The sequence below is a fragment of the Psychromonas sp. CNPT3 genome, assembly GCF_000153405.2.
GTDB lineage: Bacteria > Pseudomonadota > Gammaproteobacteria > Enterobacterales > Psychromonadaceae > Psychromonas.
In genome coordinates this window covers 2,537,549-2,595,219 of record NC_020802.1, presented here as the reverse complement: position 1 = coordinate 2,595,219, position 57,671 = coordinate 2,537,549, and the positions used below count along the sequence as shown (strand labels likewise).

Here is a 57,671-nt window from a genome sequence, read left to right as displayed (position 1 = left end):
AAGTGTCTTTTATTACCGATATTCCGGTGTATAAAAAAGCATCTTTTAATGAGCAACAGCGAGAAGAGAACCTTTTAGGGTTTATTAGTGCGGTCTTTAAAAGTGCGGACATATTTAATGCTTCTGCGTTAGGCGGGGATCCGCTTGGCATTGATATGCAGCTTATGGATATCACTAATAGTGATAGTCCTGAGCTATTACATGAACATTTTTCTAGAGACGATAGCGATTCACGTAGTGATCTAACGTATCGCGCAGTATTAGATGAAGTTTCTGGGCGAATATGGGAGCTAACAGCGGTTGCAACACAAGGTTATCTAGATAAGAGGAAAAGTTATCTGAGCTTGTTATTATTATTTTTTAGTTTAACAGTGACACTTTCTATTTCTTGGTACCTGTATTTTTGCTCAAAACAAGCATCAGCTATTAACTTAATCATAGAAGAAAAAACAAAATACCTTAATGAAGCCAATAAAAAATTAGCTAAATTATCTTTAATAGATCCTTTAACCAGTATTTTTAACCGCCGGAAAATGGATATATATTTACAAGATGAATGGGATCGCGCGATGCGCGGTGCAGGCTTTATTTCTTTGTTAATTATCGATATCGACTTTTTTAAAGCTTACAATGATAATTATGGACATCAAGCTGGCGATGATGCTTTAAGGCAAGTGGCTCAAAAGTTAAAAAAAGTTGCGAGGCGTACAGGCGACTTAGTTGTGCGTTTTGGTGGCGAAGAATTTGCGATGATCATGCCAAATTCGAGTGATGCAAGTGCGATGGCAGGCCTTTGCTTACAAGCTATTCGTGATCTGGAAATAGAGCATCAACACTCATCTGTTAGTGATATCTTAACCATTAGTATCGGTTGTTGCAGTTTAGCTGTGAAGCATGATCTGAGTGTGGATGATCTTGTAAAAAGAGCCGATAAAGCCTTATATCTTGCAAAGGACTCAGGACGTAATTGTTTCAAATAAAGGTTTTTTAGTCTTTTTTGGCCAGTTTTCGCAACATCTGCACAATTTACATTGTTGTTATGCGCCTGAAAAATATTTTCGGCGCATAACATCCGCAATGCTATTACATAAAATCAATCGGATCTACGTCGATAGACCATCTTACTTTCCTACTTTCAGGCAGTTTAGTAAACGCCTCTATTGCGCGCTGTAATGTTTGAGTTATCAATGCGCGATAAGCTGATTGCACTAACAATTGAAAACGATAGCGTCCCGCACGGCGCTCCATTGAGGCAGGAATAGGGCCCAACAGTAACATTTTGTCAGTAATATTATGCTCGTTACAAACTTGCATTAAAATTTGTCTGCAAAGATTTAAAAAGTTTTCAGCGAGCGTGGCATTTTCACATTCCGCGCGTAAGAGTGCTTGATATTGGTAAGGAGGTAACTGCGCTAGTTTTCGCTCACACAATGCATTTCGTGAGAACTGAGTATAACCACTATTAATAAGCTCTTGTAATAAAGCATGCTCGGGATGATGCGTTTGTAATACCACTTGACCTTTCTTCTCGGCGCGCCCAGCCCTTCCTGAAACCTGTGTGAAAAGTTGAGCTAAACGTTCACTGGCACGAAAATCATTACAAAAAAGGGCGCCATCAACATCAATTAAAGCCACTAAGGTGACATTAGGGAAATGATGCCCTTTAGCGAGCATTTGGGTGCCCAGTAAAATCTTATATTTACCTTGGTGAATATCGGTGAGGTATTGGTCAAAACTTTCTTTTTTACGCGTGTTATCCCTATCAATACGGATAACAGGGTAACTTGGGAAAAGTGTTTGTAATGTCTGCTCTAATTGCTCTGTTCCTACCCCATTTGCGATGAGCTGTGTTGATCCACAATCATGGCATTGCTTGGGGATAGGTAATGTCGATGCGCAGTGATGACAATGCAAATAATTCGCTTTTTTATGGTAAGTATAAAAGGCATCACAACGCGTACATTTTACTAGCCAGCCACATTCATGGCACATTAAAACAGGAGAGAATCCGCGTCGATTAAGAAAAAGGATCACTTGATTATCTTTTTGTAAATGCTGGCCCATTAATTCAATCAGCTGCGGAGAAAGACCTGATTGTAAAGGTAGGCCCGCTAGATTAATAAGGCTACTTACGGGGGGCTTCGCAGATCCAGCTCGTTGCGTTAAATGTAAGTGATGAAACTTTCCTTGTAATGCATTGTGCAGTGTTTCTAATGCGGGCGTTGCTGAGCCTAATACAATAGGGATATTTTGCATGTGCGCACGTTTGATAGCAAAATCGCGTGCATGGTAACGAAATCCCTCTTGTTGTTTAAAAGAGGCATCATGCTCTTCATCTAAAATAATCAACCCTAAGTTTTTGATGTCACTAAAAATAGCGCTACGTGTGCCGATGATAATGGCTGCACTGCCTTGTTTTGCATGGCACCAAGTATCGAGCTGCTGGCGCGCATTTAACGCTGAGTGTTTTAAATAGATAGGCAAGTTAAAACGCGCTTGAAAACGTTGTACTATTTGTGGCGTTAAACCAATTTCAGGCACAATGATCAGCACTTGTTTTCCCATTTTTAGAATGGGCGTTAAAATATTAAGATAGACCTCTGTCTTACCACTGCCGGTGATCCCCTCCAACAAAAAGCAATTAAACTGCGTGTTTTGTTGATTAACCGCGGTGATAGCAATCGCTTGCTCTGCTGTTAAATTAGGTTTATCTTCACTTTCTTGTAGATTTTTAGACCAATTTAAGTCAAATTCAGGTTGTTTTTCAATCCGCGTAATAAGATTTTTTAGCTGTAGCGCATTAAGGGTGCTACGACTGATCCCTTGGACTTTTAATTGTGCTGCGCTCTGTGATTTTTTCTGTAATAAAAGCAATGCTTGATACTGCTTTTTGGCGCGTTTCGTCTCGATAATATCTGCATCTGTCGATGTTATTTCCCAATATTCTTGTGCTTTAAACGTGGCTTCTTTGCCTTTACGTAATGCGCTAGGTAAGGCTTGTTGTAATACATCGCCAAAAGGGTGTTGATAATACACAGAGGCCCACTGTAATAAATCCCAAAGAGGGGTGCTTAATAAGGGCTGCGTATCGATCAATGTGATGACTGATTTTATTTTTTTTAAATCAAAATCGCTATCTTGGGTGGTGCTACATATAACCCCAATCATTTGTTTTTTCCCACCAAAAGGGACGCATACTCGTCGACCGACCAGGCTTGTTAATTGCTCTGGGGCGAGGTGTGCTGGCAACTGATAATCAAATGATCTGCGCAAAGGAATAGGTAATGCGACCTGACAAATAATGGGTTTAGGCATAAGTTGATTTTACTAAGAAAAGAATGATTGTAGCGCTTTTCTGCACTGAGGTGTATTTAATATACTCTATTAAGGCCTCTTTTAAAGAAGCCTTTATAATAGTTTAATCCTACCAAATTTCAGTTACATATTCAGGGTGGTCGATATACGGATTGCGATTACCTTGATAATCAAAGGCTGCTTTATTACGTTGTCGCTCTTTTAAGCTTACGGGATCGTTTGCGTGCCAGCGTTTAAGTAATGTAATAACCCAAGGCTGAAATACTCTGTTTTTACTACCATCTAAGACGGCACTTCCGATTGTATCTTTACCTTTCCAAGTGCTGATCACATTTTCATAGCGTGTTGCCATATAAAAGTAGGCGCGTGCAAAATCGCCTTTAAACTCATCAATGGGCTCAAAAACGATACCATTATAATTTGTAGATGCGTTTGCTTGGCCTAATTTACTACCATTTTTAGATGTCCAGGTAGGGTAGTTAGTTTCGCCATAAGGAAAGCGTGATCGCCGGCTATTAACATAGCCATCAGTTGCGAAAAGAGGGTGAATATCGGTATACATCGGGGAAATTTCTCCTCCAAACCAAGATTTAGGGAAAGAATGCTCTCGATTGTAACAATTTCCTTCGGCTTCGACTTGAGACTTCCCACATTTATCTTCGGGATCAAAATAATAGCTATCTGAGCTAGAAGGGTTTTCGGAATACATGTCTAATATTGAATGATCTTTGTCATAATAAATATCACGACTATTGGCTGAGATGAATGACCATACATCACTATAGGTGCGCACCTGATGATTTTTAATGATGTTATATAACGCCGTTTTTAAGCTAAAACTTGTTTTGTATTTAGCCTCTTTATAATAAGCGTCTAGAACTTCAGCAGATGCAACAGACTGTGTATTTTCAGTGCTAGTATTGTTTATATAGGAATGACTGGTTTGGATAAGAGTAAAGTCATCAACATAGACATTTTCGCCACTTTTAAAACCGACTTGAGCATAAAAACGTAAACCAATATTAATGCGTTTCGTTGCCGTTGCATGGTAATTAAACGTAAGCTCTTGCCATTGATGTATTAAATTATTATTACTATAGTTTTGATAGCCATCGATAAATATTCGGGCTTTACTATATCCTTGGGTATGATAAACCCAAACGGATAATTTATATGACTCTCCTCGTTTTACATCGATAGATTGACGGAAATCACTGTCTCTTTGCTCGGTCGAAAGAATACTTATTTTGGCGCTAGAAGATCCATTCCTATAAATAGAGTGTTCTTGAGTAAACGTAAGACCTTTATCAGTAGTAGACCAATATGCCAGTGTATTATTGGGCCAGTTTTCAAATCCACTATTAACTAATAAGTTTTTTGTAGTCGGTGAGAAATCTATTTCTGGTTGACATGAAAAAATGAAAAAAACACTACAGAGACAAAAAAACTGTTTATATTTATAAAACATATATATTCCCTTTTAAAATAAAAAGTCCATTTATATGGGGTTGTAAGAGATACATGTATTAGATGTAGTGGCAAAACCCATTAAAGTATTGTACTCAAGACGAATGTCTTTTCAATATAAATGTAATAGTTATCGCTAAGGGATGAGGAAGGGATGTTATGTGTAAAGATGTGAGTCGGTAAAATAGATTAAATAAAGCAATAAAGCAATAAAACGTAAAGCATCAGCGCTTTACGTTTTAGATTATTTAGATCAGAGGTTTAAACGCTGAGTTTTTTTGCAGCCGCAACAACGATTGAAATCGCATCTACTTCTGTTTTTTTCATGCTTTCGACACTTGGGATCTCTTGTTGTGTACGGTTAACAATAACACCAGCAACACATGCTGCGCGCCAACCTTGTGATGCACACATAGTAAATAGCGTTGATGACTCCATTTCATAGTTCAGTACGCCAAGATCTTGCCATTCTTGCATTGAACCTTTAAAACGACGTGTAATACGACCTGATACGGTATCGTAGCGCTCTTGGCCAGGGTAGAACGTGTCAGATGATGCTGTAATACCAATATGAGGCTCAATGCCTGCATCACGACAAGCTGCAACAACCGCTGTCGTACATTCAAAATCTGCAACCGCTGGATATTCCATTGGTGCAAAGTGTAAGCTTGCACCATCAAGGCGAACAGATGCTTGAGTGACAATGATATCACCTACATTCACATGTTCTTGGATAGCGCCAGTAGTGCCGACACGTAAGAATGTACGCACACCGAGCTGTGCTAACTCTTCAATGGCGATAGAAGTTGATGGACCACCGATACCTGTTGAGCAAATTACAATGGCTTTACCATCAATATAAGCAAGGTAGCTGGTATATTCGCGGTGACTTGCAAGGAACGTGGCATTATCCATTAACTCTGCAATTTTTTTAACGCGCTCAGGATCGCCTGGGACGATCGCTAAATTTGCACCATCTAACATTTTTTTGGTTAAACCTAAATGAAATACGTCTGACATGTTGTGTTCCTTATAATAAAAATATATTACTCGTTACAAAAAGAGTAACGGGGTAATGCTAATAATTCGTTATTGAGAGTCTATTTTAGCTGTATTGGTATGTTAAATATTGTTTTTATTATTAACATTTATTAAAATTGGAAATACATAGTAATGACTCAGTGCAACCAGTTTATGGGCAGTTCAACTCTTAAAATGAGATCTAGATCGAGCGCAAAGAGATTATTTTAAAAATATCTACTTGGTATAACAAAATATGTGGTTGATAAATAGGTCAGTTAAATATTATTTGGATTTTTTCATTAGTGTTTTTTGAAAGGTAGAACGAAGGGGAGAAGCAGATACCGATTTTTAGATCAGTATCTGTTTTATCTTTTCTATCGGTGTTGATTACAAATCTGCACCTAAAAAGGCATGTGGGAGTAGTTCCGCAATGCTGTGCTCTGCAATTTCTGTTGCTGAAGCATAACAAAATACCATGGCATCATTAGCGGATAGTTCAGCAATTACTTGGCGACAAGAGCCACAAGGATACGCTTGTACTAATGTTTTTTGTGCATTACGCGCAAGGATATGTACTTCTTTTATTTCGCCTAATTTAGTACCTTCGGTAATGGCAGTTTGTAGCGCATTACGCTCAGCACAATTGGTTGTAGGGTAAGCTGCTGATTCAACATTTACGCCTTTGTAGACTTTTCCATCAACCGTGACAACAATAGATGCCACATTAAATCCTGAATAAGGGGCAGAAGAGCAATCAAGCAGTGTTTTTAGTTCGTTAAAATAGTTCATGGTTAAACCTTATAATGTTTTAGTATAAAAAGTAGACTGTTTGTCTTGGTGTTTGCTAAAGCCTACTTTTTTAAGATAAAAAGCGTGCTCATTATTATGTGCATAAGCTTTGAGTTCTTTAAATCCTTTGCTTTTTAGGAGCTCTGGGTTGTCATTGTAATAATACGATCCTAATTTAAAATCACGGTAGCGTGAGGTTACGTAATCAAGCTCAATGGTAAATGTACCTTGATGATCACAATTTCCCACTAAAATACCGACGATATTATCATCGCGCAATAGATACAACGCAGTATCGGCTTGGTGTAGTTTCTCTTTTGTAATTTGCAATGCAATATCATCTTCATTCACACTTAAAAAATGCTGAAAATATTCAGAGTCCTTGTTGGCACTTAATATCTTAAAGTTCTCTTCTGTGTGGTAAATATGATACAAATAATAGATATTGATGCATGCAATACTTAAATTCATGACGATAGTCGGCCATGAATTTATAAAGTAGGCAAAACTTGCGAAAAGCAAACAACCAATAAAGTTGATCACTCTTAATTTTACAATAGAGCTCATTGTCAGTGATACTAAGACAACCAGCGACGCAAGATATCCAAACCATTCAACCCAATCAAAGTCCATAATAATCCTTTGTAGACGTTATAATACTATTGATTATATATCGTCTAAGCGGATGCGCGAATAGACTTGTGTTTCTGTCGGTAGTTTTTTATCACCACACATTATAGCGTGTTGTATTGCGCGCTCTGCATCACTAAACTGTGCTTCATTTTGTACGTGGATCATCGCTAATGGTTTGTCTTTTGTAACCTCATCACCTAACGAGATAAATTGGTTAAAACCAACGGCATAATCAATACTGTCAGATGACTTCATGCGACCACCGCCCATACTCACAACCGCCATACCGATAGCGCGGGTATCCATGCTTTGTACAAAGCCACTTTGTAATGCATAAACAGGGCGAATAATGGCTGATTTTTGTAAGTAAGTATCGTAATTTTCAACAAAATCAGTCGGTCCGCCTAATGCGCTGACCATTTTACCAAAGACTTCAGCCGCTTTACCATTATCGAGTACCGCTTGTAGTTTTTTCTGTGCATCGTCAACGTCTGTCGCAAGGCCACTGAGTTGTAACATTTCAGAGCACAGCGCCATGGTGACTTCATGTAAACGAGGGTTTACGTATTCACCCGTTAAAAATTGTACCGCTTCGCGTACTTCAAGCGCATTACCTGCAGAGCTTGCGAGTACTTGATTCATATTGGTAATTAATGCGGTGGTTTTACAACCCGCACCATTGGCCGTTGCCACAATGCTTTTCGCTAATTCTTCTGATTTTTCAAAGGTAGGCATAAATGCGCCACTGCCCGCTTTTACATCCATAACCAGTGACTCAAGGCCAGATGCTAATTTTTTTGATAAAATAGATGCGGTGATCAAGGGAATAGACTCAACCGTTGCCGTAATATCACGTGTTGCATAAATACGCTTGTCTGCTGGTGCTAAGTCGCCGGTTTGCGCAATAATAGCCACACCCACTTCTTTTACAATTTTAAGAAATTGGTCGGTACTTTCAGGGGTAGTTTGATAACCCGGGATAGCATCTAGCTTATCTAAAGTGCCGCCTGTATGACCTAAACCTCGACCTGATATCATCGGTACATAACCGCCACAGGCTGCAATCATAGGACCAAGCATTAACGAGGTAACATCACCCACACCGCCCGTTGAATGTTTATCAACAACCGGTCCATCTAAATGTAAATTTGTCCAATCTATGGTCATACCCGAGTCGCGCATCGCAGAGACTAATAGAACACGTTCGTCCATGGTCATATCTTGGAAATATACGGCCATCGCAAAGGCTGCAATTTGACTTTCTGTGACGCTGTTATTGGTGACGCCTTGAATAAAATAGTCTATTTCTTGTTTGCTTAAGGTTTTTCCATCACGTTTACTGCGAATGATTTCTTGAGGTAGTAATATCATTGTTTAACTCCATTTTTTTATTGATATTGGCAAACAGTTGTTTGTCTCGCGTGCAATTTTGTGGGATAAGAATTGCTAAAAATCGTAGGAAAACAGTCAATGACTCATTGATAAAGAGGGCTGGAAAGGGGAACATTGTTGTTAATAATAAATAGCCCAGAAAACTGGGCTATTTTAATTTTTTATATTTAGAACTTGTAAGTTACTGAAACATAATGGCTTAGGCCAGTAGATTCTGCGCTTCCGCCCCAATCTTTACCGTCTTCAATGCCGTATACGTTGGTGTATGCTTTTAAGCCATAACCGACAGCAAATTGATCAGAGTGCCAGTAGATACCATTAAACATAACGCCACCTTCACTTACACTTGAGTACTCATCTTTCATGCCAAATTGGTAATCGATATAACCTTGGTATGAAATGAATGAGCCATTTTCAAAGAAGTAAAAAGGTTTAAACCAGTTGGTAGACACTTGGTAACCATTCCAATCTTTTTTATTAAGATCGTATAGACCATAAACATTAAGACCGATTTTACCAAGCCAAGGCACCATTACATCAGAGCCTAGTCCCCAGAAACTGTTGTTAACATCACCACTACCGCCTAGAGCGTTACGTGAACCACCACCCCAGTTAAATAAGGTCGCGATGTACACTTCTTGAATCGGACCTAATGATAAATCTTGACCTGTTAATGCATCAAGAGAGATACGTGGTGCAAATTTCATGAACATTTTTGAAGCGTCTGAATCTTTATCAGTATCGTCTTTTGTTGCTAAGTTGAACACATCAACATAACCATAAAGATCAAAAACCCCAGAACGCCCACCAAATTCCATTTCTAAATAATCATGTGCATTATTTTCTGCATCTTTACCGTGTGGCAGCTCATCAATAGAATACATATAATTAAACTGCATCCATTTGTAATCATTTTTGTGGATATCGCCATCACTGTAATCGGCAGCGAAAGCTGAAGCTGAGGTTAGAGCAAGCACACTTAGTGCTACAATTGACTTTTTCATTGTATCTTCCTTGGTGGTCGTAAAAAAAGAGTAAAGGTATGAAATGACCTTAACTTATAATAGTAGAGGTCATTTTTTTAGATTTTTTAAGCAATGGCAGCGTCTAATGCAATGATCAACATTTCATTAAAGCTAGTTTGACGTTCATCTGAGCTTAGTTTTTCACCCGTGCGAATATGATCAGAGACAGTTAAAATACAAAGTGCATTCGCACCTTCTTCAGCTGCAACGCCGTATAGGCCAGCAGCTTCCATTTCCACACCTAGAATGTTGTATTTTTCTAGTGTGTCAAAAACAGCAGGCTCAGGCGTATAAAAAGTATCTGCAGAGAAGATATTACCAACACGTACTTTAATATTGAGTGCTTTTGCAGAAGCGACAGATTTTTCAAGTAACTCATAACTTGCGATAGCTGCAAAGTCATGTCCAGCAAAACGAATGCGGTTTGCTTTAGAGTCAGTTGATGCGCCCATACCGATGATAACGTCACGTACTTTTACATCAAGACTAATTGCGCCACAGCTACCCACACGAATAATATTTTTAACGCCATATTCACGGATTAATTCTGTTGCATAAATAGAGCAAGATGGAATACCCATGCCACTACCCATAACTGATACGCGTTTGCCTTTGTAAGTTCCAGTGAAACCTAACATGTTACGTACATTTGTTACTTCAACTGCATCATCTAAAAAGTTTTCTGCAATATATTTTGCGCGAAGAGGATCGCCAGGCATTAAAACTGTTTCTGCGAAAGCGCCATCGACTGCATTAATATGAGGTGTTGCCATGATGTAATACTCCTTTAAAAATACGCAACTTAGTAGAGCGTATTTAATTGTTTGATGTCCAAATTTATGCTTTTAAAGCATAAATCAAGACGATGTTAATTATTTAAAAATAGATGTTCCATATTCTAAATCGGGTAGCTGATGATGCGCAGCAATCGTTTGACCAATATCGGCAAAAGTATCACGTAAGCCAACAGATCCAGCTTTGACTGTATCACCAACAAAAATAAGAGGAATATGTTCACGCGTATGATCGGTGCCTTTCCAAGTGGGATCGCATCCATGATCGGCGGTCAAGATCAAAAGATCGTCTTTGCCTAAAAGTGCAATGATTTCAGGTAAGCGTTTATCAAAGTACTCAAGCGCAGCTGCATAGCCTGAAATATCACGGCGATGACCAAAGTCTGCATCAAAATTCACAAAGTTAGTGAAAATAATAGTTTGATCGTCAGCCGTTTTAAGGGCTTCTAAACTAGCATCAAATAACGCTTCAATACCGTTTGCTTTGATAGCTTGCGTAATACCTTGGGTTGCAAAAATATCAGAAATTTTACCGATACTGATAACATGACCGCCACTTGCTTTCATTTTATCGAGCAAAGTAGGGCTAGGAGGTAATACTGAGTAATCATGACGATTTGGTGTGCGTGCAAATTCACCTTTTTTAGTGCCACTAAAAGGACGCGCGATAACACGGCCGATATTGTATTCATCTACCAATTCACGGGCAAGTTCACATAACTTGTAAAGACGCTCTAAACCGAAGCTTTCTTCATGGCACGCAATTTGGAAAACACTGTCAGCAGACGTATAAAAAATAGGTTTGCCTGTTTTAAGATGCTCTTCACCTAGGTCGTCTAAGATGATAGTGCCAGACGAATGACAATTACCTAAGTAGCCGGGTAAGTCAGCACGTTTAACTAATTCATCAAGTAAAGATTGAGGAAAACTATTTTCTTTTTTAGTGAAATAGCCCCAATCAAATAAAACGGGTACGCCCGTTATTTCCCAATGTCCACTCGACGTATCTTTCGCAGTTGATAGCTCTTTAGCATAACCAAAAGCAGCCTCTGGAATAACATTCGCATCAAGGCCCGCAGGATATTCGCCTGAGCTTTCAAAACATGCTTGACCAAGACCCAATTTATTCATGTTCGGTATGTATAGAGGGCCATTACGGCCTTTGTTTGCTTCACCTTTAGCGCAACATTCTGCGATATGTGCCAGTGTATTTGAACCAACATCATCAAAAGTGCTACCGTCGCTAAGAGAGCCGACAAATTTATCAGCATCGGCGGTTGCGCCAACGCCAAAAGAATCAAGTAATAAAATCACACTGCGTTTCATTAGTAAGCTCCTTTCTCAACTGTTTTATCTGTTAAATTTAGCTCTTTTAGTAAGCCAACCAGTAAGCTTGATGCGCCAAAACGGAAATGCGTCGCATCTACCCAGTTGTCACCCATAATTGAGCGTGCAAGTTGCATGTAATCGTAAGCCGCTTGTGCATCTTTTACGCCGCCAGCCGCTTTAAAACCAACATTTTTCTTAGAGGCTTTAATCGCTTCGATCATGATTTTAGTCGCTTCGAGTGTTGCATTCACGGGTACTTTTCCCGTTGATGTCTTAATAAAGTCAGCGCCAGCATTAATACAAATTTCACTCGCTTGTTGGATCAATGCATCTGTTTTTAATTCGCCAGATTCGATGATAACTTTCAAGGTGACTGCGCTACCACATATTTCACGACATGCCGTGATCATTGTTTTACCAATTTCGCTGTTACCTGCCATTAATGCGCGGTAAGGAAATACAACATCGATTTCATCTGCGCCATATGCTACGGCCGCGCGTGTTTCTGCAAGTGCAATCTCTAAATCATCATTACCGTGTGGGAAGTTGGTAACAGTTGCAATTTTAATTTCGGGTGTACCTTGCTCTTTTAATGCTTTACGAGCAACGGGAATAAAACGCGGATAAATACAAACGGCAGCAGTATTACCCGCTGCAGTTTTCGCGTTATGACAAAGTTGGATCACTTTTTGATCCGTATCATCTTCATTTAATGTGGTTAAATCCATAAATTGGATACCTTGCTTAGAGGCAATTTTTAAATCAGTCATTATTTTGATCCTTTGTTATTAAGCTACTCAGGTCGTTATAATTTTAAGCAATTGCTGTGTATTCTAAATACTAAATGGTGCACAGGTATCTGCTGAATAGTTGTTATGGTTATTATTATTATTATTATTATTATAAAAGGTACCTACTGCGTTATCGCAGTAGGTACTAGAGATATTTAAGCTACGCTGATTGCGAAGAAAATACCCACTAAACAAGCACTCATAAAGTTAGATAAAGTACCTGCTAATACTGCTTTAAGACCCATGCGAGCAATTTCAGGACGACGTGATGGTGCAAGAACACCTAGTCCACCAAGAAGAATTGCCATTGATGATAAGTTAGCAAAACCACAAAGAGCAACGGTGATGATAACTTGAGTGTTTGCAGATAAAGTATCTTTAAAGCTTACGAAATCGATATAAGCTACAAATTCATTCACGACTAGTTTTTGACCTAGTAAGCTACCTGCTTGTAGTGCTTCAGACCAAGGCACACCAATTAAGAATGCGATTGGAGCAAAAACGTAACCTAAGATAAGTTGTAGTGTCAGTTCTTCTGCGCCGAAGATACCGCCAATGCCGCCAAGTAATGTATTGACCAATGCAATTAGTGCGATAAAGGCAATTAACATTGCGCCAACGTTCATTGCGAGTTGTAGACCGGCTGCTGCACCTGATGCTGCTGCATCAATAACGTTAACTGGCGCTGCTTCTTCATCATCTGCAATATCTGCGTCAGTTAGTTGCGCCATGCTGTCACGTGGCGTTTCTGTTTCTGGCTCTATTAATTTAGCCATTAATAGACCACCAGGGGCTGCCATAAATGATGCTGCGATAAGGTAATCTAAACTAACACCTAAAGATGCGTAACCTGCAAGTACTGCGCCTGCAACTGATGCAAGGCCACCGGCCATTACTGCAAATAATTCAGAACGTGTCATGGTACGTAAGAAAGGTTTAACAACAAGCGGCGCTTCTGTTTGTCCAACGAATACGTTAGCTGCAGCTGACATAGATTCAGTACGACTTGTACCCAATGCTTTTTGTAATGCGCCACCAAAGATTTTGATAACAAGTTGCATAACACCAATGTAGTAAAGAACAGACATTAATGATGCGAAGAAGATAATGATAGGTAGTACTCTAAATGCGAAGACGAAACCGCCACCACCAAATACTTCAAACATTTTTCCAGAAACTAAACCACCAAAGAGAAAACCGATCCCTGCGTTAGCACTATCGATAACCGCTTGTACGCCTGTTGAAATGCTACCTAAGAAACTAGCACCTGAATCTGTCATAATAACAAACGCGGCAATAGTTGCTTGAATTGCAAAAGCGCCGATCACTGTTCTTAAATTAATTGCTTTTCGGTTACTTGAAAATATCACCGCAATTAAAATTAAGGATAGGATCCCGACTAAGCCCATAACAATTTGCATATTTAACTCTCCATTTTAGTTTTAGATTTAAGAAAAAATTTCTACCATCATTATTTATCGTTAGTGAATCTTTATGTTGTATAAACAATCTATTTGCGTGTTATTTACGATTTTCTTATAAATAACTATGACACATAGGTGTTATTGTTTATTGGCGCTAGTTTACTTCACTTCGAAGTATAGGCATTAAAGTGTCTTTTCTTGATTGATATTTCAAAGATGAAATGTCGTTGAGAAAGAGATTTTTTAAATAATATGCATTGGTTTTTTTAAATATTAATAACAGGTTATTATTTTACGTATTATTAATATTGAAACATTCCTTGTCATTGCCTCTTAGCGCCACGAATTCTAGTTATTAAGTAAGGTTTAAAGTGTGATCAATCGCTCTAGAACACTAAATATTTACATTAATAAAGTCATGTTAACAAAATGTGTTGCTTCATTTTCGGTTTTACATTTTCCGTTAAATAATCTCTCTAAGTTTTCGCCTCTAATGATAATGACATTCAACGCAGAGCGCAATCAGTAGTACGACTCAGTTTAAGGGGGCTGAACTACATATTTCGGAAAAACGGCGTGCTTTATTGTAGTAATTTATAAATATTACTTTTTTGGTAAAGGACCGAGTATTTTTCTTGTAAAAATATTCTTATTTTATCTGCTTGAACGCTTTTCTTAACATCGTCTTGTTGCAGTGTTGCAATGAAATCTAGCATTTCTTGTTTTTGTGCGTCGTTTAATTTGTTTGGGCGGCCAGGGTGCTTCTTTTCTTCTAATGCGATTAAGCCTTGGTCTAAATATTTCTTAACCCAACCATTAACACTATGGCGGCTCACTTGTAAGTATTGCGCTATTTGGGTGCGATTTTTACCGCTATTAAAATGGTAAATAGCCAGTAAACGGATCCGATGTCTGGCGTTCTTCGTACTGGAAATGATTTCTTTTAAATTATTTTTCATATATCAAGCTTCTATAATACCCTTGACTAAGGAGGGTTATTTAATGGATTCTGTTGTTTTTTTATTCGGAAACAAGACAATTATAAGTCTTGTTAACAATTTTCGATGTAATCGATTTTATTGAGTAAACAACAAATAAAGTGTGATTCAACGCATTTGTTGATGATATATTAATAATATTTACCTCCGGATCACAAAATCTGTTGTTGTGTTTTTTTTAAGTTATTATTCCGGTAAAAAAAGGGCGTTAGTGAGTTGTTGAAAAGTGTAAAATTGATTATGCTTTGAATATAGACTGGGGCTTCGAGTGTTGTTAAGTCGTAACAATTAATAGGTAGTTATGTTGATAAACTTTAGAAAAAATTTTAATTGTTGTAAAACAGTAGGCTGTGCAAATTTCGGTAAAACAGAGAATGTTGATTATATTCAGCAAAGTGAACGTTTGGGATATGTCTCAACGGGCTGTGAGCTTTGTGGTAGTCATGCTCCGTGGATAAATAATGAATTAGTTAATAAAGTGTTAAAAGAAAAAACACTCTTTCATTTTGGGCGTAAGTTAACCGGTTGCCCTAAATGCCACCCTTATTTTTTTCTGACTGAGCCTTCACCTGCTAAATTACATGGTTTTACTTCGGCGGGTACGCAACGAAAAAAATGCAGTCAATGCAATACTGTATTTTCCTTACAAAATTATAAAAAGATAGCCGTATTAAAACGTGTTTTGAATTCTGTTTTAAAGCATCACGATACTAAAACGGCTATCAAAGAAACACAATTGTCTGCGCGCTTATATTATTTTTATCTCGACAAGCTGGCAAGGATCCTAGGAAACTTTAGCCGTATACGCGAGCAACTGAATATACAAGACAAGCATCTCGTGATCCACAGTGAAGGGCGTAGCTTTAAACTTGAGCACCACCGTGGCGTTTATACGCTACTCAGTGCAGAAGGCGACAGTGGTTATATTTTATTGCAAACAAATAATATGACCCAAGATCATTTTGACGCGTGTTTTATTTATAATGAAACAAAAGATACGATGATCAAAAGTATATATTCTGACAATATTGAAAACGTGTTAATTGATCGTTATCAGCAAAATCTACAGCGTAATCATTTTGAGCAACTGATCATTGGCGATTTACGGCCCATTACTAAATGCTCTCTCATTTACCCAGATAAAGTCGCTTATATCCATTTTCAATTGCTTAAAGGCTTTACTCAAAAGGTAGAAAGTTACACTCATATTATAGAGCATGAGAGTACGCTTCGAGCGGGAGCCCTAATGGCATGCGATGCTGATATTCGTCAAAAAAAGGCCGAAGTCTATTTTTTTGTGGAGTATCCCAAAAAAGCTGCAACACATTGGGCGTTAGCGGGTAAAGGCCTTGGCTGGTGGAAAGATACTTGGCACAGTAATGAGCTAGGTGCGTATTCCCCCATTACACCGGCACTGACAAAACCCTCTCATCTAGCATTGCTGCAAAGCCAAAGTATTGAGCGTTTTTATGATTATTTAGAAGCGAACATGAATAAAAAAATAAACAGTATGTCAGTGATAGATAATGTGTTTGAAATACACCGCGTTATTTATAATTATTGTGAATTACATCATGCTAAAAGTGCCGCGTTTTCCTTTTCTTTAGCAACAAAAAATTACAGCGCAGAAGAGTTACTTGATGAAGCTCTGCAAGTTGTGATGGCCTAATGATATTTTTTAGGTAAAAAAACAGATATAAGTTACTTTTTGGACTTAACTTCTATATAATTCGCAACCTGAAATTTTATGATAAATACGTGTGGTATTTTGTTGAGAGAAATGCTTCTTTCAAGCAAGATGGCGACACGGCCTAACGAGGTTTTCCCTATGAAAAATGCTATTCATCCAGAATACAAAGAAATTAATGCAACTTGTTCTTGTGGCAACGTTGTAACAATTGGTTCAACTGTTTGTAAAGATATTACATTAGATATTTGTGGCGAATGTCACCCATTCTATACAGGTACTCAACGTGTTGTTGATACTGGCGGTCGTATCGATAAATTCAAAAAACGTTTTGGATCACTTGCTTCTAAATAATTATTTAGTACAGCAAAAAGATACTAAAAAGGTGCTTATATTAAGCGCCTTTTTTTATATATAGATAATCTTACCCGTGTCCTTATTTATCAAATCTTACTCTTTAATAACCTAAAATATATATTATCCCCTCTCTTATTATCCCAATATAAAACGGCACTTTGAGTCTAAAAATAATATTGTTAATAGGGCATTAAAATTATCAACAAGAGCTTATTCCCTAGACTGTGAATTAAACGCTGTTACTTTCCATAAAAGTTGACTATCATCTATTTCTATTCTTTATTTCCCTTTAAATGGAACTCCTAAATGTCAAATTTACGTCAACAAGCGTTGGATTATCATGCATACCCTCGTCCTGGCAAAATCAGTGTGGAGATCACTAAACCCGCAGAAACAGCAGAAGATCTGTCGCTTGCATATAGCCCCGGTGTTGCTGAGCCTGTTCGTGAAATTGCCAAAGATCCTGAAAATGTTTATAAATACACAGGAAAAGGAAATTTGGTTGCAGTGATAACCAATGGGACTGCTATTTTAGGGCTCGGAAACTTAGGTCCTCTTGCATCTAAACCAGTAATGGAAGGTAAGTCTTTATTATTTAAGCGCTTTGCAAATATCGATAGTATTGATATTGAAGTTAAACACCGTACTCCTGAAGAGTTCATTAACACGGTCGCAAGCATTGCAGACACCTTTGGTGGTATCAATTTAGAAGACATTAAAGCACCCGAGTGTTTTGAAATTGAAAAACAATTAAAAGCGCGTTGTGCGGTTCCTGTTTTTCATGATGATCAGCACGGCACTGCAATAGTAACATCGGCCGCTATGCTCAATGCATTAGAAATTCAAGGCAAAGAGATTGCACAAGTAAAAATTGTCTGTCTTGGCGCAGGTGCTGCTGCCATTGCATGTATGGGATTATTAGTAAAATGTGGCGCATTACGTGAAAACATATATATGTTAGATCGCAAAGGTGTGATCCACACGAGCCGTGATGATATTAACGAATATAAGAAGCTTTTTGCTAACAATACCGATAAACGCACATTGGCAGACGTTATTGAAGGGGCTGATGTCTTTGTTGGTGTTTCAGGTCCAGATCTATTATTACCCGAACATGTAAAAATGATGGCTAAAAATCCAATCATATTTGCGTGTTCAAATCCTGATCCAGAAATTCGCCCTGATCTTGCTCATGGCGTGCGTGATGATTTGATAATGGCAACGGGGCGCAGTGATTATCCAAACCAAGTGAATAATGTTTTATGTTTTCCTTTTATTTTCCGTGGCGCGCTTGATGCTCGCGCAACAGAAATCAATGATGCAATGAAAATTGCAGCCGTAAATGCCATTCGTGACCTTGCAAAATTGCCGGTGTCGAAGGCGGTACTTAAAGCCAGTGGCGAAACGTCATTAGAGTTTGGCAAAAATTATATTATACCAAAACCAATGGATCCGCGTTTACTTAAAAAAGTAGCGGGAGCAGTTGCACGCGCAGCTGTTGAAAGTGGCGTTGCACAAGTTGAGCTTGCCGACGATTATATGGCTTAACTATTGTTTAAAAAATAAACCCTGTTAATCTCATTAGCGGGGTTTTTTGTTAATTAAAGCCCAGAAAGTAGTAATTATGGGCTGATTTAAAATCAATACTGGCTTCGTTAGTTAATTAGTTGTAAATTAGCGTGTTTAATTATCCAATACCCTGCATAAGAAGATGCAAGCGGCTGGGTATAAATATATTTCTCATCACTATTTGTAAGGGTATCGTATGTCAGGAAAACCTTCCTCTTCTCAGTTTGAAAGTAATAATATAGCGGATCCGCTTTTTATTCATGCTGAGCATATCGCAAAAGACTTCTCTCTATTTCCAGATAATTCTTTACCGTCTAATACTAAAAATTTAGAAGGACTGATTGCGCCTGAGCGTATTCAATCTAATTTGGCACTGATCAAAAAGATGGATGTTGATGCTTATATCGAACGCACGGTGCAACCGGCTGAAGATAACAAACGCCCAGGTTCAAAACATATTATTGCGGGCTTTAATGGCAAAATAATTACCGAGCGTAGCAACGGTGCTTTTTACAGTGCTGAAATGGAATTAGACTTTGGTGGCTATTCTAGACGTATCGGTATTATTGCCCAAGAGCGTAGCTCTAACAACGGAGCTTGGATGCCAGAGCATCACCGCGATGCAAGTAAAGCTATCCGTAAATTTGCTGATTTATCGTTACCTATCGTGTTCTTAATTGACACCCCTGGAGCGGATGCCGGTGAAGAGGCTAATAGCCAAAATCAAGCGCACAGTATTTCGCAAATGATCACTGAAAGTGCCAATGTTGATGTACCGACTGTCGGTGTCGTTGTGGGTGTTGGTTATTCAGGTGGTGCGATACCACTTGCGACTGCCAATATCTTATTATCGGTACGTGATGGTATCTTTAATACGATCCAGCCTAAAGGCCTACAAAGTATTGCACGCAAATATAATTTGTCGTGGCAAGAATGTGCGCAATCAGTGGGTGTTTCACCGGAAGAGCTGTATGCAAATGGTTGTATTGATGGCATTGTTGATTATTCACCTGTCGATAAAGATGAACGCCAACACAACTTACAAAAAGCCATTGTTTCGAGTATTTTATCAATAGAATCGACGTCGGTTAGTTTTGTACGTAAATATCCTGACATTTTAGATCATTATAACCGCAGTTTATCGCGCTATTTAGACCCATCAAGTAAGCTGATGGAAGTTGAAAAAGCCTCGGATAGCGCGCGTTTGATCGCAAAAAATCCAACGGCGCATAACAATGCCTTTGGTACGACTTATCGTTATATGCGTTATTTAACATTACGTACGCGTATTAAAGCGATTCAAAAAAATGAATATGGTCGTTTATCTAAATTAACTATCCCTGAAGGTGACTTAAACGCGCGTATTGAAGCCAATAGAAAGCAGGTCTTTACAAGTTGGTTAGAAAGCCCTGATAAGTTAATTTATGATGATGTCCTAAATAAAAATTGGAAAACCTTCTTATCTAAACGTGAAGATAAAGGTATTGAACGCAACATGTTCACCAAGCTTATTTTAGGTGAGCCTCAAGAAAACTATGATAATGCGCGCAGTAAATTATTAATTAATTTAACCTGGTCGTTATATAATCGCTGGAAAAGTAACGCTGAAGATAATTTCCGTGCACTAATTGCTTATCTAGAAGATGAAAAAGCAGTCCCATTAACTAACTCTTGGCCTGAATTGAGTGAGTTAACCAGTATTGATGTTGTTAGCCACGAGGATACTCGTGAATGCTTTTTAGTGCATTGTCGTCATATTCTAGTATTTAATGCTTTATATGATAATACGATGGGTAATTTGGCGTCTATTGCTAAAGAAGCGATGGCAACTAAAGAATTGTCTCGTGAGTCTGTTTCATCTTTAGTGCGTAGTTCATTAAAAGCCGCTTTAAATAAAGTCAGTGATGATGATTATGAACAACTTAAACTCAGCTTTAACCTTTGGTTACGTCATTTTACCGATCAAAGCGAACGTGCAGATATTCTTGCGAAAGTAGAAGAGTGGAAGAGTATTGGTGCACCACAAATGAATGCGAGTTTATTTGTGATCTTGACCTATTTATTTGAAAAAATAATTCCTTCTTATTATGCAAGTCGCGAGAACGTTGCAGATTATAATGGCGTCATTAATCCGGTACGTATCGGTCGCCGTAAAGATTTCTGGAACCGTTTAACAATGGGTTATCAAGATCTATTGATTCAAGCGGTACTGCGCAGTGAAAAAAGTAAAAAGAATAATTCGTATGAAGTTATTTTAGATAAATTCTTTACTAACTTTAAAGAGTCAAAGAAAGATTTAATGACGGCCAATTTACTTGAATTCCCTGGCTTTCGTCTATCGGTTGAAGATGCATTAGATAAAAACATTAAACCTTGTGGCTTAGTTACTGGTATTGGTGAGTTTAAACTGCAAAGTGGAGAACTTCAGCAAGTGGGTATCGCGGTATCGAACCTTGCTTTCCAAGCCGGCGCTTTTGATATGGCCAGTGCTGAAAAGTTCTGTGCGTTACTGGTTAAATGTGCACAAAAACATTTGCCAGTTGTCGCATTTATCAGCTCAGGTGGCATGCAAACGAAAGAAGGTGCCGGTGCACTATTTTCGATGGCCGTGGTAAATGATCGTATTACGCGATTTATTCGTGATAATGATTTACCGGTGATCATGTTTGGTTATGGTGACTGTACGGGGGGCGCGCAAGCGAGTTTTGTGACACACCCTATGGTACAGACATACTATTTATCAGGCACTAATATGCCGTTTGCTGGGCAAATGGTTGTGCCTGCATACTTACCATCTACCTCTACGCTGTCAAATTATTTATCACGCGTACCGGGTGCGATGGATGGCTTAGTTATCAATCCATTCTCTGATGATCTTAATGCTAAATTAACTGACATTGATGAAAACATGCCAATGCCTAAGATCACAATTGAAGAAACGATCCAACGTGCATTAACCGGTTTTGTACCTGTATGTAGTTTGGTTGATGATGAATATTCTCAAGTAGATCCTCGTCAATTAATGACGCCAGTGAAAAAAGTATTAATACATGCGCGTGGTTGTACGGCGGTTAAACTTATCCGTAAAGCGCAAGATAATAATATTAAAGTGGTATTAGTTGCTTCTGATCCCGATATGACTTCTGTGCCGGCTAATATGCTAGGAGCGGGAGATCGTTTAGTTTGTTTAGGCGGAAACACCTCAGATGAAAGCTACCTTAATGCAAATTCAGTATTAAAAATTGCTGAATATGAAGAAGTAGATGCATTACATCCTGGTATCGGTTTCTTATCAGAAAGCCCACAATTTGCAGATCTTTGTGTGGGTCACGGTATTAACTTTATCGGCCCAAGTATGGACAGCATGTTAACCATGGGTAATAAGTCTAACGCTATTAAAACGGCACAGGATCACGGTGTTCCCGTTGTACCTGGTTCGCACGGTATTTTAACCGGTGCTGAGCAAGCTCTCGATATTGCCAATGGTATTGGTTACCCTGTACTGCTTAAAGCCGTAAATGGTGGTGGTGGTAAAGGTATCCTTGTTATTGAAAAAGCCGAAGATATGTTCACAGGCTTTGCGCAGGTTTCTGCTGAAGCGCGCAGTGCTTTTGGTAATGGCGATCTTTACCTTGAAAAATACATCACTTCATTACGTCATATTGAAGTGCAATTATTGCGTGATAAGCAAGGTAATACGCGTGTACTTGGTATTCGTGATTGTTCTGTGCAACGTAATAACCAAAAAGTAGTTGAAGAGTCTGCATCAACAATGCTTCCTAAGAAATTAGAAGAGTTGGCAATGACCTATACAGAAAGTCTTGCTGAGGCGGTTGATTACATGGGTGCGGGTACTGTCGAGTTTATTTATGATCTTGATGAAGATGCCATTTACTTTATGGAAATGAATACACGTCTACAAGTTGAACATCCGGTGACGGAAGCTACATCAGGTATTGATATCGTGAGTGCGCAATACTCTATCTCATCAGGTGAGAGCATTGCCGACATGAAACCTGTTAAAAAAGGTTATGCGATTGAAGTGCGTGTGACGGCTGAAAAAGCGACACTTGATGCAAAGGGCATTATGCAACTACTTCCATACCCTGGAAAAGTAGATAAATGTGTTATTCCTGAGCAAGATAATGTTGAAGTTATCTCGATGATTGCAGCCGGAAAAGAGGTTTCTCCTTACTACGATAGTTTAGTGGCACAATTTATTTGTTCAGGTAAAAATCGTAATGATACGATAACTAAACTGATTAAATTCTTAGAAAAAGTTGAAATCACAGGTATTGCAACCAATATTCCATTATTGCTACGTATCTTAAAAGATGATGTGTTCTTAAAAGGTATTTACGATACAACTTACTTACCTAAGTTTATGGCAAGACTTGATCAAGATGTCATGATCAAAGAAATTGAAGCGTCAGCTTCAACAGGTGGAAGTGCCGTTTCTATTCGTGTTGATGGCAGTAATGAATTGAAAGTATTAGCGCAAAGCGCGGGGATTTTCTACCGAGCTTCATCACCAGCGGAGCCTGATTTTGTACTTGAAGGTGACATTGTAAATATTGAGCAAACGTTAGGTTTGATGGAAGCAATGAAAATGTTTTCACCTATTACGTTATCAAGCTTCAATCTGCCGGATGCTGAGCTTTATGCTAAAAAGACTAAGTTCCGTATCGAGCGTATTATTAATAACAATGGCCAACAAGTATCAAGTGGTGATTTGTTATATATTGTGACGCCTCTTTAATCGAGACAATATAAGCAGATAAAAAAAGCCAGTCGATTGACTGGCTTTTTTATTGCGTTAATATTTGTTTATTAAAAAACATGTAAATAGACCTGTAGTCAGGGTGTATTAAGGATAGATATAATGGATATTGCTCTTTTGTGTAATGATCCTGCGTTAAAAGCTCAGGCACAACGCTTGCGTGATAAATGGGGATTTATTAATCAAGCCGGTGGGGATTTTAGATTACACCTCCTTATGGAGCATCTTGCGTTGGAGCAAACCGACGATCCTAAACAAGGATTTGTTTTTGTGGATTTTGTTGCCGGCGGTAGTGCGCACCGACGTAAATTTGGTGGCGGTAAAGGGCAAGCAATAGCCAAAGCCATTGGTATTAAAGCCGGTGTTGAGTTAGAGGTAATTGATGCAACGGCAGGACTTGGCAGAGATGCTTTTGTGCTGGCGACATTAGGTTGTAATGTGACGTTAGTTGAGCGCTCACCTGTGGCAGCCGCTTTACTTGATGACGGTTTACAACGCGCTTATTTAAACTTAGAAATTGGCGCTTGGGTAAAGCAACGCATGCGCTTAGAGTTTGCTTCTGGCTCCGAATATTTAAGGCATAACACAACGGATGTGGTGTACTTGGATCCGATGTTCCCACATAAAAAGAAATCGGCACTGGTTAAAAAAGAGATGCGTGTTTTTCAAGGCGTGATTGGTGCTGATTTGGATGCACATGAGCTATTAGAGGTCGCTATCGCATCAGCGCGTTACCGGGTTGTCGTCAAACGTCCCGATCATGCTCCCTTTTTAGCGGATAAAAAACCGAGTATGAGTATTAAAACCAAAAAGAATCGCTTTGATGTTTATGTAAAAAAAGCCATACCTAGTGCGTAAAGCAAGTGATCTTATGTTTTTATGAAAAGTCAGCAAGCCCAATGGACTTGCTGATTTTAGATAAAACGTTTCGTTACAATGAGATTGGTGTACTTGTTTATAGTTTTATTTTTAATAACGCCGCGATGTTATTTGCTGTTTTTTGTACATTTAGCGATGCATCTTGTAAAGCCTGCTCTAATGTCATGGCACGAGGGACAATACTAAACAGCGTATCAATACCGTGCTCGTAAACCACATCACAATCTGCACTTAAACAACCCGCAATGGCAATCACTGGAAGGTCATATTTTTTGGCTAAGCGTGCGACACCAATCGGCGTTTTACCACAGATAGTTTGACTGTCAATTCGGCCCTCACCCGTAATAACTAAATCAGCATCGGATAAACTCTTTTCAAGCCCCAAAGCATCAATGACAATATCAATCCCAGGGCGTAGTTTTGCATTAAATAAAGCCAATAAAGTTGCGCCCATACCACCTGCTGCACCTGCCCCTGGGATATCTTTAATATCTTGAGATAACTGCGTTTTTAACAGCATGGCATAATGGCCCAAATTACTATCGAGTATTTTTTGCATGGCAGGTGTCGCCCCTTTTTGAGGCCCAAAAATGTAAGAGGCTCCTTGCTCTCCACACAAAGGATTATTAACATCACAAGCGACTTCAAAGGTAATATCTGCTAAACGAGGATCCATGTCAGTGATATCAATTTTTACTAAATCAGCAATGCCCGCACCTCCAAATGCAATTTCCTGATTGTTTTTATCTAGCATTTTAACGCCGAGAGCTTGTGCCATACCAATGCCAGCATCATTTGTCGCACTGCCTCCAATACCTAAGATAATATGTTTAAAGCCTTTATCGAGTACCGCTTTAATGAGCTCTCCCGTACCATAACTGCTGGTTAATAATGGGTTGCGCTGAGCAGGGGAAACAAGGTGCAAGCCAGAGGCTGCTGCCATTTCAATGATGGCTGTCTTGTTATTACCCATTAGTCCATAAAATGCATTTATTTTATTGCCTAATGGTGCGCTAACAGGGCAGTGCTTAATGCTACCCTGACTCGCATCGACTAAAGACTGTACAGTGCCTTCACCCCCATCTGCCATTGGAAACTTTATATAGGTAGCATCGGGAAATTGTTGTTTAAACCCAGCTTCAATCGCAGTGGCGACTTGCATCGCTGTGAGACTTTCTTTATATGAGTCGGGTGCAATAATAATTTTCATAAACTTTCCTTTATACAAACAAACCAAAGACACCCAAAATCATAGTTGAAAATAAGTGCATCAGGCTTAATTCATTTCAACCCTTCTATTTTGTTAATAGCAAGGAAGCCCCCTCATGACGGCAATTTAGGCGCGAAGGATCACCAGATACAATAATAAAACCCGGCTCATCCATGACATTGACTGAGTATTGAATGATGCGCATTGCCCTGCTGACTATCTGCTGTGCAATTTCCGTATTAAGTTGCATGATATATTCCAATATTTAATTTTTTAGCTTGAGAGCAAATAGAATTTTATGACTAGCACTTAGTCTATAATGTGATGAATTGGTACAACGATATTTATATCGTCGATAACAGTACTAGAAAAGCTTCTTATTTTATTCTTTAAAGAGTCACTATTATGCGCATAAAAATACAATACATGTTGTTATTATCTTTTTTTTCTGTGGGCGCTTGTGCAGGAGATATCCAAATACAAACAAAGGACAGCTTGATCCGTAATGATGTATTTGATGCGAAACGTGAGCGAATAGATGCCTACAGAGAAGCGCAAGCTCTGCAACAATTAGAAAGTCAGTCCTTACAGCTAGATATTTCAAATGTATGTATGTTGCTTCGACGGGAGGGCGTTATTTATTTTTGCGCTACAAATGGCCATTATTATAAACAAGTCATAGACAACAATAACAAGTATTATCAGCAACTTTCCCCCGTTAAAACACTTAAAATGGCAAAATAATGACGCCTATTTTTATATACTAAAGCAGGTGCGTATTTTTTATTTTCTTCTTTAAAGTAATATTTATGGTCATGCTACGGGTTATCCTAGTGACAGATAATACAATTACGGTATTATGGGTATAATATAAATACGATGAGAACGCGTTTTCGTTAAAATAAGATGAGAGCGTACTTTGGCAGTATGCCAGAGAATAAACTAATCAACTATGTTTCACTTTTCACTAAATTGGATGTTTTAATATGTTAGTACTTGGTCACCAAAATCCTGATTGCGATAGCTTATGTAGTGCTATGGGTCTTGCCGCCCTTTTTAATAAAATTGGTCGTCCTGCAACGCCTATTTTGCAAGGTGAGCCTAACCCAGAAGCATTATTTTTATTAGAGCGTGCGGGCCTTAAGCAACCTGAAATTCGTACCTCGGTCGCCGGTGAAGAGATTTTCATTGTTGATTATTCTGATTGGGGTCAAGGCACAAGCGACATGAAAAAAGCGACGTTACGTGGCATTGTGGATCATCATAAATTAGGTGATATAACAACGTCTGAACCAGTGGAATGTTGGATTTGGCCAGTAGGTTGTAGTGCAACAATCGTTTACAACATGTATAAATTTCATGATCAAACGCCTGAGCCTGCGATTGCTAAAATGATGATGGGTGCCATTATTTCTGATACCGTCAATTTTCAAGGCCCAACAACAACCGATATTGATAAAGTGGCTGCTAAAGCGCTTGCTAAAATAGCGGGTGTGGATGATATGCAAGCTTTTGCAACGGATCAATTCGAAGCTAAATCAGATATTAAAGCGGTTAGCGCTGCTGAGCTTATTTTACGTGACCAAAAAGTATTTGAAATGGCGGGCGAAAAATTAGCGATAGGGCAATTAGAGCTAACCTCTTTAACGGATGCATTACTTAAGAAAGATGAAATGTTAGTTGAAATGGGACAATTGCAAGCAGATAAAGGCTATCACTCTACCATTGTTCTATTAACCGATATTACTACATTAGATACAACGGCTTTGATCATCTCTAAAGATGCAGATAAAATCGCTAAGGCATTAAACAGTCATGTTGTAGACCATACGTTTGAATTGCCAGGTGTTGTGAGCCGTAAAAAGCAAATTATTCCATTTTTACAAAGTGCATTTGAAGGCTAATTTGTTTTCATTGCGTTAGATGAACGTGAGCATTACATTATGTATGGATTTTAATGTTTGTATGAGAGAAAAGGTGAACATCAAAGATGTTCGCCTTTTTTTATAGTGTCACTATTATTATTTTAGATTTTATTTTTTTGAGGTTTATATGCACATTCATATTCTTGGTATTTGTGGTACGTTTATGGGCGGTATTGCTATTATTGCCAAATCGTTAGGTCATAAAGTGACAGGCTCAGATAAAAATGTTTACCCCCCTATGAGTACGCAACTTGAAGAGCAGGGCATTGAGCTCATCCAAGGGTTTGATCCGAGTCAACTTGATTGTAAACCTGACATGGTGATCATTGGTAATGCAATGAGTCGAGGAAATCCTTGTGTTGAGGAAATTTTAGATAAACAGATGCCTTATATATCAGGCCCACAGTGGTTATTAGAAAATGTTTTAAAAGAGCGCTGGGTTTTGGCCGTCGCCGGTACGCATGGAAAAACGTCAACGGCAAGTATGCTGGCATGGATCTTAGAGTATGCCAATATGAAACCCGGCTTTTTAATTGGTGGTGTTCCTGAGAATTTTGGTTTATCCGCGCGCTTAGGCGAAACACCTTTTTTTGTTATTGAAGCTGATGAATATGATTGTGCCTTTTTTGATAAACGATCGAAGTTTGTTCATTATCATCCACGCACCCTTGTTTTAAATAATTTAGAATTTGATCATGCCGATATTTTTGAAAATTTAGACGCAATAAAAAAACAGTTTCATCATTTGATCCGCACAGTGCCAAGCAGTGGCCGTATCTTTTTTCCTAATCAAGATGAAGCATTGATGGCAGTTAAACATATGGGGTGCTGGAGTGAAGTTGAATATTTAGGTGAAAATTGGTCAATTAATAAAATACAAGAAGATGGATCGAAATTTGATGTATTGCTCAATGCTAAAATAGAGGGTCGAGTTGATTGGCCATTGATCGGTGATCATAATATTAATAATGCATTAGGCGCAATCGCTGCAGCTCGCCATGTAGGGGTTACACCTGAAATTTCAACCCAAGCTTTAGCGTCGTTTAAGAGCATCAAACGCCGTATGGAAGTCAAAGGAGTGGTAAATCATGTGACCGTTTATGATGACTTTGCACATCATCCTACCGCGATAAATACAACCTTATTAGGGTTACGCGCAAAAGTGGGGGAAGCAAGGATCATCGCAGTCGTAGAGCCCAGATCTAACACCATGAAATTAGGCATACAAAAAGAAGCGCTTGTTAATGCCCTGACGTCAGCCGATAAGATCTATTTCTATGAAAGTGCTGATATGCAATGGTCTATCGCAGACCTATTTATGGAGCAAGGAAAAAAGGTAGATATATCAACTGAGATTGATACATTAGCCGATAAATTAGCTGAGATAGCTCGCCCCGGAGATCATATATTGATCATGAGTAATGGTGGGTTTGGAAATTTACATCAGAAATTATTAGATAAGCTTTAGGATAAATTATGTTTTTAGAAAAAGTAACGCTCGCAGTAACCGGCGCATCAGGTAGTGGTTATTTCTTACATCTCTTAGACGTATTAGTTAAAAGTAATTGCCAAGTTTATTTACTTTTATCAGATGCTGCTCGCATTGTATTAAAAACTGAAGCTGACGAACAATGGCCAGAAGATATTGAAACGTTAAATACGTTTTTAGAAAAACGTTTTAACACAAAAGCAAAGCAGATTATTGTATTGGGGCGTCTGGATTGGTTTTCTGTGGTTGCATCGGGATCTTCTGCACCGAAAAAAATGGTTATTTGCCCTTGTAGTTGTGGCACCTTTGCATCTATCGCGCAGGGCTTATCGAAAACATTAATTGAGCGCGCTGCCGATGTTGTAATGAAAGAGCGTGGACAACTTATTATTATGCCAAGAGAAACGCCTTTTTCTACCTTACATTTACGTAATTTATTAACACTTTCCGAGTTAGGTGTGACGATCATGGCACTTGCCCCCGGTTTTTATCATCGTCCGCAGTCTATTGCTGAGTTGCATGAATTTATGGTCGCGCGTTTATTAGATCATCTACAGATTGCACATAGCAGTAAAAGATGGTGTGAGTGAGACTCTATAATTGAAGTTGCAGGTATTTGCTAACTTATTTAGCAAATACTTGCACCTTTTTATAAAATGTTAAAATTACATTGAGGAGCCCAATGATCGTATATTGAAATATAATCTAATAATCTAATAATCTAATAATCTAATAATCTAATAATCTAATAATCTAATAATCTAATAATCTAATAATCTAATAATCTAACAATTAGATCCGCTCAGGAAGCTACAACCCCTATTACGTTACGCTTATCACATATTCGTTTATCTCATCGCTATTACATACAACAAACATTCACTTTTACAAGACAATAAGTTGACCAATAACACACTATTAGAATACAGTGAATGCTATAATTAAGGTGCGTGGGTTAGCTTCGAACAATATTATTTTATTTTAGTAACATTTTTCTACTATTTGGTAACATTTTGCCACTATTTGGTAACATTTTACTGCTAAATAAGAAACTTTGTGCTGTAAAATACACAGAGGCACGATGCCACGCAGATTTTATTGTTTTTTATTAGTTTTATTGAGGATGTTCATGATTTTAGTTGAAGTTTTTACCGTACTCTTATTTATTTATCTTGGTGCCAGAATTGGAGGCATAGGTATTGGCCTTGCTGGTGGGGCTGGTGTGCTGGTACTTACCTTATTTCTAGGGGTAAAAGCGGGACATGTACCCGTTGATGTTATTTTAATCATAATGTCAGTGATCACGGCTATCGCCGCGATGCAAGTTGCGGGGGGGCTGGATTGGTTAGTCGATTTATCGGAAAAATTCTTACGTAAACATCCTAAACGAATTACTTTTTACGCACCTATTGTTACTTATATGATGACATTGCTTGCAGGGACGGGCCATACTGCCTTTTCTACATTACCTGTAATAGCTGAGGTTGCTAAAGAGCAAGGTATTCGCCCCTCTCGTCCATTGTCTATTTCTGTCGTTGCATCGCAAATTGCGATCACAGCATCGCCTATCTCTGCCGCATTGGTTTTTTTCTCTGGATTACTTGAGCCATTAGGAGTCGGTTACCTGACGTTACTTGCTATTTGTATTCCTTCTACATTTTTAGCTTGTATGATTGGCGCTTTTACCGCTAACTTTATCGGCTGTGAATTAAAAGATGATCCTGTTTATAAGGAACGCTTAGCAAAAGGATTGGTTAAGATGCAAGGTGTGACTAAGCGTGAAATATTACCAACAGCAAAACTTGCAACGGCTATTTTTGTCGCAGCGATTGTAGCGGTGATCATATATGCCACACTTATATCAGATGCATTACATATTATAGAAAATCCAACGCTAAAACGTAATGATGCCATTATGGTGTTTATGTTAACGGCAGCTGCCGCGATTGTTATTTTTACTAAGATAGACGCATCTAAAATATCTAATGTCTCTACCTTTAAGTCAGGAATGAGTGCCTGTATTTGTGTACTTGGCGTAGCTTGGTTAGGAGATACACTTGTATCTGCTCATATTACAGAAATTAAAGAGTTATCTGCAGGCGTATTAGAGCAATATCCTTGGATGCTTGCGATCACTTTGTTTTTTGCCTCTATGTTACTTTACTCGCAAGGCGCGACAACCGTTGCTTTAATGCCAGCAGCTTTAGCGATTGGTGTAGCGCCTTTAACTGCCATCGCATCTTTTGCCGCCGTGAGCGCTTTATTTGTGTTACCCACTTACCCAACACTGCTTGCTGCCGTGGAGATGGATGATACTGGCTCGACTCGAATTGGTAATTTAGTATTTAATCATCCCTTCGTGATACCTGGAGTCGTGACAATATGTAGTTCGGTAGCTATCGGTTTTGCGTTTGGAGGACTTATTCTTTAATTTAGGTTTATTTTAATTCTAATTTGTTAAATAAAGGCCAGTTACTAAATACGTAATTGGCTTTTTTTTGTTTAATTGTTTTAAAATAAGATTTAAAGTGAATTTAGACTTGCTTTTGGCTTATAAATTAAGCGCATTGTTCAAAAAGAAAACGAAAACAATTTACTTTGATAAATAGGTAATTAAACGCTTGCCAACGTGACTTAGATCTCTATAATGCGACTCCACAGACACAGCAAGTAACGCGAGTTACCGCGGTGTTTGGTGAGACAATGATTTGATTATTAACTTAAATTAAAACGTTGACAAATCTCACTGGTGACGTATTATACGCACCTGCCGAAAGGCACGCTCTTTAACAATTTAATCAAACAATCTGTGTGGGCACTAGATGATGATTTCAAAAAAGCCCTTACGATGATTTTGCATTGCAAATTCATTAAGAGGACAAAAAGAATCAATATCAGTGACACACGAATTAATTCATTAATTCAGAATAACAACAAGTACTTTTCACTAGTTGATTAGTTACTTAGTTTTAGTCAGTAATATTGAGTCGCATTGTTGGTAACAACATTGCAAATTAAACTTTAAATTGAAGAGTTTGATCATGGCTCAGATTGAACGCTGGCGGCAGGCTTAACACATGCAAGTCGAACGGTAACAGAGAGTAGCTTGCTACTTTGCTGACGAGTGGCGGACGGGTGAGTAATGCTTGGGAATATGCCTTAACGTGGGGGACAACAGTTGGAAACGACTGCTAATACCGCATAATGTCTACGGACCAAAGCAGGGGACCTTCGGGCCTTGCGCGTTTAGAGTAGCCCAAGTGGGATTAGCTAGTTGGTAAGGTAATGGCTTACCAAGGCGACGATCCCTAGCTGGTCTTAGAGGATGACCAGCCACACTGGAACTGAGACACGGTCCAGACTCCTACGGGAGGCAGCAGTGGGGAATATTGCACAATGGAGGAAACTCTGATGCAGCCATGCCGCGTGTGTGAAGAAGGCTTTCGGGTTGTAAAGCACTTTCAGCGAGGAGGAAAGGGTAGTAGTTAATAACTGCTATCTGTGACGTTACTCGCAGAAGAAGCACCGGCTAACTCCGTGCCAGCAGCCGCGGTAATACGGAGGGTGCGAGCGTTAATCGGAATTACTGGGCGTAAAGCGCGCGTAGGTGGTTAATTAAGTCAGATGTGAAAGCCCAGGGCTCAACCTTGGAACTGCATTTGAAACTGGTTGACTAGAGTTTTGTAGAGGGTGGTAGAATTTCAGGTGTAGCGGTGAAATGCGTAGAGATCTGAAGGAATACCAGTGGCGAAGGCGGCCACCTGGACAAAGACTGACACTGAGGCGCGAAGGCGTGGGGAGCAAACGGGATTAGATACCCCGGTAGTCCACGCAGTAAACGATGTCTATTAGAAGTTTGTGGCTATATGCCGTGGGTTTCAAAGCTAACGCATTAAATAGACCGCCTGGGGAGTACGGCCGCAAGGTTAAAACTCAAATGAATTGACGGGGGCCCGCACAAGCGGTGGAGCATGTGGTTTAATTCGATGCAACGCGAAGAACCTTACCATCCCTTGACATCCAGAGAATCACCTAGAGATAGATGAGTGCCTTCGGGAACTCTGAGACAGGTGCTGCATGGCTGTCGTCAGCTCGTGTTGTGAAATGTTGGGTTAAGTCCCGCAACGAGCGCAACCCTTATCCTTACTTGCCAGCGGGTTATGCCGGGAACTTTAGGGAGACTGCCGGTGATAAACCGGAGGAAGGTGGGGACGACGTCAAGTCATCATGGCCCTTACGGGATGGGCTACACACGTGCTACAATGGCAGATACAAAGGGTTGCTAACCTGCGAGGGTATGCGAATCTCATAAAGTCTGTCGTAGTCCGGATCGGAGTCTGCAACTCGACTCCGTGAAGTTGGAATCGCTAGTAATCGTGGATCAGAATGCCACGGTGAATACGTTCCCGGGCCTTGTACACACCGCCCGTCACACCATGGGAGTGGGCTGCACCAGAAGTCATTAGCTTAACCTTTCGGGGATGGCGATGACCACGGTGTGGTTCATGACTGGGGTGAAGTCGTAACAAGGTAGCCCTAGGGGAACCTGGGGCTGGATCACCTCCTTATACGAAAGAAACACGTTTAGTGTCCACACAGATTGTTTGATTAGAATGATAAAGCGCACAAAGTTCTTGGTCCCCATCGTCTAGAGGCCTAGGACACCGCCCTTTCACGGCGGTAACAGGGGTTCAAATCCCCTTGGGGATACCAAAATCTAGGCATTAAAAAACCAGAGAATCACTTGATAACTGTTTAATTTGAAACAATTATCAAGTGTTTTTTTAACACTGCTCTTTAACAATTAGGAAAGCTGATAAAGTTCTTATTTATCGCACAATAACAATGAATAACTTAGGTTATTTGATTGGTGTGATAGATATAAACGAAATTGTTCTCAGTAATTAGTATTTATATTAATTACTGTAATCAAGCAAAAATAAAAACAGCTGTAATTCACGTAAGTGAAGTGCAGTTTGTACGTATCTACTCAGTTATTTATAACTGATAGGTGCACGAAAAACGAATGTGTTTTTCATAGTAAAATATGAGGATCGCAAGCGTCTTGGAAACGACATATAAGATCTAGAAGTATTTTTAGGTATTGTATGGTTAAGTGAATAAGCGTGCACGGTGGATGCCTAGGCAATTAGAGGCGATGAAGGACGTGGTAATCTGCGATAAGTCCAGGGGAGTTGATAACAAGCGTTATATCCTGGAATTTCCGAATGGGGCAACCCGGCACTTAGTGTCATCGTTAAGTGAATACATAGCTTAACGAAGCGAACGAGGGGAACTGAAACATCTAAGTACCCTTAGGAAAAGAAATCAACCGAGATTCCGATAGTAGCGGCGAGCGAAATTGGAACAGCCCTTAAGCTGTTTAGAAGTTAGTAGAATGCTCTGGAAAGTGCAACGATACAGGGTGATAGTCCCGTATATGACAACTTCTTTATAGTGAAAACGAGTAGGTCGGGACACGAGAAATCCTGACTGAATATGGGGGGACCATCCTCCAAGGCTAAATACTCCTAATTGACCGATAGTGAACCAGTACCGTGAGGGAAAGGCGAAAAGAACCCCTGTGAGGGGAGTGAAATAGAACCTGAAACCGTGTACGTACAAGCAGTAGGAGCCGACTTAGTTCGGTGACTGCGTACCTTTTGTATAATGGGTCAACGACTTAATTTCAGTAGCAAGGTTAACCGTTTAGGGGAGCCGTAGGGAAACCGAGTCTTAACTGGGCGAATAGTTGCTGGGATTAGACCCGAAACTTGGTGATCTAGCCATGAGCAGGTTGAAGGTTGAGTAACATCAACTGGAGGACCGAACCCACTAATGTTGAAAAATTAGGGGATGACTTGTGGCTGGGGGTGAAAGGCCAATCAAACCAAGAGATAGCTGGTTCTCCTCGAAAGCTATTTAGGTAGCGCCTCATGTATCACTGTTGGGGGTAGAGCACTGTTTAGGCTAGGGGGTCATCCCGACTTACCAACCCTATGCAAACTCCGAATACCAACAAGTGCAATCATGGGAGACACACGGCGGGTGCTAACGTCCGTCGTGGAAAGGGAAACAACCCAGACCGCCAGCTAAGGTCCCAAAGTATATGTTAAGTGGGAAACGATGTGGAAAGGCTTAGACAGCTAGGAAGTTGGCTTAGAAGCAGCCATCTTTTAAAGAAAGCGTAATAGCTCACTAGTCGAGTCGGTCTGCGCGGAAGATTTAACGGGGCTAAACATATCACCGAAGCTGCGGATGCATAATTTATTATGCATGGTAGAGGAGCGTTCTGTAAGCCGTCGAAGGGAAAGGTGTAAACCATCCTGGAGGTATCAGAAGTGCGAATGTTGACATGAGTAACGATAAGGGGGGTGAAAAACCCCCCCGCCGGAAGACCAAGGGTTCCTGTCCAACGTTAATCGGGGCAGGGTGAGTCGACCCCTAAGGCGAGGCCGAAAGGCGTAGTCGATGGGAAACGGGTTAATATTCCCGTACCCTTTATTATTGCGATGGGAGGACGGAGAAGGCTAGGTGGGCCTGGCGATGGTTGTCCAGGTTCAAGTATGTAGGCGGGAGACTTAGGTAAATCCGGGTTTCTACTAACGCTGAGATACGATGTCGAGTCACTACGGTGATGAAGTCATTGATGCCATGCTTCCAGGAAAAGTCTCTAAGCTTCAGATAATAAAGGATCGTACCCCAAACCGACACAGGTGGTCAGGTAGAGAATACCAAGGCGCTTGAGAGAACTCGGGTGAAGGAACTAGGCAAAATGGTACCGTAACTTCGGGAGAAGGTACGCCTACGACGGTGAAGTCCCTTGCGGATGGAGCTGTTGTAGGCCGAAGATACCAGATGGCTGCAACTGTTTATTAAAAACACAGCACTCTGCTAAATCGTAAGATGACGTATAGGGTGTGACGCCTGCCCGGTGCTGGAAGGTTAATTGATGGGGTTAGCGCTTGCGCGAAGCTCTTGATCGAAGCCCCAGTAAACGGCGGCCGTAACTATAACGGTCCTAAGGTAGCGAAATTCCTTGTCGGGTAAGTTCCGACCTGCACGAATGGCGTAATGATGGCCATGCTGTCTCCACCCGAGACTCAGTGAAGTTGAAATCGCAGTGAAGATGCTGTGTACCCGCGGCTAGACGGAAAGACCCCGTGAACCTTTACTACAGCTTAGCAGTGAACTTAGAGCCTACATGTGTAGGATAGGTGGGAGGCAATGAAACCAGGTCGCTAGATTTGGTGGAGTCAACCTTGAAATACCACCCTTGTATGTTTTGAGTTCTAACCATGGCCCCTGAATCGGGGTTTGGGACACTGTTTGGTGGGTAGTTTGACTGGGGCGGTCTCCTCCTAAAGAGTAACGGAGGAGTACGAAGGTTGGCTAATCACGGTCGGACATCGTGAGGTTAGTACAATGGTATAAGCCAGCTTAACTGCGAGACAGACACGTCGAGCAGGTACGAAAGTAGGTCATAGTGATCCGGTGGTTCTGAATGGAAGGGCCATCGCTCAACGGATAAAAGGTACTCCGGGGATAACAGGCTGATACCGCCCAAGAGTTCATATCGACGGCGGTGTTTGGCACCTCGATGTCGGCTCATCACATCCTGGGGCTGAAGTCGGTCCCAAGGGTATGGCTGTTCGCCATTTAAAGTGGTACGCGAGCTGGGTTTAGAACGTCGTGAGACAGTTCGGTCCCTATCTGCCGTGGGCGTTTGAGAATTGAGAGGAGCAGCTCCTAGTACGAGAGGACCGGAGTGGACGAACCGCTGGTGTTCGGGTTGTCATGCCAATGGCATTGCCCGGTAGCTACGTTCGGAATCGATAACCGCTGAAAGCATCTAAGCGGGAAGCGAGCCTCGAGATGAGTTCTCACTGGAGCTTTAAGCTCCCTAAAGGGCCGTTGGAGACTACAACGTTGATAGGCAAGGTGTGTAAGTACAGTAATGTATTGAGCTAACTTGTACTAATTACCCGTGAGGCTTAACCATACAATTCCTAAAAGTATTGTATTGAGTAACCAAGAGATGATTGTAATCAATCAAATACGTTTGCGAAGACATATTTTACGAAACAAATTGCAAGATTAAGAAACAATCCAGCTTTTCTAATTAAGATTTTTAGCTTGGCGATAATAGCGCTGTGGCACCACCTGATCCCATGCCGAACTCAGAAGTGAAACGCAGTTGCGCCGATGGTAGTGTGGGGTCTCCCCATGTGAGAGTAGGTCATCGCCAAGCGCCTAATTAACGATAAACCCCAGTCCTTCTACGAAGGGCTGGGGTTTTTTCGTTAAAGGCTTGGCAATGACCTACTCGAACATGGGATATAAAAAACGCAACGCAGTTGCTTTCATAACATGTGATAGTAGGGCGAGTTTGCCGACAGGCAAGTGTACGAGCGGGTGAGCACTGCGAACCCTGACCGTCGCCAAGCGCCTCTTTTTATAAAAGACAAGAATAACCCAGTCGGTTTTTTCTGACTGGGTTTTTTATTGCCTGTGATTTATGACTTACTCTCACATGGAACATAAACAGCCTGCCGTAGGCAGAAGCATATTGTGTGATAGTAGGGCGAGTATCGCGACAGCGATGTATACGAGCGGATGAGCTTTGCGAATCCCGACCGTCGCCAAGCGCCTCTTTTTATAAAAGACAAGAATAACCCAGTCGGTTTTTTCTGACTGGGTTTTTTATTGCCTGCGATTTATGACTTACTCTCACATGGGAAATAAACAGCCTACCGAAGGTAGATACATATTGTGTGATAGTAGGGCGAGTTTGCCGGCAGGCAAGTGTACGAGCGGAGGAACTCTGCGACTCCCGACCGTCGCCAAGCGCTCTATTAATAAAAGAATTGCGAATAATCCCTGTTGACTGATGTCAACAGGGATTTTTTCGTTATTAGCTTGGCTAGATGACCACTCTCACATGGGAAATAAACAGCGCAACGAAGTTGCTTTCATAACATGTGATAGTAGGGCGAGTTTGCCGACAGGCAAGTATACGAGCGGGTGAGCTCTGCGAGCCCTGACCGTCGCCAAGCGCCTCTCTTTATAAAAGACAAGAATAACCCAGTCGGTTTTTTCTGACTGGGTTTTTTATTGCCTACGATTTATGACTTACTCTCGAGTAGGGCGAGTATCGCGACAGCGATGTATACGAGCGGAGGAGCTCTGCGACTCCCGACCGTCGCCAAAGCGCCTCTTTTTTAAAACTATTACTATTTTCAAACCGTTTTTTCGTTATTAGCTTGGCTAGATGACCACTCTCACATGGGAAATAAACAGCGCGGCGTAGGCAGAAGCATATTATGTGATTTTAGGGGCGAGTTTGCCGACAGGCAAGTTTACGAGCGGGTGAGCTCTGCGAATCCTGGAGGGTATTGCCGACAGGCAAGTATACGAGCGGGTGAGATCGTTGAACCCTGGCCGTCGCCCAAGCGCCTCTTTTTTAAAACCATTCACTATTTTCAAACCGTTTTTTCGTTATTAGCTTGGCTAGATGACCACTCTCACATGGGAAATAAACAGCGCAACAAAGTTGCTTTCCTAATATGTGATTCTAGGGGCGAGTTTTCCGGCAGGCAATTTTCTTGATCGGACTAAGCTCTGTGTGTCCTGGAGGGTATTGCCGACAGGCAAGTTTTCACGAGCGGGTGAGCACTGCGAACCCTGACCGTCGCCAAAGCGCCTCTTTTTTTAAACCCATCACTATATAAAACAGATTTTTTCGTTAAAGGCTTGGCAATGACCTACTCGAACATGGAACAGAAAGATCCTGCAGAAGGCAGATACATATTATGTGATAGTAGGGAGAGTTTGTCGTCAGTGCCTTTTTTATAAACACGTCACTATTTCAAAGCCTTTTTTCGTTATTAGCTTAGTTATATAGTATTTTTATATTGCGATGTATCGAAGAAGGGATCCTTGTTGATGTGTATTTGACTAATAATTACCTCTTATTTGGTGTGGGTGTTTCTTTAAAGTGGCGAACTATTAATGTTAAACGGGACATTGATGTGTCGTAGTTCTTTTTTTATAAGGGGCAGAGGCAATATCTTTTTTACGCTATTAATTTTGATACGTATTTTAACCCTTAATTTTAAAATTATAAAAGAAGTACTAAATAAGTGTGAATGTTAAATATTTTGATTTGTTAGTTTTGGTTTTTATTATTTATCTTTTTTTCATTTAAGCGTTGTTGAATAGTGGTACAATCGCCCGTTAATTAAGTAAATAGGTATTATATGAACCATTCCATTGCAACAATGATTTCTGAAGAAGAAATAGCGAAACGAGTCAAAGAACTTGCGCTACAAATAGACGAACATTATAAAGACAGTGATTCACTTATTTTAGTGGGTTTATTGAGAGGTTCGGTTATTTTCTTATCAGATCTTGCGAGAGCGTTAACTATCCCAGTTAAGCTCGATTTTATGGCAACCTCAAGTTACGGTAGTAGCACTGTTGCTGGTGAAGTTAAAATTCTTAAAGAATTAGATGAAGAAATTCGCGATAAAGATGTTCTCATTGTGGAAGATATTATTGATACGGGTAATACATTAGAAAAAATAAAAGAAATGTTATTATTACGTGATCCTAAATCTGTAACTATCTGCGCATTACTTAATAAGCCTTCTCGTCGAGAAGTTGATGTAAAAATTGATTGGCAAGGATTTTCAATCGAAGATAAATTTGTTGTTGGTTATGGCATGGATTTTAATCAACTATATCGTAACCTACCTTATATTGGAATGGTTACGTTTAACGACTAATATAGGTAAACCGTATGTATGCTATTGATCTTAACAATATAAAAAAAGTATACAAAGGAGGCGTTGAAGCATTAAAAGGACTTTCTTTACAAGTTGAAGAGGGCGACTTTTATGCTTTACTTGGGCCTAATGGCGCAGGCAAGTCAACGACCATTGGTATTATAGCTTCCCTTGTGAATAAAAGCTCAGGGACGGTGAGTGTCTTTGGTTATGACTTGGATAGTCAACTTGAATTAGCTAAAAGCCAAATAGGCTTAGTGCCTCAAGAGTTTAATTTTAATCCATTTGAGCCACCTATTCAGATCCTTGTTAATCAAGCGGGATACTACGGTATTAAACGCAAAGAAGCGTTGCTTCGTGCGCAAAAATATTTGAAACAATTAGGTTTGTGGGACAAGAGAAACCAACCTGCACGTGAATTGTCAGGTGGGATGAAACGACGCTTAATGATTGCTCGTGCATTAATGCATGAGCCTCGTTTATTAATATTAGATGAGCCAACCGCAGGCGTTGATATTGAAGTTCGGCGTACGATGTGGGCGTTTTTACAAGAGCTCAATAGTAACGGCGTGACGATCATCTTGACCACGCATTATCTGGAAGAAGCTGAAATGCTATGCCGTAATATTGGTATTATTGATAATGGTCATTTAGTTGAAAACACGAGTATGAAAGCTTTATTGTCTCGTTTAGATAGTGAGACATTTATTTTAGATGTTGATCCTCCCTTATATTTGCCAAGTAGTGAGCGCTTTAAAATCACCCAATTAGATGAGATCACATTAGAGCTCGAATTATCCAAAGATCTTTCTTTGAATAAAGTCTTTGAAGAGCTCACCGCTCAAGGCATACGCGTCAATAGTTTAAGAAACAAATCGAATCGTTTAGAAGAATTATTCATAGAGCTTTTGAAAAAGGAGAAAGTGAATGTTTAAATGCTCCTATCGTATTGCATTACAAAGTATCTTGCGTAAAGAGATCAATCGTTTTTTACGTATTTGGTTACAAACGTTAGTTCCCCCCGTTATAACGGTTAGCCTTTATTTTGTCATTTTTGGTAATTTAATTGGCGCACGAATAGGCTCGATGGGGGGAGTTGATTATATGTCCTTTATTGTGCCGGGTTTGATCATGATGTCGGTGATCACCAATTCATATTCCAACGTTGCTTCGTCCTTTTTTAGTGCTAAATTTCAAAATAATATTGAAGAGTTATTAGTTGCCCCCGTGCCTAATTATATTATTATTTGGGGATACGTTGGTGGAGGCATGATCCGTGGTTTGATGGTAGGTGGATTAGTCACATGTATTTCATTGTTATTTGTTGATCTGCATATTTTTGATATTTGGGTATTACTTTTGAGTGTACTTTGTACCTCCATGTTATTTTCATTGGCGGGGCTTTTAAATGCCTTATTTGCTAAAACGTTTGATGATATTAGTATTATTCCTTCTTTTGTATTAACACCACTTACTTATTTAGGCGGTGTTTTTTATTCCATCAGCTTATTACCGCCTTTTTGGAAAGTCGTTTCACATTTTAATCCTGTTTTTTATATGATCAATGCATTTCGATATGGATTTTTAGGCATTGCAGATGTAAATGTGGCGCTATCATTTGGCATTATTTTTGTTTTTATTGGCATTCTTTATACGATTGTCAGTGTGTTGTTGAAAAAAGGAGTGGGTATACGCTCATGAAGGAACTCGGTAATTCAAGGATCATTACATCTAACCAAGAAGGTTTGCATGAGCAATTAGATGAAGTGGTATTAAAGCATTTACAGCATGCTTTTAAAAAGCCTTATCAGCAACATACATTAGAAGCATTTAAAGCGTGTGAAAAATGGGTTGAGCAACAAGGTAAGCCCATTATATTTGACTCTTGTTGTGGTGTCGGCGAAAGCACCCATCATCTGGCGCTCAAACATCCAGAAGCTATCGTATTAGGTTTAGATAAATCAGCAGATAGACTTTCGAAGCATGGTTTAGAAGTTGCGGATAACTACCGGTTATTACAAGTAAACTTAAATGATTTTTGGCGTTTAGCGGTAGAAGCAAATTGGCATTTATCTCACCATTATTTACTTTATCCTAATCCATGGCCTAAAGCGAAACACTTACAGAGACGTTGGCATGGTAGCGCCGTTTTTCCCGCTATTTTAGCTTTGGGTGGAGAATTAGAATTACGCAGTAATTGGTTCACTTATATTAAAGAGTTTGCGCGCGCGTTAGAGCTTGCGGGGCAATCATCAGAAATACAAGAGTATCATGCGGCTCAAGCCATCACGCCGTTTGAGCGTAAGTATTGGGCAAGTGGGCAGGCTTCATTACAGTTAAAGGCAAGTTTGAAGTAAGTTATGTTTTATGGTTTTTTAAAAGAGAAACGGATTTATATTTCAAGCATAAAAAAAGGCGCTAAGCGCCTTTTTATTTAATTAAAAAATCTAAGCCATTACTTCTTTTGCTTTTTCAATAATATTTTCTACTGTAAAACCAAACATTTTGAATAGCTCGTCTGCAGGTGCAGATTCACCGAAAGTCGTCATACCGACAACGCGACCATTTAAGCCTACATATTTGTACCAGTAGTCAGCAATACCCGCTTCAACAGCAACACGCGCTGTTACTGCAGCTGGAAGCACTGCTTCACGGTAAGCTGCATCTTGCTTATCAAAAAGATCCGTAGCCGGCATAGAGACAACTTGTACTTTTTTGCCTTCTTGGGTTAACTGCGCAGCCGCTTGCATTGCAAGTTGTACTTCAGAGCCTGTTGCAATCAGAATCAAATCTGCTGTGCCGATACATTCTTTAAGGATATATCCGCCTTTTGCAATATTGGCAACCTGCTCAGTATTACGCGTTTGTTGTGCTAAGTTTTGACGCGAGAAAATAAGGGCTGTCGGTGCATCTTTACGCTCGATTGCAAGTTTCCAAGCGACTGCTGATTCAACTTGGTCACATGGGCGCCATGTGCTCATGTTTGGCGTTAAGCGTAATGAAGAAATTTGCTCTACAGGTTGATGCGTTGGTCCATCTTCACCTAAACCGATAGAGTCATGCGTATATACCTGAATGTTTTGGATCTTCATTAAGGCTGCCATTCTTAGTGCATTACGTGCATATTCCATAAACATTAAGAACGTTGCGCCATAAGCAATAAAGCCACCGTGTAATGCGATACCATTCATCATTGCTGTCATTGCAAATTCGCGCACACCGTAATGCATGTAGTTGCCTGATGCATCATCACGTGTAATAGCTTTTGAACCAGACCACATAGTTAAGTTTGATGGTGCAAGATCTGCTGAGCCACCTAAAAACTCAGGTAACATACCACCAAAAGCTTCAAGTGCATTTTGAGATGCTTTTCTTGATGCAATATCTGCAGGGTTTGCTTGTAGATCAGCAATAATCGCTGATGTTGTTTCTTCCCACTGTGCAGGTAATTCACCTTTAACTCGGCGCGTAAATTCAGCTGCTAGTTCAGGGTAAGCACTGCTGTAGGCTGCAAATTTATCATTCCAGTTACTTTCTTTAACTTGGCCTGCTTTTTTTGCATCCCATTGCGCGTAAATATCATCAGGAATTTCAAATGCACCGTATTCCCAACCAAGTGCTTTACGTGTAGCAATAATTTCATCAGCACCAAGTGGCGCGCCGTGACAATTATGAGTACCTTGTTTAGCCGGTGAGCCAAAGCCAATAATTGTTTTAGTACAGATAATGGTAGGTTTACCTGTTTCAGCTTTACCTGCTTCAATAGCATCATTGATAGCTTTAGCATCATGTCCATCGACATTAGCAATAACATGCCAGCCGTAAGCTTCAAAGCGTTTAGGTGTATCATCAGTGAACCAACCATCAACGTCACCATCGATAGAAATTCCGTTGTCATCCCAAAATGCAATTAGTTTACCCAGACCTAAAGTACCAGCAAGAGAGCAAGCTTCATGTGAAATGCCTTCCATTAAGCAGCCATCACCCATAAATACATAAGTATGGTGATCTACAATGCTGTGATCTTCTTTATTAAATTGTGCTGCTAATGTTTTTTCAGCTAATGCCATACCAACGGCATTACTAAGACCTTGTCCTAGAGGACCCGTGGTTGTTTCAATACCCGGTGCATAGCCATATTCTGGATGACCTGGTGTTTTTGAATGTAATTGACGGAAGCTTTTTAAGTCGTTAATAGATAGATCATAACCACTAAGGTGAAGTAGCGAATATAGCAACATGGAGCCATGACCGTTAGATAAAATAAAACGGTCTCTGTCTGCCCATTTAGGGTTTTGTGGATTATGGTTTAGATGACCACGCCAAAGGACTTCTGCGATATCTGCCATTCCCATTGGAGCGCCAGGGTGTCCTGAATTAGCTTTTTGTACTCCGTCCATGCTTAAAGCGCGGATAGCGTTAGCGAGTTGATTGCGTTGCATAGTGATTACCATTTAATAAGTGATTTGAATTGGGGGATTATAAGATATAAAGAAAAGTGAAGGCAGATATGTGCCTTCACTTTTTTAAAATTAAAGTTTAGCTGCGATCATTACTTCAAGTTTACCTTGATCGATAGCAAAATTACGGATGCCTTCAGCTAGTTTTTCAACAGCCATTGGATCTTGGTTATGATCCCAAAGGAACTCTGCGTGTGTCATGATACTCGGGCGTGGTTTAATTTCAGTGGCTGCCACTAATTTTTCGATAACTTCACCTTCTGCATCTTCAAGTTCTTGTAATAATGCAGGTGCGATAGTTAAACGATCACAGCCAGCAATTTCTAAGATCTCACCGATACTACGGAAGCTTGCACCCATTACAACAGTGTTGTATTCATGCTCTTTGTAGTAATTGTAAATAGTGGTAACAGAAATAACGCCTGGATCTTCTTGCGGTGCAAAATCACGACCTTCTTTCGCTTTATGCCAATCCATAATACGACCCACAAAAGGAGAGATTAGGAATGCGCCAGCTTCAGCACAAGCTCGTGCTTGAGCGAAAGAGAATAATAAGGTTAAGTTACAGTTAATACCTTCTTTTTCAAGGATTTCTGCGGCGCGGATGCCTTCCCATGTAGAGGCTAGTTTAATTAAGATACGCTCATTTTTGATGCCCGCATCATTGTACATTTTGATAAGTTGACGTGCTTTAGTCACACTGCCCTGCGTATCGTAAGAAAGACGCGCATCGACTTCAGTTGAAATACGACCCGGAATAGTGGTTAAGATTTCTTTACCAATATTCACCGCTAGCATGTCACAAGTATCTTGTACTTGTTGCGTTTTATCATTGCTTTGCTCTTTAGCGTAAGCAATCGCTTGGGTAATAAGAGGCGCGTAATCGGCAATTTGAGCGGCTTTAAGGATAAGTGATGGATTAGTTGTCGCATCTTCTGGTTGATATCTACGGATCTCTTCAATATCACCTGTATCGGCAACGACAGTGGTTATTTTTCTAAGTTGTTGTAATTTGTTGCTCATCTTTATTATCCTTATATTCGGCTTAATTATGCATTACTATTTTTTTGATCCGCATGTTGGTGTAAACAAACATGACGAATGTTCAACACTGAACATTATGATTGCTCATATGCTTAGCTGTTGAGTAATTGGTAGCTTTAAAATAGCGTATTCAATATATATGTCAATGACGTAAACTCGTAAACAAGTCTATGGATCAAGTTTTTATCGCTTATCATTTAAAAAAAGCGTTTTTGATGAGAATTTGAACATTTTAAATAAATTAACACTGAGAAAAATAAGGTTTTTATATTGAACATATGTAATGATGGGTTACATATGTAACGATTTTTGGTTGGCGAGTGATTGAGGTCTAAGGTAATGATAAAAAAACAAGACATATCAGTGCAACAAACTGATTTATTAACAGAAATATCAGTGGCTTATTATCAAGACGGTGCCACGCAAGAAGAGATATCAAAGAAATTTTCGATATCAAGAGCGAAAGTCGGGCGCATGCTTAAACAAGCTCGCAATGAAGGAATAGTTGAGATCACGGTAAAATATCATCCCGTTTTTAGTGCGCAAATAGAGCAACGATTAATGAAGCGTTTTTCGATAAAAAGGGCATTGATAGCATTAGATCAAAGTAATGAAGAAGAGCAACGCCAGCAGGTTGCGGGACTCGTCTCTAATTACCTTGCCAGTATTTTAAAAGACGGCATGGTAGTGACGGTTGGCCAAGGCCGTAATGTGTCGGCTGTTGCGCATCATGTCGGGGTGATAGCGCCTCGAAATTGTAAGTTTGTGTGCGCGATTGGGGGTATTCACCCTCGTGGTGGTATGTTTAATGCGGATCATATTAGTCGCCAATTAGCTAAAAAATATGGGGGTAGCTCTGAAACGCTATATGCGCCAGCTTATGCTGAAAATAACGCACAGAAAACCGCCTTTATGCAAAATGAAACAGTAAAGCAAACCCTCGATTTAGCGCGAAAAGCCGATGTGTCATTAGTAGGTATTGGTAATATGAGTGAAAATAATTACATGGTAAGTTTAGGTTGGTTTACCGCGGATGAAGTGCTGCAATCGCGATTGACGAATGGTGTCGTGGGGGATTTTGGCGGTTATGATTTTTTCAATGTACAAGGCAATATTGCCAATACAGTGATGAGCGATCGCGTGATAGGATTGAGTATGAATGAATTTCGGCCTATTACGAATGTGATTGCTATCGCCTCTGAAAATAGTAAACCTTTGGCGTTACTCGGCGCGTTACGCAGTGGTGTGGTTGATGTATTAGCGACAAGTGTGAGTAATGCGTTAACTATTTTAAATTTAGATGAGCAAATTAAACCGTAAAAGTTGTGTGCGCTAGATACTCTCAACATTCACCTTTGGTTGGTGCTGAATCAACTTTGGCCGGTGTTGAAGTGTGCGATATGATTAAAAAAGGTCAAATGATTAACTCAGAAGGAATGGCACTTTGGGATCGATTTTATTCGCTAGCAGCATAATTGTATCTGATAAAAAGTGCGCCTCTAATTTAGAGTAACATTATTTTAGTTTGCGACAGAACCTAACTGAGTACTAACTATCCACAAATTGTTCAGACCACACATCTTGTATCTCTGGCCAACCCCAGACATTTATCGATACGTCTTTGAGTACGCCTTGAAAATATAGCGTCTGCCTATGGTGCAGCATAGGAATTATCCAGTGCTCTGTAATCATTGCAGTGCTAATTGATTCCAGTTCAGAAAGGTAATTGCTTAATGGCTGTTGCTGTCGAATAGTGATTAATTTAGTTTGTAGCCAGTGACAGGCTTTTGCAGACAGGCTTTGATTGAGTACTGAATTAGATAACATCCAGTGAAAGATAGACGCTGGCAGGTTGTCATCTAAATCGAGGCTAATCAAGATAAGATCTTCCATCAGGGTATTCGCACTGGCTTTTTGCATGAGTTCCTCAAAAGAATAGACGTTAATCTCGCAGTCAATACCAGCTTGCTCAAGTAACATCACCATTGCATGAGCACATTCTTTCAAAGTATGGTGTTCGAATATTGCAATAGTCAGTTTACTCGGCAAAGGTTGCTCCGTTGTGCCAGTCGAAATAACTTTTAACCAATTGGAAAGTAGGTTGTAGGCAGGAATGGCTTCAATCGGATTCGTTGATTTACTTAATTCCTCCATCAGTTTATCAGCAGCAAGCAATTGGCTCAGGTATTTACGCTGCAGAAGAGAAAGCTTGGCTTTATTGTTTATCATTGCCAGTAAACAGCCATATTCTATTCTACTTTTTTGATCACTTTCACTTGCTTGATCGTCAGATTCAATTTTCTTTTCAAGGCTGTTACTGGGTGGATAGTTTGAACGGATTTGACTTTTTTTATTCACCACATTTTCCTGAAATTCAGTTGTACAAGGTGAGTTGGCTTGGGGTGATGATACATGCCAAATAGTTACTGTATCTGTAAGGGCACGATAACCATGATAGTTATCGAATGTCTGTAATCGTAAATACTGTGGCGTATGCTCTTGTATTCGAAATGCACCACTACCTACGGTAACTAACGTTGTCTTCAGTTGAGAGTAAGGTTGAATAGAATATTTCACATCTGCAATGAGTCCTGCAAATCCAGGGTCTGATTGATCTAATTGAAAGTCGATACAAAGTTGATTTACCGCAGTGATATCGATGACATGTGCCAGTTCAGCCTTGTATGTAGCCAGTTTCTTTAATCGATTAAATAATTCAGCTATATTTTTGGCATTAATTTCACTGCCATCGTGGAAAGTTAGCCCGGGACGTAAATAGAAACGCCAGCGTTGTAACTGCACATTGTAAACCCAGTGGTGGGCTAGCTGCTGAGTGATAAAACCCTCTTTATCACACTGCACCAAACAGCAGTAAACCTGACGTAACAAGAAACGTTCACTGTTCCTTAAAGCGATATGCGGTAATAGTGCAGAGAAAGAACGCCCGTATGTCAGCTGGATGTGTAACCGGCCTTCACGTTGGATAGCACCAGATGTTATTTGTAACAGTTGCCCAAATAACATTTGATCATGGTCGATAAGCGCGAGTGCTTTCTCATACTTTCCAATAGCAATCATCTGCTTCGCCAGTTGTGCTTTTAGCTCATCAAGAGAATACAGCAGATAAAGCCGAGAACGTTGCTTACGTCCTGCTTGGGGTGTCCACTCTAACCAGTCTAAATCACGCATCTCATTTAATAGGGTGCGGCAATGTCTCGTGCTGGTAAACATCGCTTCAGCGACTTCAGGCATGGTGATCGCAATTTCTTGTTTAACACCCAGCTTACTTAACCGAGAGAAGTGTAATATTTTTTTCTCATTACTTAAAACAGGATGCATATTATCACCTCCACTTCCTAATTTAGTGTTCAAATAGGGTTTAAAGGGTATACGTTGCCACATTACAACCTTAACCGGAAGTAAATAATGCAATTAAATCTGTTTTTAACGTCCTATTATTGAGTGATACTTGCCCCATCACTTAAATAGCCTTTTAACAAAACAAGCAGAGGAATGAACATGCTAGAGACCATAAAAAAAATCTTTAATCGTATACCGAGTCGTGCAATGACTGAGTATTATCAGTCTCGCCTGCAATTAAGTAGCAATATTACTGAAATAGAAGCCATTCTAGCCATGAACACATTATTATCCTTAAATGAACAAGAGCGACCAAGTGAGGCATTCAAATGAGAATTGCACATGTGGCTATCTGGTGCGAAAATCTGGAAAACATGAAGCACTTTTACCAACACTTTTTTGATGCAAAAAGTAACAACCAATATGAAAATTCGAGTAAAGGTTTTCGCTCTTATTTCATGACACTCGCAGATGGCCCGCGTATTGAATTAATGCAAATGGATTCGGTGTTGATATCAGCGGTTGATGTATTTCCACAGATCACGGGTTTGGCCCATATTGCATTTTCTGTTGGTTCAGAACTAAAAGTTGATGAAATGGCTGCGACCTTTATCGCCAATGGCTACGAGGTATTGGATGGACCTCGCTGGACTGGCGCCGGTTATTATGAGTGTGTGGTACTGGATCCTGAATGGAATCGAGTGGAAATTGTTGTTTAATAATAAACGCCTAGTTAGGGTTCTGTCGCAAAAATTTACAAAGTAAACCAAAGTGTTGTAATGTTTCTCTATTTTCAGAGTATGAGTGCCATGCCAATTAATTTCTCAGGACGACATTACCCTTCAGATATTATCATGATGGCACTTCGATATTATCTTACTTCCAAACTCAGTTATCGTGAAATAGAAGAGATATTTGCGGAACGAAACATTTACTTTGATCACTCAACGTTAAACCGTTGGGTGATCAAATATGCTCCATTGCTTGAAGCCAGTTTCAGAAAAATAAAACGTAAAGTAGCTGACTCATGGCGAATGGATGAAACCTATATAAAGGTGAAAGGTAAGTGGGTCTACTACTATAGAGCCGTCGATAAATATGGCACCATTATTAATTTCTATTTAAGTGAACCCGTAATGAGCAGGATGCACGGGCGTTCTTTGATAAAGCGATAAAGAGCAGTGGCTTACCCCGTAAAGTTGTCATTGATAAAAGTGGTGCGAATGTAGCTGCGCTAGATACTCTCAACATTCACCTTTGGTTGGGTGCGTACATGTTGTGCATGGTCGAAGTATTAGCGGTTAAATACCTCAAAAATATTGTAGAGCAAAGTCATTGAAAAGTGAAAGCCAAAATGCATCAATGTTTAGGGTGGAAATCTTGGGTTGGTGCTGAATCAACTTTGGCCTGTGTTGAAGTGGACGATATGATTAAAAAAGGTCAAATGATTAACTCAGAAAGAATGGCACTTTGGGCTCAATTTTATTCGCTAGCAGCATAATGGTATCTGATAAAAAGTGCGCCTCTTTAGAGTAACATTATTTTAGTTTGCGACAGAAGTCCTTTATTTAACGCGTTAGTAAAAAAGAGTGCACTGCTAAAAATAGGTTATTACGTTAATGTATTGGCGCATCTTCGACCTTACTCTAGTATTAAATGCATATTATAAAATTTATTCAGCACCGATTATTAAATTAAGAGGTGTCCATGCGAGTAACAGGATGCTTTATTAGATGATCTAAAATACTCAGTCGTTAATGTTTATTCCCTTTTGGCGCTTACAAAACACCTTGTTAGTTTTTTAGGCGCATGATCTCACTCCAATTTTCTGGTTGCTTTGTATCTTAAAATAATATGTTATAGGAATATAAATGATATCTCTAAGTGTAAAAGGAGAAAAGTATGTTAATAAAAGTCCCCCCTAAATCACAAATTAAAGAGTCTCAATTAAGCGGTGAATCTATTTATCAAGATCGTCGTAAAATCATTAAGGGCTTAGGGATAGCTGCTCTCACTTTACCTTTTAGTACGCATAGCAAAGCCGGCCTGTTTGATCGCTTCTTAAGCGAGCAAAAGAGTGACATTATTTTTAATCGACACGTACTCAACCATCATAAAAATCCAAGTTTCCAATCATTAATGCCTCTCACCCCCGAAAAAAAGATCCTGCAATATAATAACTTTTATGAATTTGGTACGGGTAAGTCGGATCCCTTTGAATACGCACAACAGTTTAAAGTTGATCCTTGGTCGTTAACCATCGATGGTTTAGTCGATAATGTGTTGACGCTAAATTATGAAGACTTGTTAACACGCTTTAGTATTGAAGAGAGACTCTATCGTATGCGCTGCGTTGAAGCGTGGTCGATGAATATACCTTGGCTAGGTTTTAGCTTGGCATCACTGCTTAAGCTCGCAATGCCCAAATCAGATGCTAAATATGTGCGCTTTGAAACCTTATATGAACCGGCGCAAATGCGCGGACAAACCTCAAATAGAATAGGGGGCGGTGTTGATTACCCCTATATTGAAGCATTACGTATAGATGAAGCGATGGCCCCCTTAACGCTATTATCAGTGGGTCTTTATGGTAAAACGTTAGCACCACAAAATGGCGCGCCCATTCGTCTCGTCGTACCGTGGAAGTATGGTTTCAAAAGCATAAAATCTATTGTGCGTATTACCTTAACCAATGAGCGCCCCCTTAATACTTGGAAAAAAATAGCGCATTCAGAATATGGCTTTTATGCCAATGTAAACCCTTTGGTGGATCACCCGCGCTGGACACAAGCGAGTGAACGTTTTATTGGTGCGGGTAGTGTGTTTGCACAAAAACGTCAAAAGACATTAATGTTTAACGGTTATGAGCAAGAGGTTGCACATCTCTATAAAAACTTAGATCTTAATAAGCATTTTTAAAGGAATAATATGAAAATATCACCTAATGGGATCTTTTTTCTTAAAATATTTATCCATTTAAGTGCTTTTATGACACTCCTCTATTTATGGTATTTGATCGAGAGTGATTTGTTGGGGGCAGATCCAGTAAAAGATCTTATCCATTTCTTAGGAAAAACAGCGCTTAATTTTTTATTATTAACGCTTTCAGTGACACCGATTACCAAGCGTTTTAAACAACCCTTATTGATTCAGGTGCGCCGTCTATTAGGCTTGTATAGTTTTTTTTGGGCGATATTACATCTGCTAACGTTTATTTGGTTAGAGCTAGATTGGACATTTAGTTTGTTTGTTACTGAAGTTATCAAGCGTCCATATTTAAGTTTGGGGGCGATAACGTGGGTGATATTATTATTGTTAAGCATTACTTCTATTAATAAAATAAAACGATTAATGAAAAGAAATTGGCTGACGCTGCATCGCTTCGTTTATTGGGGGGCTTTATTTGCAGTTATTCATTATTACTGGTCGGTAAAATCAGGTGTTGTAGAAGCAAGTATTTATATTGTCATTTGTTTCGTCTTACTGTCAGAGCGTAAACAATATTTTAAACAATTTATGAAGGGATTAAAATAGAAAGGGTGATTGGGGCTAGTGAGGATGCTGTAAGGATAAAACAGATATTTAAAGCATAACAATCCGAGACTTTAAAGGGGTCTCGGATTGTTATACCAAAGGAATTAAGCGACTTGCATTGGCACTGCTTTACTGGTGCGTACGATGTTATTGTCAGCATCTAAATAAACCAAACTCGGTTTATGCTGGGTAATTTCTTCAGCGCTTAAGCTTGCATAAGCACAGATAATAACGCGATCACCAACGGCTGCCATTCGAGCAGCTGCGCCATTGACGGAAATTATTTTAGATCCGCGCTCTCCAGAGATTGCGTAAGTTGAAAAACGCCCACCGGTTTCAATGTTATAGATCTCTATTTTTTCATATTCTAGGATACCGGACTGATCTAATAAATCTTGGTCAATCGCACATGAGCCCTCATAATTTAATTCAGCATGAGTGATGCGAGCTTGATGTAGTTTACCGGTTAGCATTGTTTTTTTCATACTAAAGCCTTTCGTTCAGGTTAAAAATTTAGGCTGATATATTCAGCCAAGAAGACGATAAAGTAAACCCTAAAGGTTATAAATTGACTACTTTATTGTCGATTAAGCGCGTGTTACCTAAATAGGCAGCCATTAAAATCACCGCTTGTTTAGTTTCGCTGTGCACTGCTTGTAACGTCTGTGCATCTACGATATCAATCGCATCAGGTTTGAAGCCTCCTTGCTCTAAGGCTTGTGTCGCCTTGTTAATGCTATCATCGTAGTTTAATGTTTGCTGCGTAATATCGCCTGCTAATTGTTGCATTACGCGTGCAAGTAATGGTGCTATCTGCATTTGCTCTGCATTAAGTTTACTATTACGAGAGCTTAATGCGAGTCCATTTTCTGCGCGAATAATAGGTACGGCAATAATATTGATTGGCATCCCCATATCTTTCACCATTTGTTTAATGATGGCGAGTTGTTGGAAGTCTTTTTCTCCGAAACAGGCATGATCAGGTTGAACAAGGTTAAATAACTTGGTCACAATGGTGCTCATTCCGCGAAAATGCCCCGGCCGAAGTTTACCTTCTAAAACGTCAGAGAGTACGGGGACTTCAATATAGGTCTGTGTTTCGAGTCCATGAGGGTAAATAACCTCTGCACTGGGAACAAAAACAATATCGACACCCGCGGCCTCTAATTTTTTATAATCGGCTTCTAGGGTTCTTGGATAATTCTTTAAATCTGCTTGATTATTAAATTGCATCGGGTTAACAAAAATACTGACAACGGTGATCGATGCTACCTTTTGGCCTTCTTTAATTAATGCGATATGCCCATCATGTAAATTACCCATGGTAGGGATAAAGACGATTTCTTGGCCAGTCGTTTTAAATTGTTTAATATTATTGCGCAATAGCATGGGATCATGAATAATTTTCATTTTGTTATCTCTTTAATAAAAACAATGTTCAGAGGCAGGAAATTCGCTACTTTCTACCTGTTTTTTATAAAGTGCCACTGCGCCTCGAATATCACCTGTTTCGAGTAAGAAGTTTTTAGAGAATTTAGGGCAGAAACCCGCAGAAATACCAAAGGCATCATGCATGACTAAAATTTGTCCGTCGGTTTGTGCGCCTGCACCAATACCGATAACGGGAACTTGCAATGCATTAGTAATACGCTCAGCAAGTGCAACCGGTACACATTCTAAGACTAATAATTGTATGCCAGATTTTTCTAAGAGTAGGGCGTCGCTAAGCAGTTTGTCTGCTTGTGCTTGTTGACGACCTTGTACTTTGTAACCGCCTAAGACATTCACCGATTGTGGTGTTAATCCTAAATGACCACAGACAGGAACGCCTCGTTCGACTAAGCCCTGTATCGTATTGGCAACCCATTCACCGCCTTCAAGTTTTACCATTTGTGCGCCTGCGCGCATCAAGATAGCTGAATTGGCATAAGCCTGCTCAGCATTGGCGTAACTCATAAAAGGTAAGTCTGCCATTATCAATGCACTTTTAGCACAACTGGCAACACAAGTCGTATGGTATTTAATATCATCAACTGTCACTGGAAGCGTTGAGTCATGGCCTTGTAAAACCATGCCCAGAGAGTCACCAATCAGTAATACTTGGATACCTGCTTGATCAAAAATAGTAGCAAAACTCGCATCATAAGCGGTAATGCAGGTGATTTTTTGATGCTCTGATTTCATTTTCATTAAATGAGAAACACTAATTCTAGGCATAATATCCTCTACTTTTTATTGAGTTGATCCGCACTGCAAGAGTGATCAAGATCACTTGTTTTGATGAGCTCTTTTTTATCACATAATGCAATTAATTGCGACAACTGCGTGGCATCTGGCAATTTTATATGTGGCGCAATTTCGAATAAGGGATAAAGAACAAAGGCGCGCGTTTTCATTCCATAATGCGGGATGGTTAAACGGTCACTGTTAATACTTTGATCTGCATATAAGATAATATCGAGATCTAAAGTACGCGGACCCCAGCGTGTCTCTTTTCTTATTCGTCCTTGGCTTTGCTCTATCTTTTGTAATTCATCCAATAAATGTAGCGCGCTTAATTGGGTGTCTAATTCGACAACCGCATTAATATAATCGGGCTGATCTTGAGGCCCCATCGGGCGGCTACAATATAAAGATGAGCATTTAAGCAACTGCGTATTTGGCAATGCTTTTAATGCTTGTATCGCCTGCTCAGCTTGTTGTATCGGCTTATTTTGATTACTACCGATAGCAATGTAACTAAGCATCTGGCGTCTCTGTGCTTGCGCTACGTTTCTTACTTTTATATTTACGTTTTTTATGTGCGTAGCTTGTACTTTCAGGCTTTTTCTCACTTGCCTTGTTAATACGTATGCGTCCATGTTGATGGACTGGTAGTGGATTTTCTTGTTGATACTCTTGCCACCACGCGACGAGAACGTGTAATTCTTTATCATTTTCTATGTGTGCGCGCAGTGATAAGAAATCAAAGGCGGCTCTAAACTTAATATGTTGATAAACGCGTTGAGCGCGTTTTCCACCAAATCGAGGTAAGCGCAGTTGTAGCATCCAAATATCGCGAATGGTTGCGGTAAAGCGTTTAGGGATGGCAATACTTTTTACTTGAATGCTTAATACTTCATTCATGGCGAGTAAAAATGCATCATGGTATTCCATTCCACCTTCACAGCTAATGGCATGCGCACGTTGCTCAACAGGGTACCAAAGTAATACCGCATAAATATACGCAGGAGTAACACGTTTACCTTGACCAATACGTTTGTCCGTATCGATTAATGCCTTCTCTATCATTGCATGGGCGGTGTCATCTTCTCCATCTTTGAAGAGGATAGGAAACAACACTTGTAGTAATTTATACTCTTTGAGCAAGCGATATGTTTGTAAGCCTTGGCCTGACAATAATAATTTGATGACTTCATCAAAATGTCGGGCTGCAGGGATATCTTGTAATAGGTTTGCTAAACGGCGAATAGGCTCTGCGCATTCAGGGCTTATTTCTAAGTCCAGTTTTGCCGTAAAACGAATAGCACGGAGCATGCGCACGGGATCTTCGCGGTAGCGCACATCAGGATCGCCTATCAAGGTCAGTTTACGATCTTTTAAATCTTGCATGCCATTACAAAAATCATAAAGAGCAAAATCAGCAATGTCGTAATACAGGGCGTTGACGGTAAAGTCGCGACGCTCAGCATCTTCTTCTAAAGAGCCATAGACATTATCGCGCAGTAACATACCACCTTGTGATTGTTTTACTTTTTGTTTATCTTGCGCACTTTGTTGGTCATGTGGGCCACGAAACGTTGCGACTTCAATGACTTCTCTGCCAAATAATATGTGTGCTAAACGAAAGCGTCGACCAATTAAGCGGCAATTACGAAACAAAGCCTTAATTTCTTCAGGCGTCGCATTGGTTGTAATATCAAAATCTTTCGGTTTTAAACCGAGTAGTAGATCTCGCACCGCACCACCAACGAGCAATGCTCTAAAGCCTGCGTTATGTAGTCGATATAAGACCTTTAAAGCATTGTCATCAATATTCGCCCGAGAGATGCTGTGTTTATCTCTTGGGATCTTATATTGATCCAATGAAGGGGCTGTTTGTTTTTTACTTCTTTTCGCAAATACTTTTTTAACGAATTTTTTTAATCGTTTAATGAGCTTATCCTCGGAATGTGTTCGATATTATGCATGTGTAAAATTTTTGCAGTGCTTATATTATGCGCGTGCTACTTTAAACACAAATTAATTTTATATTTGAATTTCAATTTGTTGTGGCAGATTTTGGATTGACCAATATTTAATGGCCCATTTTAATATTTCTGCACATGTTTTTGGTGCTAATTTCTCATCTAAAGGCAGACCTAAAAAAGCCAAGGCTTGCAGTAAAGTGCTACGTGCATCTTCTTTTTTGATAGCTTGAGCATGATTTTGTTTAGACAGTTTAACACCTGGCGCTGTTACTGCTAAAGGTAAATGTAAATAGGTTGGCGCTTGTACCTTGAGTAATTGATAAAGTGCCAATTGCATCCCTGTGGTGCTTAATATATCGGCGCCCCGCACAACTTCTGTAATGCCTTGTGCAATGTCATCTACGACGACCGCTAAATTATAAGCGTATAATTGATCTTTACGTTTTAGAATAAAATCATGGGTGCAGGCGGTTTGAATCTGCCCTTGTAGTTTATCGTCAAAACTTGTGATGGGGGGATTTAATGTGCACAGGTTAATACGTAGAGCATTATTTTTTTCGCTACATGCTTGATGGCGGCACGTTCCTAAATAATATTGGCCACTTTTTTTTATCTCTTTACGTGTGCATTGGCAATAATACGTTAAACCTTGCTTTTTTAGCTGTGCTAAGACTTTTTCGTAGGACGCTGAACGGTGGCTTTGATAAATAACGTCATTATCCCAGTGTAACCCATAAGCTTGTAATGTTTTTTGTATTTCTATTGCAGCGCCTAACATTTCACGAGGCGGATCAATATCTTCAATACGTAATAACCACAGACCCCGTTGAGATTTCGCTTGTAAATAACTCGCGACAGCGGTGATAAGCGATCCAAAGTGTAAAAGGCCGGAGGGTGAAGGGGCGAAGCGGCCGACATACAGAGAAGCAGGCAAAATAAAACTCCATAAAAAAAGGTTAGCACTTGGCTAACCTTTTCATTCAATGTGCTGGAAATTAACCAATATTTTGTTTTTCTTTTATTTCAGCAAGTGTTTTACAGTCAATACATAAGTCGGCTGTTGGTCTTGCTTCTAAACGACGAAGACCAATTTCAACACCACAAGAATCACAATATCCAAAATCATCATCTGTCATTTTCTTGAGAGTTTTGGTGATTTTCTTAATTAAACGACGCTCACGATCTCGGGCGCGAAGCTCTAAACTAAACTCTTCTTCTTGAGTGGCGCGATCAATAGGATCGGGGAACTTAGCCGCTTCGTCTTTCATATGATCAACGGTGCGATCTACTTCAACACGTAACTGAGTGCGCCATGAGTCAAGGATCTTATAAAAATGATCGAGTTGTGGTTGTTCCATGTACTCTTCATTTTTTTGAATTTGATACGGCTCTACACCGGCAATGGCTAAAATGCCTAATG

45 protein-coding genes, 1 tRNA gene, 3 rRNA genes and 2 pseudogenes (2 of these 51 running past the window's edge) are annotated in these 57,671 nt (G+C 39.8%); 27 read left to right on the top strand and 24 right to left on the bottom strand.

Features of this window, described 5'->3' with window-relative positions; all coding sequences use genetic code 11:
- Window positions 1-980: the 3' portion of a sensor domain-containing diguanylate cyclase gene (locus PCNPT3_RS11405; RefSeq protein ID WP_015466019.1), read on the top strand. 559 nt of this gene lie to the left of the window's left edge; only the last 980 of its 1,539 coding nucleotides appear in the window; the start codon falls outside the window, past its left edge; it ends in the stop codon at window positions 978-980.
- 103 nt (window positions 981-1,083) lie between these two features.
- Here PCNPT3_RS11405 and priA read toward each other — a convergent pair whose 3' ends face one another.
- The 12 genes from priA to PCNPT3_RS11345 form a co-directional block, all read right to left on the bottom strand.
- Window positions 1,084-3,315: a primosomal protein N' gene (priA, locus tag PCNPT3_RS11400; RefSeq protein WP_015466018.1), complete on the bottom strand. Its 2,232-nt coding sequence runs from the start codon at window positions 3,313-3,315 to the stop codon at window positions 1,084-1,086.
- 109 nt (window positions 3,316-3,424) lie between these two features.
- Window positions 3,425-4,783, bottom strand: a complete 1,359-nt coding sequence (locus PCNPT3_RS11395) for an endonuclease (protein ID WP_015466017.1) — start codon at window positions 4,781-4,783, stop codon at window positions 3,425-3,427.
- Window positions 4,784-5,043: 260 nt separating this feature from the next.
- Entirely contained in the window at window positions 5,044-5,802 is a 759-nt protein-coding gene (gene udp / locus PCNPT3_RS11390; RefSeq protein ID WP_015466016.1) for a uridine phosphorylase, read from the bottom strand.
- A 390-nt stretch (window positions 5,803-6,192) separates the two neighbouring features.
- Entirely contained in the window at window positions 6,193-6,594 is a 402-nt protein-coding gene (gene cdd / locus PCNPT3_RS11385) for a cytidine deaminase (protein ID WP_015466015.1), read from the bottom strand.
- 9 nt (window positions 6,595-6,603) lie between these two features.
- On the bottom strand, window positions 6,604-7,227 hold the full coding sequence (locus PCNPT3_RS11380) for a hypothetical protein (RefSeq protein WP_015466014.1): 624 nt from the start codon (window positions 7,225-7,227) through the stop codon (window positions 6,604-6,606).
- A gap of 33 nt (window positions 7,228-7,260) precedes the next feature.
- On the bottom strand, window positions 7,261-8,595 hold the full coding sequence (gene deoA, locus PCNPT3_RS11375) for a thymidine phosphorylase (protein WP_041771552.1): 1,335 nt from the start codon (window positions 8,593-8,595) through the stop codon (window positions 7,261-7,263).
- A gap of 191 nt (window positions 8,596-8,786) precedes the next feature.
- On the bottom strand, window positions 8,787-9,623 hold the full coding sequence (locus PCNPT3_RS11370) for a nucleoside-specific channel-forming Tsx family protein (RefSeq protein WP_015466012.1): 837 nt from the start codon (window positions 9,621-9,623) through the stop codon (window positions 8,787-8,789).
- 86 nt (window positions 9,624-9,709) lie between these two features.
- Window positions 9,710-10,417 (bottom strand): purine-nucleoside phosphorylase, encoded by a 708-nt coding sequence (gene deoD / locus PCNPT3_RS11365; RefSeq protein ID WP_015466011.1) that lies wholly within the window; start codon window positions 10,415-10,417, stop codon window positions 9,710-9,712.
- A gap of 99 nt (window positions 10,418-10,516) precedes the next feature.
- Window positions 10,517-11,764, bottom strand: a complete 1,248-nt coding sequence (locus tag PCNPT3_RS11360; protein WP_015466010.1) for a phosphopentomutase — start codon at window positions 11,762-11,764, stop codon at window positions 10,517-10,519.
- Entirely contained in the window at window positions 11,764-12,537 is a 774-nt protein-coding gene (gene deoC / locus PCNPT3_RS11355; protein WP_015466009.1) for a deoxyribose-phosphate aldolase, read from the bottom strand. Before deoC ends, PCNPT3_RS11360 begins: the two co-directional genes overlap by 1 nt.
- Before the next feature lie 176 nt (window positions 12,538-12,713).
- Complete coding sequence (locus tag PCNPT3_RS11350) at window positions 12,714-13,979, bottom strand: NupC/NupG family nucleoside CNT transporter (protein WP_015466008.1); 1,266 nt, start codon at window positions 13,977-13,979, stop codon at window positions 12,714-12,716.
- A gap of 584 nt (window positions 13,980-14,563) precedes the next feature.
- A complete protein-coding gene (locus PCNPT3_RS11345; RefSeq protein ID WP_015466007.1) occupies window positions 14,564-14,941 on the bottom strand; it encodes a helix-turn-helix domain-containing protein in 378 nt (125 codons plus the stop codon).
- A 340-nt stretch (window positions 14,942-15,281) separates the two neighbouring features.
- Here PCNPT3_RS11345 and PCNPT3_RS11340 point away from each other — a divergent pair, with 340 nt between their 5' ends.
- From PCNPT3_RS11340 to PCNPT3_RS11320, 5 genes are all read left to right on the top strand, one after another.
- Window positions 15,282-16,649: a hypothetical protein gene (locus PCNPT3_RS11340; protein WP_015466006.1), complete on the top strand. Its 1,368-nt coding sequence runs from the start codon at window positions 15,282-15,284 to the stop codon at window positions 16,647-16,649.
- 159 nt (window positions 16,650-16,808) lie between these two features.
- Complete coding sequence (rpmE, locus tag PCNPT3_RS11335) at window positions 16,809-17,021, top strand: 50S ribosomal protein L31 (protein ID WP_015466005.1); 213 nt, start codon at window positions 16,809-16,811, stop codon at window positions 17,019-17,021.
- A gap of 309 nt (window positions 17,022-17,330) precedes the next feature.
- Window positions 17,331-18,572 (top strand): malic enzyme-like NAD(P)-binding protein, encoded by a 1,242-nt coding sequence (locus tag PCNPT3_RS11330; protein ID WP_015466004.1) that lies wholly within the window; start codon window positions 17,331-17,333, stop codon window positions 18,570-18,572.
- Window positions 18,573-18,789: 217 nt separating this feature from the next.
- On the top strand, window positions 18,790-23,352 hold the full coding sequence (locus tag PCNPT3_RS11325; protein ID WP_015466003.1) for an ATP-binding protein: 4,563 nt from the start codon (window positions 18,790-18,792) through the stop codon (window positions 23,350-23,352).
- A 123-nt stretch (window positions 23,353-23,475) separates the two neighbouring features.
- Window positions 23,476-24,231 carry a class I SAM-dependent methyltransferase gene (locus tag PCNPT3_RS11320; protein ID WP_015466002.1) on the top strand — a complete coding sequence of 252 codons (756 nt, stop codon included), beginning with the start codon at window positions 23,476-23,478 and terminating at the stop codon, window positions 24,229-24,231.
- A 97-nt stretch (window positions 24,232-24,328) separates the two neighbouring features.
- Here PCNPT3_RS11320 and PCNPT3_RS11315 read toward each other — a convergent pair whose 3' ends face one another.
- Both PCNPT3_RS11315 and PCNPT3_RS14020 read right to left on the bottom strand, forming a co-directional pair.
- Window positions 24,329-25,462, bottom strand: coding sequence for a glycerate kinase (locus PCNPT3_RS11315; protein WP_015466001.1), 1,134 nt, complete (start codon window positions 25,460-25,462; stop codon window positions 24,329-24,331).
- 85 nt (window positions 25,463-25,547) lie between these two features.
- Entirely contained in the window at window positions 25,548-25,712 is a 165-nt protein-coding gene (locus PCNPT3_RS14020; protein WP_015466000.1) for a sugar diacid recognition domain-containing protein, read from the bottom strand.
- Window positions 25,713-25,867: 155 nt separating this feature from the next.
- Between PCNPT3_RS14020 and PCNPT3_RS11310 the strand changes: the two genes are divergently transcribed.
- The 13 genes from PCNPT3_RS11310 (at window position 25,868) to trmB (ending at window position 42,020) form a co-directional block, all read left to right on the top strand.
- A complete protein-coding gene (locus PCNPT3_RS11310) occupies window positions 25,868-26,206 on the top strand; it encodes a hypothetical protein (protein WP_015465999.1) in 339 nt (112 codons plus the stop codon).
- A 242-nt stretch (window positions 26,207-26,448) separates the two neighbouring features.
- Window positions 26,449-27,366 carry a manganese-dependent inorganic pyrophosphatase gene (locus PCNPT3_RS11305; protein WP_015465998.1) on the top strand — a complete coding sequence of 306 codons (918 nt, stop codon included), beginning with the start codon at window positions 26,449-26,451 and terminating at the stop codon, window positions 27,364-27,366.
- A gap of 148 nt (window positions 27,367-27,514) precedes the next feature.
- Window positions 27,515-28,855 carry a UDP-N-acetylmuramate:L-alanyl-gamma-D-glutamyl-meso-diaminopimelate ligase gene (mpl, locus tag PCNPT3_RS11300; protein WP_015465997.1) on the top strand — a complete coding sequence of 447 codons (1,341 nt, stop codon included), beginning with the start codon at window positions 27,515-27,517 and terminating at the stop codon, window positions 28,853-28,855.
- A gap of 8 nt (window positions 28,856-28,863) precedes the next feature.
- Window positions 28,864-29,466 (top strand): flavin prenyltransferase UbiX, encoded by a 603-nt coding sequence (locus PCNPT3_RS11295; protein ID WP_015465996.1) that lies wholly within the window; start codon window positions 28,864-28,866, stop codon window positions 29,464-29,466.
- A 539-nt stretch (window positions 29,467-30,005) separates the two neighbouring features.
- On the top strand, window positions 30,006-31,307 hold the full coding sequence (locus PCNPT3_RS11290; protein ID WP_015465995.1) for an anaerobic C4-dicarboxylate transporter: 1,302 nt from the start codon (window positions 30,006-30,008) through the stop codon (window positions 31,305-31,307).
- 592 nt (window positions 31,308-31,899) lie between these two features.
- Window positions 31,900-33,444 (top strand): 16S ribosomal RNA (locus PCNPT3_RS11285).
- Between the two features lie 69 nt (window positions 33,445-33,513).
- Window positions 33,514-33,589 (top strand) — tRNA-Glu (locus PCNPT3_RS11280).
- 397 nt (window positions 33,590-33,986) lie between these two features.
- A 23S ribosomal RNA gene (locus PCNPT3_RS11275) occupies window positions 33,987-36,878 on the top strand.
- A gap of 133 nt (window positions 36,879-37,011) precedes the next feature.
- Window positions 37,012-37,127: ribosomal RNA gene (gene rrf, locus PCNPT3_RS11270) — 5S ribosomal RNA — on the top strand.
- Together the 16S, 23S and 5S rRNA genes with 1 tRNA gene alongside form the textbook arrangement of a ribosomal RNA operon.
- A gap of 2,008 nt (window positions 37,128-39,135) precedes the next feature.
- Window positions 39,136-39,663: a hypoxanthine phosphoribosyltransferase gene (hpt, locus tag PCNPT3_RS11265; protein WP_015465994.1), complete on the top strand. Its 528-nt coding sequence runs from the start codon at window positions 39,136-39,138 to the stop codon at window positions 39,661-39,663.
- A 14-nt stretch (window positions 39,664-39,677) separates the two neighbouring features.
- Entirely contained in the window at window positions 39,678-40,598 is a 921-nt protein-coding gene (locus tag PCNPT3_RS11260) for an ABC transporter ATP-binding protein (RefSeq protein WP_015465993.1), read from the top strand.
- Window positions 40,591-41,364: an ABC transporter permease gene (locus PCNPT3_RS11255; protein WP_015465992.1), complete on the top strand. Its 774-nt coding sequence runs from the start codon at window positions 40,591-40,593 to the stop codon at window positions 41,362-41,364. Before PCNPT3_RS11260 ends, PCNPT3_RS11255 begins: the two co-directional genes overlap by 8 nt.
- The gene (gene trmB, locus PCNPT3_RS11250) at window positions 41,361-42,020 is read left to right on the top strand and encodes a tRNA (guanine(46)-N(7))-methyltransferase TrmB (protein WP_015465991.1); all 660 of its coding nucleotides are present in this window, start codon (window positions 41,361-41,363) and stop codon (window positions 42,018-42,020) included. The genes PCNPT3_RS11255 and trmB overlap by 4 nt, the downstream gene beginning before the upstream one ends.
- A 90-nt stretch (window positions 42,021-42,110) precedes the next feature.
- Here trmB and tkt read toward each other — a convergent pair whose 3' ends face one another.
- Together tkt and tal are read right to left on the bottom strand one after the other, a co-directional pair.
- Window positions 42,111-44,105 (bottom strand): transketolase, encoded by a 1,995-nt coding sequence (gene tkt, locus PCNPT3_RS11245; RefSeq protein ID WP_015465990.1) that lies wholly within the window; start codon window positions 44,103-44,105, stop codon window positions 42,111-42,113.
- Between the two features lie 90 nt (window positions 44,106-44,195).
- On the bottom strand, window positions 44,196-45,146 hold the full coding sequence (gene tal, locus PCNPT3_RS11240) for a transaldolase (protein WP_015465989.1): 951 nt from the start codon (window positions 45,144-45,146) through the stop codon (window positions 44,196-44,198).
- A 360-nt stretch (window positions 45,147-45,506) separates the two neighbouring features.
- Here tal and PCNPT3_RS11235 point away from each other — a divergent pair, with 360 nt between their 5' ends.
- The gene (locus PCNPT3_RS11235; RefSeq protein ID WP_015465988.1) at window positions 45,507-46,487 is read left to right on the top strand and encodes a sugar-binding transcriptional regulator; all 981 of its coding nucleotides are present in this window, start codon (window positions 45,507-45,509) and stop codon (window positions 46,485-46,487) included.
- 38 nt (window positions 46,488-46,525) lie between these two features.
- A pseudogene (locus tag PCNPT3_RS14345) lies at window positions 46,526-46,642 on the top strand (IS6 family transposase); the annotation flags it as partial.
- A gap of 73 nt (window positions 46,643-46,715) precedes the next feature.
- On the opposite strand, the gene PCNPT3_RS11230 reads toward PCNPT3_RS14345, so the two are convergent.
- Window positions 46,716-48,569 carry an SgrR family transcriptional regulator gene (locus PCNPT3_RS11230; protein ID WP_015465987.1) on the bottom strand — a complete coding sequence of 618 codons (1,854 nt, stop codon included), beginning with the start codon at window positions 48,567-48,569 and terminating at the stop codon, window positions 46,716-46,718.
- Between the two features lie 117 nt (window positions 48,570-48,686).
- Here PCNPT3_RS11230 and PCNPT3_RS14195 point away from each other — a divergent pair, with 117 nt between their 5' ends.
- The 6 genes and pseudogenes from PCNPT3_RS14195 to PCNPT3_RS11205 all read left to right on the top strand — a co-directional run bounded on the left by PCNPT3_RS14195 (window position 48,687) and on the right by PCNPT3_RS11205 (window position 52,061).
- The gene (locus tag PCNPT3_RS14195) at window positions 48,687-48,860 is read left to right on the top strand and encodes a hypothetical protein (RefSeq protein WP_156801532.1); all 174 of its coding nucleotides are present in this window, start codon (window positions 48,687-48,689) and stop codon (window positions 48,858-48,860) included.
- The gene (locus PCNPT3_RS11225) at window positions 48,857-49,246 is read left to right on the top strand and encodes a VOC family protein (protein ID WP_015465986.1); all 390 of its coding nucleotides are present in this window, start codon (window positions 48,857-48,859) and stop codon (window positions 49,244-49,246) included. The genes PCNPT3_RS14195 and PCNPT3_RS11225 overlap by 4 nt, the downstream gene beginning before the upstream one ends.
- 90 nt (window positions 49,247-49,336) lie before the next feature.
- Window positions 49,337-49,863: pseudogene (locus PCNPT3_RS11220) on the top strand (IS6 family transposase); the annotation flags it as partial.
- A gap of 18 nt (window positions 49,864-49,881) precedes the next feature.
- Window positions 49,882-50,028, top strand: a complete 147-nt coding sequence (locus tag PCNPT3_RS14465; RefSeq protein WP_156801531.1) for a hypothetical protein — start codon at window positions 49,882-49,884, stop codon at window positions 50,026-50,028.
- A gap of 401 nt (window positions 50,029-50,429) precedes the next feature.
- Window positions 50,430-51,446, top strand: coding sequence for a protein-methionine-sulfoxide reductase catalytic subunit MsrP (gene msrP / locus PCNPT3_RS11210; protein ID WP_015465985.1), 1,017 nt, complete (start codon window positions 50,430-50,432; stop codon window positions 51,444-51,446).
- A gap of 9 nt (window positions 51,447-51,455) precedes the next feature.
- Entirely contained in the window at window positions 51,456-52,061 is a 606-nt protein-coding gene (locus PCNPT3_RS11205) for a protein-methionine-sulfoxide reductase heme-binding subunit MsrQ (protein WP_015465984.1), read from the top strand.
- Window positions 52,062-52,165: 104 nt separating this feature from the next.
- Here PCNPT3_RS11205 and panD read toward each other — a convergent pair whose 3' ends face one another.
- The 7 genes from panD to dksA all read right to left on the bottom strand — a co-directional run.
- Window positions 52,166-52,546 carry an aspartate 1-decarboxylase gene (panD, locus tag PCNPT3_RS11200; protein ID WP_015465983.1) on the bottom strand — a complete coding sequence of 127 codons (381 nt, stop codon included), beginning with the start codon at window positions 52,544-52,546 and terminating at the stop codon, window positions 52,166-52,168.
- Window positions 52,547-52,622: 76 nt separating this feature from the next.
- Window positions 52,623-53,471: a pantoate--beta-alanine ligase gene (gene panC / locus PCNPT3_RS11195; RefSeq protein ID WP_015465982.1), complete on the bottom strand. Its 849-nt coding sequence runs from the start codon at window positions 53,469-53,471 to the stop codon at window positions 52,623-52,625.
- A 12-nt stretch (window positions 53,472-53,483) separates the two neighbouring features.
- Window positions 53,484-54,278, bottom strand: coding sequence for a 3-methyl-2-oxobutanoate hydroxymethyltransferase (panB, locus tag PCNPT3_RS11190; RefSeq protein ID WP_015465981.1), 795 nt, complete (start codon window positions 54,276-54,278; stop codon window positions 53,484-53,486).
- A gap of 8 nt (window positions 54,279-54,286) precedes the next feature.
- A complete protein-coding gene (gene folK, locus PCNPT3_RS11185; protein ID WP_015465980.1) occupies window positions 54,287-54,808 on the bottom strand; it encodes a 2-amino-4-hydroxy-6-hydroxymethyldihydropteridine diphosphokinase in 522 nt (173 codons plus the stop codon).
- Window positions 54,801-56,147, bottom strand: coding sequence for a polynucleotide adenylyltransferase PcnB (gene pcnB, locus PCNPT3_RS11180; protein ID WP_015465979.1), 1,347 nt, complete (start codon window positions 56,145-56,147; stop codon window positions 54,801-54,803). Before pcnB ends, folK begins: the two co-directional genes overlap by 8 nt.
- Before the next feature lie 162 nt (window positions 56,148-56,309).
- Complete coding sequence (gene gluQRS / locus PCNPT3_RS11175; RefSeq protein WP_015465978.1) at window positions 56,310-57,185, bottom strand: tRNA glutamyl-Q(34) synthetase GluQRS; 876 nt, start codon at window positions 57,183-57,185, stop codon at window positions 56,310-56,312.
- Window positions 57,186-57,246: 61 nt separating this feature from the next.
- Window positions 57,247-57,671, bottom strand: the 3' portion of a protein-coding gene (dksA, locus tag PCNPT3_RS11170; protein WP_015465977.1) for an RNA polymerase-binding protein DksA. 25 nt of this gene lie beyond the right edge of the window; the window shows 425 of its 450 coding nt (coding positions 26-450); its start codon lies beyond the right edge, outside the window; its stop codon occupies window positions 57,247-57,249.

Coding starts and splice junctions, on each gene's coding strand:
- priA (WP_015466018.1), bottom strand. CDS start 3,315: ATGCCTAAACCCATTATTTGTCAGGTCGCATTACCTATTCCTTTGCGC.
- PCNPT3_RS11395 (WP_015466017.1), bottom strand. CDS start 4,783: ATGTTTTATAAATATAAACAGTTTTTTTGTCTCTGTAGTGTTTTTTTC.
- udp (WP_015466016.1), bottom strand. CDS start 5,802: ATGTCAGACGTATTTCATTTAGGTTTAACCAAAAAAATGTTAGATGGT.
- cdd (WP_015466015.1), bottom strand. CDS start 6,594: ATGAACTATTTTAACGAACTAAAAACACTGCTTGATTGCTCTTCTGCC.
- PCNPT3_RS11380 (WP_015466014.1), bottom strand. CDS start 7,227: ATGGACTTTGATTGGGTTGAATGGTTTGGATATCTTGCGTCGCTGGTT.
- PCNPT3_RS11370 (WP_015466012.1), bottom strand. CDS start 9,623: ATGAAAAAGTCAATTGTAGCACTAAGTGTGCTTGCTCTAACCTCAGCT.
- deoD (WP_015466011.1), bottom strand. CDS start 10,417: ATGGCAACACCTCATATTAATGCAGTCGATGGCGCTTTCGCAGAAACA.
- PCNPT3_RS11360 (WP_015466010.1), bottom strand. CDS start 11,764: ATGAAACGCAGTGTGATTTTATTACTTGATTCTTTTGGCGTTGGCGCA.
- deoC (WP_015466009.1), bottom strand. CDS start 12,537: ATGACTGATTTAAAAATTGCCTCTAAGCAAGGTATCCAATTTATGGAT.
- PCNPT3_RS11350 (WP_015466008.1), bottom strand. CDS start 13,979: ATGCAAATTGTTATGGGCTTAGTCGGGATCCTATCCTTAATTTTAATT.
- PCNPT3_RS11345 (WP_015466007.1), bottom strand. CDS start 14,941: ATGAAAAATAATTTAAAAGAAATCATTTCCAGTACGAAGAACGCCAGA.
- PCNPT3_RS11340 (WP_015466006.1), top strand. CDS start 15,282: ATGTTGATAAACTTTAGAAAAAATTTTAATTGTTGTAAAACAGTAGGC.
- rpmE (WP_015466005.1), top strand. CDS start 16,809: ATGAAAAATGCTATTCATCCAGAATACAAAGAAATTAATGCAACTTGT.
- PCNPT3_RS11330 (WP_015466004.1), top strand. CDS start 17,331: ATGTCAAATTTACGTCAACAAGCGTTGGATTATCATGCATACCCTCGT.
- PCNPT3_RS11325 (WP_015466003.1), top strand. CDS start 18,790: ATGTCAGGAAAACCTTCCTCTTCTCAGTTTGAAAGTAATAATATAGCG.
- PCNPT3_RS11320 (WP_015466002.1), top strand. CDS start 23,476: ATGGATATTGCTCTTTTGTGTAATGATCCTGCGTTAAAAGCTCAGGCA.
- PCNPT3_RS11315 (WP_015466001.1), bottom strand. CDS start 25,462: ATGAAAATTATTATTGCACCCGACTCATATAAAGAAAGTCTCACAGCG.
- PCNPT3_RS14020 (WP_015466000.1), bottom strand. CDS start 25,712: ATGCAACTTAATACGGAAATTGCACAGCAGATAGTCAGCAGGGCAATG.
- PCNPT3_RS11310 (WP_015465999.1), top strand. CDS start 25,868: ATGCGCATAAAAATACAATACATGTTGTTATTATCTTTTTTTTCTGTG.
- PCNPT3_RS11305 (WP_015465998.1), top strand. CDS start 26,449: ATGTTAGTACTTGGTCACCAAAATCCTGATTGCGATAGCTTATGTAGT.
- mpl (WP_015465997.1), top strand. CDS start 27,515: ATGCACATTCATATTCTTGGTATTTGTGGTACGTTTATGGGCGGTATT.
- PCNPT3_RS11295 (WP_015465996.1), top strand. CDS start 28,864: ATGTTTTTAGAAAAAGTAACGCTCGCAGTAACCGGCGCATCAGGTAGT.
- PCNPT3_RS11290 (WP_015465995.1), top strand. CDS start 30,006: ATGATTTTAGTTGAAGTTTTTACCGTACTCTTATTTATTTATCTTGGT.
- hpt (WP_015465994.1), top strand. CDS start 39,136: ATGAACCATTCCATTGCAACAATGATTTCTGAAGAAGAAATAGCGAAA.
- PCNPT3_RS11260 (WP_015465993.1), top strand. CDS start 39,678: ATGTATGCTATTGATCTTAACAATATAAAAAAAGTATACAAAGGAGGC.
- PCNPT3_RS11255 (WP_015465992.1), top strand. CDS start 40,591: ATGTTTAAATGCTCCTATCGTATTGCATTACAAAGTATCTTGCGTAAA.
- trmB (WP_015465991.1), top strand. CDS start 41,361: ATGAAGGAACTCGGTAATTCAAGGATCATTACATCTAACCAAGAAGGT.
- tkt (WP_015465990.1), bottom strand. CDS start 44,105: ATGCAACGCAATCAACTCGCTAACGCTATCCGCGCTTTAAGCATGGAC.
- tal (WP_015465989.1), bottom strand. CDS start 45,146: ATGAGCAACAAATTACAACAACTTAGAAAAATAACCACTGTCGTTGCC.
- PCNPT3_RS11235 (WP_015465988.1), top strand. CDS start 45,507: ATGATAAAAAAACAAGACATATCAGTGCAACAAACTGATTTATTAACA.
- PCNPT3_RS11230 (WP_015465987.1), bottom strand. CDS start 48,569: ATGTGGCAACGTATACCCTTTAAACCCTATTTGAACACTAAATTAGGA.
- PCNPT3_RS14195 (WP_156801532.1), top strand. CDS start 48,687: ATGCTAGAGACCATAAAAAAAATCTTTAATCGTATACCGAGTCGTGCA.
- PCNPT3_RS11225 (WP_015465986.1), top strand. CDS start 48,857: ATGAGAATTGCACATGTGGCTATCTGGTGCGAAAATCTGGAAAACATG.
- PCNPT3_RS14465 (WP_156801531.1), top strand. CDS start 49,882: ATGCATCAATGTTTAGGGTGGAAATCTTGGGTTGGTGCTGAATCAACT.
- msrP (WP_015465985.1), top strand. CDS start 50,430: ATGTTAATAAAAGTCCCCCCTAAATCACAAATTAAAGAGTCTCAATTA.
- PCNPT3_RS11205 (WP_015465984.1), top strand. CDS start 51,456: ATGAAAATATCACCTAATGGGATCTTTTTTCTTAAAATATTTATCCAT.
- panD (WP_015465983.1), bottom strand. CDS start 52,546: ATGAAAAAAACAATGCTAACCGGTAAACTACATCAAGCTCGCATCACT.
- panC (WP_015465982.1), bottom strand. CDS start 53,471: ATGAAAATTATTCATGATCCCATGCTATTGCGCAATAATATTAAACAA.
- panB (WP_015465981.1), bottom strand. CDS start 54,278: ATGCCTAGAATTAGTGTTTCTCATTTAATGAAAATGAAATCAGAGCAT.
- folK (WP_015465980.1), bottom strand. CDS start 54,808: ATGCTTAGTTACATTGCTATCGGTAGTAATCAAAATAAGCCGATACAA.